Origin of the sequence: Pseudoalteromonas sp. UBA2102 (assembly GCF_002331165.1) — a bacterium.
GTDB classification, from domain to species: domain Bacteria; phylum Pseudomonadota; class Gammaproteobacteria; order Enterobacterales; family Alteromonadaceae; genus Pseudoalteromonas; species Pseudoalteromonas atlantica.
Map to the genome: position 1 here is coordinate 1 of NZ_DCYU01000068.1, position 57,671 is coordinate 57,671.

The window sequence follows — 57,671 nt, forward strand, 5'->3', positions numbered from 1 at the left end:
GCCAAAATTAGTTGACCACTACAGTATAACGAATAATTGCTAAAGCTTCACAAGCGGCTGCAACTGAATTAAAAGAATAATCTCGTTCTTCCCATAATTTTATAATCTGCTTTAAAGGCAACTTAATGAGTTGCGATCGGCTATGTTTTTTTCTATCAAATGGATTATCAACTTTAATCGCTTCTTGACTTGCACAGTGATCAGCCCGAACGAATGCATCACTTTTTACTTTATTTTCAAATTCAGTAATATAGTCATGATTTAAATAACTTTCCCAGCCTTGATAGCTATCAACATTTCCATCATTTATATCCTTAAGAGCAAGCACCTCTGCCGCAGCTTCTTTTGTTCCACATAGCTCATACCTATGCAGCCAAACCTCTGAGATTTCATCAAGACTAAGTTCATTTACATCTTCTGGATCATAAACATATAGATGAAGTGGTACCTCATCACTTGGGCTATTTAAGTCAGGCTCTTTTTGCTGAAGCTCATCTAACTCATAAGAAAATGTTTGGGACGATATGAGCGAAGCATCACGGTCTATTTCGAGTGAACTACTCAGATATGAATCAGAGCTCTCCTTAGTTAGAAGATACCGCTCTACATTAAACTTAGGGCCGTAGCTTTTCTTTTCGAGCTTTCTACTAGCTAACTTTCTCTTACTTGTTTTCTTACTTATTTCATAGTTGCTTTTCGCGTCATCAAAATTTAATGAGCCTATAAAGTCACTTAAATCTTCTTTGCTTGATTTATTTGCATACTTCTCTCGAAACACTTCTTTCTCAGCTTTACTCAACTTCATCCGGTGTTTTGAAAAAAGCTGAAAAGCGTCATCTACTCTATTTCCTTTTGAATAAAGCGTTAAAATTTCTTGCTTAACCTTTAAAGAATAATCATCCATAATTTGCCTTCAATTTAATCTAAACAATTCTATTTTAATTAAAATTTAGCATGACCAAAAGCTTATTCCTTAGATCACATTTACCACTATGGTGAAACAAAAACCTTCAACTCAACATCATTATCATGAGCTGTTGCCAACCAACTATTAAATAACTGAAAAGCTTGTAAGGTTTCGCCATTAGCCTCTGGACCTAACTTTAATTGCCGCTCAAAATGTTTGGCTGAAAAGCCATTGGCAACAACAATCCAAATTTCTTTTTTTACTGCTGTTGAGCGTCTTCTTGCAGCAACTGTGCCCCATAACTCATTTAATTTTTCTAACCTTTCCTGCTCATTTTGAGCACTAAACTTTTCACCTTGAAAAACTCTAATTCTTTCAACAATATTTTGTGCGGCATCAGAATCTGGCCAAGCTGTATGAAGCCTATTCCAATTAAAAGGCTTCAGTTCAATATCTCCACTAATAAGCATGTCAATGTTTTTTATGGCTTGGGAGCCAACCTCTGCTAGTGCACCAGCCGACGATTTTGGCATTTTTGTAGCTTTGCCACATTTAACGTGAACAAAAGCCAATTTATTTTTTGACGAAACTATGAAGTCAGCAGGCTCAGTTCCCATATCCGTGTTAATTAACAAATCAGCTTCGGGTATATAAGGAGCAAATGGACCTAATTCGTTTTTAGTTGGGTTATCAAACCCGTTAGCTTTTAATTGATCCACTAAATAAAAAACAGAATGCGGACTAAAGCCATCATCCACTATTTGATGAAAACCCTTTTTATCCTTTTTCTCTTTTTGCCATCCCTTCTCATCTAAATCTTCACCAATAAGTGGTTTAAGCCCAATAACAACATTGGCAAGATTTGAAGCACCTAGTACGAAACTATCAGCCAGAGGAAGTGTTAATTGATAGAACTTACCGTTTGAAAAGCTTATCCCGTTAGCCAAAAGAGCTTTATGTAAGTGCTCGTTGAGAAAGTCAGTTATGTCTTGGTGTTCCCCACCTTCAAGTGAATATAGTATTTCCACTTCTGGTGTAATTTCTAGATAAGGTTCTTCTTTATTAAAGTTGACTAAGATTTTACTTTCCTCAACACCATCAACAAGTAAAGCACCGTTATCATAAATTAAATACAAAAACGAATTATCGAGTTTATATTTTTCCTCAGCTATAAAAATACTAATCGGAGACTCATACTCTGTTAAATCAAAAATCAAACTGTGAGCTTCAAAGTTTTCATCAACAGATATTGGCTTTGCATATGAATGTATTAAGGCGTTCTTTATATTAATATTTGCAGATATGACGCTATCAATATCTGTAAGCCAATCATTAAGATCACCCAAAGTAAACGATGACTCTTTTTGATCTGAGATTCGCCCAGAATCTGCGCCTACATAATAACTACCTTTCTTTTTATTGGATTGGTCATAGGTATCACAACGCATCGTGGCTAACCGATATGAAGCATTAGCTTGCATGTCAGCCATTTGCTCTAAGTTACGTCCTTTTACCGCGATGCTTTCAGGACGCTTTCTAGCAGAACTAATCGATTTACTACTCGCTTCTTTCGTTGAGGCTGATTCACCTAATGACATTACCTTAAGCAGTTTATCTAGAGATACCGCAGAGCCGAGTTTTATATCTTTCTCACCATTAAATCTGCGACCTCGGCTATCATAAATTGCAACAACGTTGTTCGAGAGCTGTTTATACAATGTTATTTCAAGTGAAGGCTCAAAGAAAAACTGGTCTGTTAAAAACCGAGACTTATTGAATGCGATTGATATAACACCATGAATACCAGTTTCTGTAGCAAATATTCTCGCGAGTTCACCAGCATTATTACATCGCCAATATAGATGATCAGATAAAAGCTGAACGCTGAATCCCTGTGATTGGTTCAAAAAACAAATTGATGCTGTTGGGATATTAAGAGAACTTTCCGGCTCGAAGGTATTAAGGTCAAACTTACTTACAAAGCGGTTCCCGTAATAACTCACATCAGGGAACGCTTCTAGGTAACGCTCAATCAACTTATTACTGTCTAGTGATGCTATGAATTTTTTTACTGAATCAGCACTATCTAGTGAACGATCAAATTTTCTGTAGTTTTGCCACATTTGGCTATTTGCATCGCTTTCAATTTCCAAAATTTTAGGTTCAATAGCACCATATAAACGAACTACTCTTCCGATTGTTTGAACTAGTTCCCGACCACTATTGACTGCATAGGCCAAAACCAATAACTTCGCCTCCGGAATATCGACCCCTTCATCCAGTTTCCTCTGGTGAATAATGACTTGGTAATCAGAACCTTTAAGGTTCGCTGGTACAGAAACTTTTACATTATCTCGTTCATCTTTAGTAAATTGCTCGTGTATAGCTAACACCGAAAAGTCATCGTTTAACAAATAGTAAAAGCGATTAATATCTTCAAACTTTTCACACTTGATAATGCACTTTGTGCCCTCATTAGCCTCTAAGAACTGTGTGATTTTACCGCTTAATTCAGCTAAAAAGATTTGTTCAAAAGTTGGCTCTTTCAAAACACCGTCTGCAAGCGCTCTTTTAAAGGTATAAATATAACTAGCGTCTTCGGTAACATCGAATTGATACAAATCATTCCTGTACGGAGTAGCTGTAATAACAACTTTATGAGCGTCAATACCACGCACCAATGTACTCCATACTGGAGAGGGTTCAGCATGACCCTCATCAATAATAATAAGGTCGATATCTTGCTTTAATCGCTCAAGTTGATTGCTATCAAAGGTTTGCAATTTTTGGAATGTAGAAACGTAAACACCATTTTTAGATGTATCGTTCACATCGCTGTAAACAGTCTTACGTTTTATAACCTCGCCTTCAACACGGTCACTAAAGAACTTGCCATCTATTTCTTTAAAGAGTTGGTCGCAAACGGCACGTCGGTGACATAAAACCAACACCCGTTTTTGGGTCGCTTTGTGAGATACAATACTTATTACACCAGACTTACCCGCACCTGTTGGCAAGCTAATCAGACAAGAGTTCGCATTTTCATTTACCGGCTTTTTTATGTAACTAAGCGCCGTTTGAATACTTTCTTTCTGGCAGTGTCTAAGACTTTGCCACAAATCTTGATTAACAGTGAAACCACTAACTTTCATTTAAACACCCTTGTTATTATTTTTATATTCCAATTATTTAGATTCTTAGTGATGAACACCTTTTTTGATTAATCAAGCTTTGCTCCAACATCATACATCACGATTAAAAACATTTACTTTCATCAAATGAAAAAGCCAACGATAGTCAAATCTTGACTTCAGGTATCAAAATTTTTGACTGACTGGTTCTCGCTCTTTGCGAGGTTCGGCGCGGTGCCAATTGCGGACTTGGTAACGGGCGCGTTTTTGATGGAGATTGTTAGGTACTTTATTTATCATCTTCTTTAATACCTTTTATCCAAGACTTAGGCATGAACGCAATGGCGATGAACAATAAAACGCCGCCTATTTTTCCAAAAACTTCAATAGCTAACAACATCGCAAAAATTAACCCAGCAATCACTGCACAATATACAATCAGAATCCTCACTGCTGTATGTTCAAAAATTCCTCTCCAAAAACCATGTTTAGCTATCGATGTAGAAAGAAAAAGAAAAAATAATACAAGCAAAGTTAAGCCAATCAATCCCCCTGTAAAATCACAGACAGCGCTCTGACAAATGCCACCGCGTGTTTGTGCATTTACAGTTATTGGTATGAGCGCCCAAAAAATTAGAGGTAAACAACGGTTTGATTTCATAGCACCACCTAATAATTAAATAGCGCGTTCATCGCGCATATTTCTGGGGACTTAACGCTCATTTATTTACTTTATATAGTTTTAACAAATTACCTAAGGTATTACTATCACTTAGCTTTCTAAAAAAGTAAAATAGAACAATCTGCGCGCGTCGCTCATATTCATGAATATATGCGCAAAGAGCAGTTTAACCAATAAACTAGGGATGATATTAAGCAAATATCAATGTCCGGTTATCGCTCTAATCCGACTATCAGCTGGATAACAGAAGTGCTATTATTAAATATAACTTTTCTTGGCTTTGAGGTATGTATGCCTAGTGATATTCAACCTAGTGCTAATCATAAATTTGTAGATATACTCAGCAATGGAAAAGTTAATTTAAGCTCAAACCCTTTAGATGAAATTGAATTAATTCAGCGTGGTTTAGATATAAAGAGTGTTGAGGAGTTTAGGCTTCAGTTAGGTTGGGATATTCAATCCTTTGCTAAAGCAATTGGTACAAATATTAGAACTTTGGAACGTCATAAAAAAGAGTACACACGTTTAAATGCAACTTTGAGTGAAAATACCTTTGAGTTAGCTCATCTAGCATCAGCTTGTATTGATTACTTTGAAAATATTGAACGATGGAATAAATGGCTAAATACGTACTCCTTACAATTTAGCTCTAAAACACCTTTAACATTTGTAAATACAATTGCTGGTAGAAGGTTAATTAAGAACGTTATAAATAGCCTTAAATACGGTTATAACGCTTAAAAACATCCCAGCTTTTGCTGGGGTCTCTCTATTTAGCCTCTGCCTTTTCGGCAGTTAAAAGTCACAATTTGTGGTTATTCACTTCCCGGCCTAACTTCAGCTGCCTACTCGGCAGTTCACATCCATCTTTCGTTAAACCTGGTTGACCTTCAATTTCCAGCTGCCTACTCGGCAGTTCACGTGTAAAGCATCCCTATGATCCAGTCCTCTTCATTTCCAGCTGCCTACTCGGCAGTTCACTATTAAAAATAGTTTAAATTTCTATAAATACCAAACTGTTAAACGCATTTAAATTATTTACCCTTATTTTTAACCAACCTTATAACCAGTTGAAAATTAAAAGAGTGTTTTATAACTATTAAAAAAGGGTATTCAAAGAGGGAACTGTGCCTTGAAATGTTTGATTTGTAGCAAAGCCATAATTATTAAATTGATTTCCTACCGCATTAGCATTTTCAATTCTTTGTATATGAAGTATAAAATTTTCCCCGTTGCCTTTGCTTGATACGGGTATTGAATGAAAATGGCCTATGTCTTTTGCCTCAAATTGATATTCTGGATTGTAGACTTCGCCTCTGGCTTCAGCTCGTTTTTTAGCGCGTTTTAACCGCCTTTGCTTTTCGCCAACAAAAGCTTTGGCTACTGATTGATTGCGAATAAACATAACCTCATTTTGCTCTGTTGGTACTTCGAGTATTTTTGATAAGCCAAATAACTTATCATGAGCCATCATCTCAAAATAGCTTTGCTGAGATAGGTTGTTTAATTGCTTTTTATCTATTGATACAAACGCTATTTGATCACCTACCGTTTGCTCATTCCACTTAGGAAAGCACACACCAATATTACTTATTCCGCGTGAACTCATGAACCCGTGTAAAATGCCGATACACCTCCCAGCCAGCAGGCTTACATCACAATTTTTAGGTAGATAAGTAATGGTAAAGTAATAGCGCTTCAAGCTTTACTCCTTTGGAACAAGCCACCTTTGATCAACACTGACGCAATAAAGTGAACTGCGTTTGATTGTTCACTTTGATCTAAACCATGCTTTTCCATGTGTTTAATATGCAAAGCAATGCGCGGGAGTAATGAATAAAAGTCTGAATGGGTCTTAGGTGTTCTGTGTGCAACTAATATTTGCTTATCTGCGCCATATTCATGGGTGCGCAAAGGTTTGTAACCTCCCTCATACCAATCATCGATAGTTTGAATAGCGGCCCCTACTTTTTGCGAGTTTAAACTTGCTGCTTTTTTATCGCCTACTTGAGTATATGCAAGTTGTTTAGATGACATGCCCTGTTCAACAGTATCTACAAACTTTTGACTTGGGTGAACCTCTTGGCTAAATGCATTTTTAATTTTTGCGGTTATATCTAAATAACAATAATTTTGAGGGTTACTAAGCCCTTCTTGAATAGCTTCTGACAACGTTAATAATGCCGTTTGATTATTCTGCCAATTGTCTTGCCATTTTAGTTTTTGTGCACCTTCAACAATAATTGGGTCTGCATGTTCTGTGAGGATTTCAATATCAACGTTCGGTGATTGACGGTTGCGCCAAAGCCAATTGCCCATCAGTATATTTTTAGCGTAACGGGTAGCAACTTCATTAAGGCCATTGTGCTTTTTATAGGTTTCAAAAAAACGTTTTAACCAATAAATAACTTTAGGATCATCACAAACATGTGGCTCATTGCTATTAGCCTCAACCCTGAGTGAAAAACGGCAAAGTAGCTCATTTACTGTTGGAGGCACATAGCACACATCAATTGTTTGAGGGTTCCCAAAAGCGAGATCTTGTGGCGCTAAGTTTTTAGCCACATTTTGCTTTTGATACGCATCGCCAAACCCTGACTTTTGCCCAACTAATTTATTTTGCTCTATTTGTAGCGGTTCAAAGTCAGACTCTGGTGTTTTATAAAAAAACACCGCTTTACTGGGTGAGAGAGAACGCGTGTAACTTAAGTGCCGAGGTAATTGCATTATTCATACTCAAACTTAGACTTTTTCATAAGCATAGACTCTTTTTGAACATCCATAACCCAAAATGCGTCATGAAAGAACTGCTTAGCGCCTGCGTACTTTACTGATGTATTGCTAACACACTCTAACAACCCGATTACGGGCTCAGCATAACAATGGTATTCATGTAGGGCTGTATCTCGCTTTACGGGTTCTTCAAGCGCAGCAAAACCAATTGCAGCGGGTCTTAAATTAAAGTTACCGTTAAGGGCATCAATCAATTGTTCAAAACTTTTAACTACTTTTTTCGAAGGGTATAACCAACTGCCATTTGACGATTTTGCCTTTATATTTTTAAACAGCTCACTTGGTTTAGTATGTAAATGGCACCAATCTATATTTTGATATAACGAAGGTGGATGCATAGTCCCGCCCTCAAACATAGATGGTAGTGCGGGCTTTATAAGCTGACTATTCAACTTATCTAAAAGCTCAATATTTGGTACAAAAAGCCTAAATACTAAATCGAGTGTTATATCGCATTTAGGCTTATCGATAATACCGGAACTTATCACATGAGTATGGCCAGCAACTTGTTTTAACTTACTTGGCTCGGGTAATGGTTTACCTGTATGTAGCTGATAGTTTTCAATGTAAATGGCACTACCAATACACTTAATTGAAGGGTCTATAAAATTTTTTAGCTTACGCTCAAAGTTATGAGCAAGCCCATTTAAAGCAGTAAGTGACGGCATGCCTTGAATATATGGGTTAGCCATTGCCTCGGCATCAAACACTCGCATATCTTGGCAATGTACATACACTATTTGCTCATCATTTAATGTTTCCTCTTCCGTTGCACAGTGAGTAAACACATAGTTTAACTGCGTTTTGAACAGCCCCATTAAATTAGGGTGATACGCAAAGCGTTTGAGCTTACTTAAATTACTAAGGCTCTCATTTAATACGTTACTAAATTGGCTAATGCAGTTAGTAATACTCTGATCTAAGTAATGCTTTGCCCACTCAGGGTAAGCTTGCCCTTGAGCGTTATTTTTAGCTTCCAGAATGTTATCAAGCCATAACTGCAAGCTAATACGTACTTGCCTAATAGCCGCGACTCCCGCTAATCGCTTTTGCCTTAACGTATTAAACTGCTTAATACCCACTAACACCAAAAGCGCCTGTTGAAATTGACTGCTTAATAGCGCACGAACTTTAAATGCTTTCTCAATATCATCATTGGCTACTTTAGGGCGGTTAATAGCCTTTGAATTTGTTTTAGGAAAGTAACGCAAGGCTCTTATATTGCCACCTACTGAGCTTGCTAAATCGCCTACATTGGCTGGCCTTGAGTGCTCAATTAAACCAAAGTTTAACTTACGCTCTGTTGTTAATTGCTGAATTTTAGCTAGCATTGCATGGCTTACTACAGGCGTAATCGCAAGGTAGCTTTGCTGGAATGGCATTTGTAGTTGTGGTGAAAAAGAGCTTACTTCTAATGGGAGTTCTGCCACTGGCAACTGTTGTTTTATTTTAGCCGCGATGTCTAAAACCGCCTTTTTAGTAAACCCGTAGGCTCTTATTAAATTAATCCAAACAGGCTCTTCAGTTATTAATAACTTTGCTAAACAAGTCACTTCACCTTGCCAATTAAACGAGGTTAAAAATAACTTTGCATGATTAATTTCAGCACTGTTGTGCGACCAGCCAAAACTTAAAGGTAATGACCGGCTGCAAATACCCGCAATATCTTCACTTACAACCTCACTAATTAAACGTTGATGGCTTACGCGTATATCGGGGTATTTTAAGTTATGAGTATGAAACCATTTAACTTCGTTAATGCACTTACTCAGTAACACTTCATCGCGCAATACACTTTTAGCAGTTCTTACACTTGTTAAATCATCAATCTCACTGCGCTTATAAACTAGGTTAATGAACACAGTCAGCGCTTGTTCTTCAAAGCCATCTACCGCAACATGAGGCGTGTATGGGGCAAACAACTTTCTAAGTGCTGTGGTTTTTTCTTTTAGTGATTCAATTGCAAATGCATCTTGTAAGTTCATAAGTTACCACGGCGCTATAAATTGTTTTTTTGTTTGAGTCTTTTCAGCTGCGAATGCTTGCTGTAGTTCAATTACTTGGCGTAAATAAAAAACATGGCTATCAGCTCTGAGCTGTTCGTGCTTTTTTTGTGGGTAAGCACAGTTTAAAAAGCCTTCTTGGTGAAGCCTGTAAACTTGCTCTGTGGTGGTGTTTAATAATACTGCGGTGTCAAAAGTACAAAGCAGTAAGTCAGCAATATTTGGATGTTTAGCTTTAGGATTACTATCAACTAATTCGACAAAGTAATTAATAATCTCATCAAGAACTTTGTTTTTACGGTTACTTGTTGCAGCTATTTGACCATCACGGATCACACTGCTATACACAGAGTTAAACTTAGTTTTATTAAAAGGGTTAAGTTGTTTGAGCCGCGCATTGTTTGTGAGTAAGTTTAATTCAGCTGTAAGACCATCAGGCCAAGTACTAAAATAATCAATAAAAGTACGGTTAAAGTCAGCATCACTTACATCAAGTTGCTTAACCTTCGCAAACCACGATATTAACCCCACTATTTTTTGGCTGCTACTACTTGCAAGCGCAGATGCAATTTTAAAGTCTGCATCGTTTAACTGTTCACTACTGGTTAGTTTACAACCACAATCACACTCTAAAAACGCCTCAGAAGCTCTATAATCAATTAATTCATGGCATTCACCACAATGTGTAGTTAATTGTGTTTTATGCTTATGGCACGTCTTATAGGGCTTTAAATGCCAATAAAAAGGAACGTAAGAAGATTCAAACAAGCATTCAATGCAAACAGGTATATTATCAGTGCGAAGTAGCTCAAGGGGAATAGTCAGCTCATTACGGCTTACTGCGGCAAGATTGCCAAATTTAAAGTTACTGCGCCGCCATGCAAGCGCAAGAATATTACCAGCGTTTACATCAGCTAATTGGGCTACTAACTTAAGCGCTCTTATTCTAAAGCTGCTCGCTTGCCTAGCATGATAAACATCAACTTTACTCAGCTCTAACGGCAACGCACCTTCAAGTTCATGATCTTGCTCTGCAAGCCATTGCCATAAAATATCAGCAAGCTCACTATAGCCATCGTATGAGTTATCACTTGCAAGCCTTAGTAAATAGCTTTCAAGCGCCTCATCTGGGTAAGGTTTTGTTTGAACTAAAAAATGCATCGCCAACCTAAACTAAGAAAATCTTAGTTTAGGTTTAGGCTAAATAAATTAGATAGTCAAAATAATTATCGTTAAATCATTCGTACTTCACAAAAGTACAATATCTGATACTGTAGAGAGCGTTACGGCATTTCTAAAGGATGTATTAATGGCCAGTAACATAATAAAAATTCAAATTTGATAATACAAAGCTAACTTATAAGGAGATTTTTATGGCTTGTAACTGCTGTGGCAAAGCTTTAAATAGCGGTATGGTTCAAAAGAAAGATTCATCAACCGGTCAAAAGTTTAAATCATGCCCTCATTGTTCTGACGCTAATGGTTCTGAACATATATTCCATCCATATCCGGCTTCTTTTGGAATTACTCCTGCTCGTAAAACAGCTCGCAACCCTGATGGATATCAAAGCTATTGCAGTGATTGTCGAAGATTAAAAAAGGGCATTGCTTCGAAAGCTTTTCACAATGGCCGTTTGTGTAGCACACTTTAGCTAAAGAGATTTAATGCAAGTACATAAAGATGATGCGGTAAATTGGTTATCAACACTTTCAACCGAGAGTGTTGATCTTTTAATTACTGATCCACCCTACGAATCCTTAGAAAAACATCGAAAAATAGGAACCACCACTCGCCTAAAAGTAAGTCAATCGTCAAGTAATCAATGGTTCGACATATTCCCAAATAATCGCTTTGAAGAACTACTAATTGAAATTTACAGAGTGCTTAAAAAAGGTTCTCATTTTTATCTATTCTGCGATCAAGAAACAATGTTTTATATTAAGCCAATAGCTGAAAACGTAGGTTTCAAGTTTTGGAAGCCAATAATTTGGGATAAAGTGACTATTGGAATGGGTTATCATTACAGAGCTAGACACGAATATATTCTTTTTTTCGAGAAAGGTAAGCGTAAGTTAAATGATCTAAGCGTGCCAGACATCCTCACTTGTAAAAGAGTATATAGGGGCTACCCTACTGAAAAACCAGTTAAGTTAATTGAAACGCTTATCTCTCAAAGCAGTAATGAAAATGAACTCGTCGTCGATCCTTTTTTCGGCTCAGGAGCTACTTTAGTAGCAGCCAATAACTTAAATCGACAAGCTATCGGATGTGATATTTCAGAATCTGCCCATTCACACCTAAAAGGTCGAATCACATAAGCAGTTATTGATTATGTGATTCAATAAAGTCCCAGACCCTTTTACATAATAAAGTTAGCTCTGGCGTTAATTTCCAATCATCAGATTCATTCATTAGTGAAATTGCAGTATGACAAAATTTAACTTTGTCTTTAATTGTACCTGATTTGTCAGAGTAAAAGTTCCGCTTAAGTCCTTCAGCTTTAACGACATTACGCTCTAAAACCTTACCGATACCAACATCTTTTTTTCTAAATGAGCTTTCTTTAATTTTATTAAATTTATCGATATCACAATCGGCTCTTTGGGTAAAAGTTCCCCATCTAGCTTTAGCAGTATCAATCAAAATATCAAAGGGTATAAAGTTTTCGATTTCCTTATATTCAAGTAAATAAAATGCCTCACCCAAAGCTACTCGTAAGCTTTCAACACGCTCACCTTTGCACTCAATATCTGCATCAGCAATTAGTAAGATATTTCTGTTGAGTCTTTTAGCGGGGGTTTCACTACCATCGCTTTCAAGACCGTCACTGAAATCCCAATGAGTAATATTACTGCCTTGGTACTCTGTGAAAACAAAATGAAGATTTTCATGATAACTTTTCAGCTTACTTTTCTTATCTTCATCTTCAAGCTCTTCGATGTATTTATTTAGATAGGCTCGCAAGTATAATTTATCAGTAACGCCCTCCACCCAAATTGAACAATTAGCAAGAAGTACCGACGATGCACGTACACCAAGCTCATTAAGTAACTCACCGTAATCTAATGAGGCTTGTACTTTACTCTCACCTTTTACCCTTGAAACTTGTTGAATAGAAATATCGTCACGCTCTTGAGCCAAATCTAAAAAGTGGTTTGAATGGGTAGTCATAAAAAACATATGTTCTTTATGCTTTGCAAATGTTTCAATTAATGTTCTTTGAAGTCCAGCGTGTAAAAAGTGTTCTGGCTCTTCAATAAAAAACATTGTCGGTTTTTCAGCCATAAAAACTTTATAAGTTAATAATATAATTGATTGAATACCATCGCCTAAATCATAGATAGGCCTGTCTGCATCATCACCTTCTTTGACATATACAACATCTTTATCAACCATTGGAACTAACGAAATATCCCTGCCAAAAAAGAAGTTTTCAGATAGATACTTTTCATACTCGCGGACTTTTTGCCGTTTTCCGTAAGAGCCTAGTAAGTGTTGTGTGAGATCTTTATAAAGGCTGTGACCTGTAAAAACCTCACATTCACCTTTTTTTAATTTAGGAAAGTAGTCTGAGTTTGTTCGAGCTTCAAAAATATCTTCCACAGCAACATGGCGCAATCCCCGAAGAGTTGGAATATATATATTACTCCATCCGGCAACGTTAGTACTTTCTTTGAGTTTCTCAATATCTTCATGTTCATAATATGAACTAAACACACTATCGAAGAACTTACTAAAACGCTCCTCTTCCGAATGAGAATTGTAATTTTCTGGTTTGCCAAGTTTGTATATCTTTTTACCAATGTCCGCAAGCCCTATTGGTGCTTTGATAAGTGCAGGTAGTTCTCTTTGAATTTTATTAGTATCTACATTACCAAAACTGGCTATTTGGCTAGACCATTTCCTTTGAGCAAGCCCATCTATAAAAAAAGACAACAACTCCTCCGCTATATATTCAGAAAACTCAAAAAACCACCTACTCTTCTCATCTATGAATAACTTTCTTAACTCTCTGCTTTTACCCGAATTATTTGGACCTATAAAAAAAGTTAACTGGCGCACGTCTTCTAAAAGCCAAAATTCATCTTCAATTTTACCAATATTTCTGATTGAATTCACATTTACCTCCATGTTACCTGATCCTTATAACTTATTAATTCTAATGGTATTTAATAATTCAATTTGCTCTTCTTTTTTTAACTTACCTAAAGCACAAATTAATTCCGCCAATGTATCTTCTTCACAGTAAAAGTAGGCAACTGGTACATCTAGCTCTTTAGCAATGCGTTTCATGGTTAAGAAATCAGGGGCATGTTTGCCTTTTTCGTATTGGTTCATGCGAGCACTAGCCGTGTTTGGCTCCATTCCTAATGCCATACCTAGCTGTTGCTGAGTAAGGCCTGCTGCCTTTCTTGCAGATTTTAGGCGTGAAGGTGTTGGAGTTTCCATGTGAACCTTAGCTATAAAACATATCTTGCTAAGATTCTCTTAGTATCTAACCTATAAGTGTACTAAGGATATTTTAGTTTTTAAATATAAACTTAATTAGTAATGTCTTAATGTATATATTTATGAGTTAAAAGGAATTTTATGCTTGTTTTTGCTAGTGATGCGTCTGGTAAGATTGTTTCAATAAGTAATGTCAAAAATGGTAAAGCATGTAATTGCTTCTGTATCGCATGTAATGACCCTTTAATTGCACGCAATGGCGGAAAAATAAAAGCACATTCATTTGCTCATACTACTAAAGAAGAATCTAGAACATGCTTAATGACCGCTTTGCATCGGTACGCTCAAGAATATTTTTTAACGGCTAAAACAATAAACCTCCCAGCGATTACTATTTCCCATAGAGGTTACAGCAAAACTGAACCTAGTAGAAAAGCCTTAATAAAGTCTGCAAAACTTGAATATAGCATTCATAACAAATACATAGCCGATGTGAAGTTAGAAACTGATGTCGGTGATTTATTAGTTGAAATTAAGGTAACATCGCCTTGCTCAGCAGAGAAAATTAACTTTTATCGTGAAAAGAAAATCGCTTCCTTAGAGTATGATTTATCAGTTTATATTGATTCAGATTATGCTGATTTAAATTGTGCTCTTAAGCATAATGATGATACGTCTAATTGGTTATTTGGTTGGTGTGAGGATCAATTAAGAGAAGAAATAAATCAAAAAGTTGAACTCAACCAAATAGAAATGAATAAAAAAATTCGACAACAAATTGAAGAATCAAGACAGCGATCGCTTCGTAAATTTAATAACTTAAAAAAGCGACAGCAACTAAAAATCCCCAGTCACAGCATTGAATTTAATCATAATGTCAATGGTAAAAATTACGATTTATCAGCCCAAGTAGTAAAAAGTAAAAGTATAAAGTTCGAAAAAGTGTCACTTGAAGTAGAGCATGAACATTTTTTACTTTTAAAATGCATTGCTTTCAATAAATCTAACCAAGAACGAGTGCTAAATATTGCTCTTTTATTTCAACATGATATTCCCGATATCCTCAAAAAAGAATCAGGCCAGATCATCGTAGGTCGAATAAAAAAATCAAAACATTTTAAATTCGAATGGCTTAACTTTACACCTCCACGTTCGGCTTTAGAAAGAGCAAAACTTACAGCTATTACTGAAAAAGAAAAGCAACTAGAAAAATATAAGTTTATAGAGCAGGTAACAAACTATGCTGACATTTATGCATCAGAACAAGATAGGTATTTTTCAAATGATTACCCTAAATGGAAAATATGGCTAGCTTCACAAAGCGATATGACTCACAACGAAAATTTTAATGTTAAAAATCCCAAGTATCCAGCTTTATTAAAAACAAATAATTCACACCCTCAGATTTGGATGTTTGATCGCTGGTATATATTAATATTTAGTAAGTTAGCAGAGTTTATTGACAGCTACCCAATCAATACCCCCATAGATACAAAATACATATTTGAGCTGTTAAAAAACGAATTTCCACCTTCCCATAATTACAACCTCTTTGTCGAGCAAGCAGAAAAAATGAATGTTTCATATAAATTAGAGCACTTACTAAAGCCTGAAAGCATTATAAATACTTGCTTATCATTTTTTGAGGAGACACTCGCTGTTGAAAAAATCTCTGGTGTTTTTTTTAGAAATTACAACTTGAGATTGCAAATGTCCCCTGCAATCAAATAAATTAAGTACTGGAAGGTTGCAGCCCTAATACTTCGAATGTATTTTTAAGCTCTAGAATGGCGTAGCCAGGGTCTATGCCCCAATTAAAAAAGCCGTCATTTATTGTTTTTTCCCAACTATCCTGATCTTCTTTAGGAATAAATTCAGCGGCATTAACATCACAATCTTTAGCTAAAATGACCATTAGAACTTCATGAACCGAAGGTCTATTATGACCTTCAGGATATGGGTTAACTTTCTTTATTCCTAAGATATTAGCAATCTCTTTAGCATCATACTTAGAGTTGCTTATTTCATTAGCTAAATCGGGCTTGAAACAATAGATAACAACAGCTAGTGTATTTAACAATAAATACCCCAAATAATTACCTTCTGAAAATGCATTTCCCTCGGTTAAGACTTGCAACACTTCCAGATATCTAACAAGCGTTTCGACTTCTCGTAAAGATAGTTCTAGGTTGATAATTATCGACTCAATAAATTTTTTAGGTAACTCAGGTGAGTAAAGGTTTGTTGGTAAATGCTGATTTTCCCGAACTAACTTTTCAAATAAGGTCATGGAAGCAAAAATTGGTTCAAGTCTATTTGGTATAGTCTTATTACTGAGTTTAATAGTGAATTTTAAAAACTTATCTAAATACTTTTGAGAGTCAACATCAGTACCATAACAATGATTTATTGATGCTCTCAATTGTTGGGAGTTAGTAATCAGTACAAATTGAACATTGTCGATATCAAACACGTGTTTAATCAGTTCTAGAACTTCTACAGCAAAGCTAGGCTTACACCTATCAAGCTCATCAACAAAAAACACTATAGCTTTTTCTTCTGCTACTCTGGATATCGCATCTTTAAGGGAAGTTAGATTTTTTTCAGCTTGTACCTGATCTTTTATAATTGACTCAACTGTAGCATCAATGGCTTTATCCGCGGCTTTTTGAATATCTTTGTCATAATCATCGGCGACACTAGCAAAATCTTGCCTAAGAATATGTCCAACAAAAGCTTTTCCTCCTGTTTTAAGTCCAAACTTTGTAGCTGGTATAATTTTTTTAATAAAGCCTGGCTGCTCTTTTTCTGGCAGTAACTTAATTATCTCTGATAGAAGCGTGACAAGTGGTTCACCTACATGATCAGCTTTAAATGCATCTACATAGATTAAATGGTGAGTGTCCTTTAATTTGAATAAATTAATTGTTTTTTGACAAAATTCAGATTTCCCCGTTCCCCAACTGCCATCAAGCATCATAGGAGATACATCCAAAGATGAACTCAAAAGTTTAATCATGTTTTCTGCTACAGGCTTACGATGAAACTCATCACGACTTTCAAATGTGTTATTCATATTTTCCCTAATAATTTAATTTTTAAATATTCGAATAATAGTAATCTAGATTCATGACTCCGTATAACCTATTTCCTCAACAACTGACTAATCGGCATCCGGTCAGTAAACTTGGTCGCTATAAACGGATCTTCATCTAGGGCGCTTTCAGGTTTGTATAGTGAATAGCGCTCAACTTCAGTTGCTGTAATTTCTGAAACGGGCAAGGTAAATAGGTTTGGTACGTCAGGAAACAGTACCTCAAATGCTTTAACTAAGTGCTTGGTTGTGAGTGTTTTTGCGCTGTCTATTAATGCATAAAGTACGGCATCATCTAAAAAGTATTTTAATGTTCTGAAACAACCTTTTGATAGTGAGAACAAAGCAAATACTGTTGCTTGCTCACTTAAGTTTGGCTTTTCGGTAAATGGCATACGGTTGGCTAGGCCAATTATTAGCTGTACAAAATGCTTTGGATTTTCTGATAATTTAAAATATGGCAGCTGCCGCCTTACTAATAAACGCGATGACCATTGAGGTTCGTCTGCTATTTTTTCTGCCCACGGCATTCCTACCAATACAATTGATACACCCGCTTCGTCGTTAATATACTTTAATCGGTTAGCAATCTCGCGGCGCTTTTTACCTTGGTTGTGCTCAATTAGCTCTTGGAACTCATCAATAATTATAAGCTCAGTACCACACGTTTTTAAATTTTCAATTAATGATTTCGTTAACCGAGTACCGTTTACTCGCAATTTACGCTCTGTGCTGCCTACTTGCCCTAAGTCTTTAAGAAGCTCGGCTAAAGTAGATTCTAGTGTCGGATTACTAGGTATGCGGCTGACTAATACAGGGTGATTCGTCACTCCATTAATAAATTGCGGTAAATGGCGTTCTTTATACTGTTTTATTAGTGCTGTTTTACCTGTGCCTGTATCGCCATTTAACAGCATACAAGGCTTTTCGCCCGCTAACCCTTTACCAAGTCTTAATCTGTCGAAGTCGTTAAATACAGTGCTTATTATTGGATATTCAATAAATACATCACGAAATTCATTAAGCTTTTCTTTTTGTTTGTCGGTCAGCATAATTAAAATCCATCTAGATCTGAGATAAAGTCATCCCAGCTATCAGCTGGCTGCTCTTTAGGTGTAACCTTTTTGGGTTCTACTGGCTCGCTCTGAGCTATTGATTTCTGCGAGTCGCTACTAACATTTTGATGCTTAGCTAACGCTTTACCCCCTTTTACCTTTGAGTGTTTTGGCGCATTTTTTAACTCTTCAAACTCGTTTTGAATTTTATCATGAATAAACATACGCGCTTTTGCTAAGCCTACATTATCGATAGAGCCCGAAATAAAATCGCGATGAATACGTATATTTATTTTGTGCTGATTCAAACTTAAATTTTGGGTGTAACCGTTTGGATCTATGCATGGCACTTTTATGTAATGCTCTAGCTTATCAAGGTACACGTAGATATAAGAGATATCATCTGGGTTTAATTTAATTAAAACTTCTTGAGATACTTTGTGGCTAAACTGCTTTCTATAGTTGGCTAGTTCAGTACTGTCGTAGCTTAAGTTTTCTAGCCGTATTCCACCTTTACGAAGCACCCGATGCTTTGAAATACTGAGCACAACATCCAATTGTTGAAGATCAGCATCACTCAGCATTGTTGGTGGTAACGTATTAAAGCCTTGATCCCATAATTGGCTTGGTATGTACTTAAAGCGGCTGTCGGCATCTTGATGGTAAACGTCTACTACCCATTTATGAAATAACTGCATAAAGGTCGTAAAACGCATAATTGCATCTTTTTTGGGATTGTATTCATACTTTTGTAAAATGTTAGAAAAGGTTTTACCAGGCACAGGGTCTAATAATTCAGTATTTATTGTGCCGAACATACGTTCTACAAATGGTTTTAACCACGGCTTCGCAACAGGATTATATTGAGTATTAATGCCTATTTCTTCACAAGCAAGCTCAAGGCTGTTACTCCAAAATTCAGCGCCATTATCAACAACAAGTGTTTCAATTTTGCCAGCGCACTTCCACTCATTAATCGTATCGGGGTATAGTTTTGCCACTTCACTTTTAGGTTTCATCGCATTTAGCATTGCTCGCCTTACTGCATCATAGCTAGGCTCACTGAAACTAAAGTAATAGCCAACAATACAATGGCTATACACATCGACTAACATGGTGAGTGTTGGCCGACCAAGCGGGATATGTAGCTCATCATCTAATAAAATAAGATCAAGCGGTGTATGGTCAATTTCAACTTTTTCGAGTACTCGGGTAGGCCGTGTATGCCCTTCTACTTTATTAAAAGCAATATCAGCAAGGCGCTTACCATAACGAGCGATCATTACTTCGTATTGTGGTAAGTTATCAATTCTGTTTTTAAACGCTTTGTATGTTAAAGGCTTTAGTGTGCTACCAACAACGCTGTCGTTTTCAATAGTCACTAAGTCTTTATAGAACTTGTAAGCCGAAGAGACAAAAGGCTTTTCTTTTACTAAGTAACGCTCAAGTGCTTTTTCGAAAAACTTATCGGTGGCTGTATCGCGCTCCCTGTTACCCTTTTTTTGATGGCTTGGTATTAGCGCCATGATATTTTTATCTGCATTTGTATAAGCGCTATACCATCGTGCTGCTGTTCTCCAGCTGGGCTTCTTTTCTCCCTCAACTTCAGGCATTACTTTCAATAAAGGCTCAAGGTTTTTTTGTGTCCAACCACCTTGAATATTAGCCTCAAGCCATTGAATATATTTAAGCTTAGCAAATGTTGTATTTTTAATTTTTTCAGGAAGGGCTTGTAAATCTTTGGCGTAATTTTGAGGTAGTTTGGTTTCTACTTTTGGTAATGGCTGGTTAAACTCATCATCAAACAAACCGTCATTAAACATTGTTAGACCAAATTGCTGTTTCTATTGATATTTCATTTGTAGTTAAGTCGGCAAATAACTGCCCTAGTGATAATAAGCGTAGCACAGTAGCAAGTAGCTCACCGGCAGTTACTTTTAAAAAGTTAACTAACTGGCCCACTTTAATAGAGCCGTATTGCTTAACAAGTTCTAGCACCGATGCTTGCAGCTCTGTTAAAGACTGAAAACCAGAATAGCGATGTAAAAGCTTTAAGTTATTGAGTGTTGGGTATACACGGATTTGTTTATCAGTAACCAGTATTAAGTCGCGTCCATCTTGCTTAGCTATGGTTTGCTTTTCAATAAAACGTGCACGAAAGTCTTCGTCAGTAATTTTGCTTTGCGGTTTTACTTCTATAAATTTTTGCGTGCCGTCTGTGTGGGTAAGTAAAAAGTCAGGTGTGTAACGGCATGTACGGTTATCAAACTGATATTCGTAACCGAGTGGTTGTGCCTCAAATGCGGCTATTGATGGTGAAAATTCAAAATGGAAACAGGCATCAAACTCTAAAGAGGATTCAACTAAACAGGTAGATTTATTTTTTTGACTAGCAAATTTATGGAGGTTTTTTACACGGGAGTGTTTGAGTTTTCTTCTGTACATGTGAGTCAACCATCTAACCATTTGGTTAAATACTAGACTATGCCACCTTATACTTCCAATTTATGCCATCTTTTAGTACAAATATGTCAACTTATACTTCAAACAACACAAATGAGGAATTTGGGTGGCAGTCTTACCAGCCACATCTCGGCACACACGTCACAAACTGTGGCTGCTCCCTTCCGGGCCTGACCAGGTTCGCCTGCTAGTGTTGCGAGAGGACCAATAAGACTACCATTGAGGGCCTTGGTTGGCGCGGGAAGGATTATCTCTACTTTTGGTGTGTTATTCAAGGGATAATCAAAAAAGAAAGTGCGATTGCATACTTCATATACAATCGCGGTTAAAAACAGCCTTTAATGCCTATTAATTACGCTCTAACTCGGCTTTAATTTTACGCAGTGCTGCTTTTACTTTTTTCATGTTTTCTGGGCCCATACGTAACAGCTGTTTTTGTGCAGCCGGTAATTGCTCCCATTCAGAAAACGCATACTGATAAGTAACCGAGTCTCGCAGTAGCGGTAACTCGCCTTCTGGCTCCGGTGTATCAAGTAATAACTCAATAGCATCTTCTAGCGTTTGATTAAATTCATCATCGCCGTAACCAATTTCACTGTACGCGTTGTTGATTAATGGCTTGTACTGCTCGTACATACGCACAGCTTGGGCGGCGCTCAAGCTCGTAAATACTTTTACATACGGTGTATAGCGCTCGTAGCTGTTAGGGTCAATTGTTAAAATGTCTCCTTCGTTTACGCTAAATTCTTCTTCGGGTTTAACCACTGGCGTATGCTTTTTAGCAATTTTGCCTTTGGCTATATTGTCTATAAATACGACGCCACGGCGAATTACATCGTCGGTTACCATTAGGCTCATTACCGAGTCGCTTAGGTATTCATCCATTTTGGCAACCACTACGGTGTCGCTTTCATCAAGCGTTGGTAATGGCTCTACAACCGGCTCTGGCTCAGCTGGGCGCTGAGCAGGCACGCTTAGCTCAACTGGCTTTTCAGGCTTAACTGATGGCGCATCTACCACAGGGTCGTTTTCTGGCTTTAGCTCCATCACAGGCTGTTCTTTTGGTGTTTGCTCTACCTCTGTACGAGTTTCTGGCTCGTCAGTGGGCGATAACAGTACGAACGCAGCGGCACACACTAAAATAATTAAAATAATAACGGCGAATAAAAAATTGTTTTTAGGCGGACGTTTTTGAACATCTGACGCTTCTGGTTTATCTGACATACAAACTCCATAAATTTAAATGCATATTACTCAGAGTACGCTGAGTGGAAAAAATTCACTATCGGTAATCACTATTACTTAAATATAGGCTTTACAACATAAACCTACACTTACTAATTAGAACAACGAGCCATAGTAACTCAGTTATTCTTTGATTCTTCTAGCTTAAAGACTTAAAGTTGATAAATAAAGAAAAGACGTTAAGCAGTTCAAAAACCACTATGAAAATCCAGCAAGTTGACCCACATAAACCTAAAATAGCCCTATTACTTACAGGTGGTGGCGCTCGCGCTGCTTATCAAGTGGGCGTGCTTAAAGCGCTTGCTCATAGTATGCCCCGCACCGCGCCTTTGCCATTTAGAATTATTAACGGCACTTCTGCAGGCGCGATTAATTCTGCAGCCTTGGCCTGTTATGCCTCGTGTGCACATTTGGCCGTGCGTAAACTTGAGTCTGTTTGGAAAAACTTTTCAACATCTATGGTTTACAAAAGCGACTTTTTAAGTGTATTTGGCCATATTGCGCGCAATATTTTAACCAGTTTTCAGTCTGAGCACATAAACCACCCACCCGGCAGTTTGCTGAATAACCGCCCTTTGCGCGGTTTATTAAACGAAATTTTAGACCTGCACCGCATTGAACGTAATTTACATCGTAATTATTTAGAAGCGATTTCTATTACCGCTTCAAGCTATACAACCGGTGACTCTGTTGCGTTTTTTCAGTCAAATACACAAACACCTTGGCAGCGTGCCAAGCGCGAAGGTCGCCCTATGCGCATTAACGTTGAGCATTTAATGGCCTCAAGCGCCATTCCTATGGTGTTTCCAAGTGTTAATGTATTTAACCACTATTTTGGCGATGGCTCTATTCACCAGCTCTCACCGCTTAGCCCGTCCATTCATTTAGGGGCTGAAAAAATATTTATTATTGGGGTAGACCAACCAAAAGAGTCGCATCCGGCGGGTTACTCGCCCCACTACCCTGGGCTTTCTGCGGTTGCTGGGCATTTACTCGATAGTGTATTTAGCGACACCATGCAAGCCGACCTTGAGCGCCTTGAGCGAGTCAATCGCACTTTAGGGCTGCTTCCGGCGCGCGACAAACACCAAGAGCTGAAACAAATAGAGACGTGTATTATTAATCCATCAAAAAACTTTAACGATATTGCCGCGCAGTACTACAGCGATATGCCGTGGGCAATTAAGTTGCTGCTGCGCACAATTGGGGTAAAAAAACATTCGCAATCGAGTTTAACCAGCTATTTGTTATTTGAAAAACGCTACACTCAGCACCTAATTCAAATTGGCTATGAAGATGGCATGAAAAAACTACCCGAAATACGCCAATTTTTAGAGCTCGACTAGCTAATGTTGGCCTTTGCTAATTAAAACTTGTTCTATGGGCTATTTAATCGCAGAGTAAGCTTAGTGAGCTCGATAACTACCTCTGCGTTATTTTAATAACTTGCATCTATGTCAGTAAAAAACATCAAATGCATTTTTATTCAAGCCCATCGAGTAGATAATGCTCTACTCGCTCTACCCGCCTAGGCTTACCTTGCAATACCAATACATCGTTTGCGCACAATGTGGTGCTGGTTGATGGGTCGTCTATTTCTTGCCCCTTTCGGCGCAAAGCTTTTACAGTCACGCGGCGTTTAGATAAGTTAAGCTCGTCTATTGTTTTATCCACCGCATAGGCTTGATCTGGCAACGCAACTACGTGTAAATATTCTAAGCGCTCAGAGGAGGTTTCTTCGTTGTCTTTAAAGTAACCGGCGTAAAAACTTTGCATAAGCGGGTAGCGATTACGGCGCTCTTTACTAACACGGCGTACAATGCGTGTCATCGGTACACCCGACATCGACAACACATGCGAAACCAACATTAAGCTTGCCTCTAACGACTCAGGCACCACCTCAGTAACACCCAACTCTTTTAAGTTGTTTAATTGGCTGTCGTCGCGGGTTCTTATTAGTATTTTAACGTTGGGTGCAAGCTGCTTTATGGCGTCTATTACCACGTGTGCATGCTCAAGCTCTGTAAAGGTAATAATCACTAAGCGTGCTCGCTCTACCCCTGCGCACTTTAAAATATCTTTTTGTTTTACATAGCCAAATATTACTGGCTCACCTGCGGCTTTGCCCTCTTGTACTAAAATAGGGTTACTTTCTATGGCAACGTAATCTATGGCTTCGGGTTTTAAAAATCGCGCTATAGTTTGTCCTACGCGTGAAAAGCCACAAATAATCACGTGATCGTTATATAAGGTGCTACTTTTAGGCTCGCTCTCCCTCGCCATACTGGGGTGATCTAAAATACCTAATTGCTTTAACATTAGTGGGGTTTTATCAATTAAAAACGGGGTTAGCGCCATCGAAAGCACCCCTAAGGCAATTAAAAACGACGCTTGCTCTGAATTGAGCAACTCATGCTGACCTGCCAAAGCAATAAGCACAAACCCAAATTCTCCCATTTGCCACAGCATAACGCCGCAGGCTAGCGAGTCTTGATTGCGCTCATGCATTAATCGGGCACTTAATGCCAGCACGGTAATTTTTAATATTAACAAGCCAAATAACGCGCCAATAATTACAAAACCATGCGAAAGCACAAATAAAATATCGAGCTGCATCCCCACAGTTACAAAAAACAGCCCCATTAATATATCGCGAAATGGCCTAATATCAGCCTCTAGTTGATGGCGGTAATGGCTCTCTCCTAGCATCATGCCAGCTAAAAATGCCCCAAGCGCCATTGATAAACCAAACATGTAAGTTAAAAAGCCGGCAAATAACGCCACCAAAATTGTGGTAAGTACAAACAGCTCATCGGTTCGTACCTGCGCTATTTCTTTAAATACTTTAGGCAGCACCCATTTACCAATCGCCCACAGTAATAAGCACACAAACGCGCCTTTTGTAAGCGCAAATGCCAGCGCCCAACTAATACTTTGCGAATCGCTTGAGGCAAACAATGGCAAAATAATAAGCAGGGGCACAACGGCAATATCTTGAAACAGTAATACGCCCACCGCCAGTTGCCCACGGCGCTGGTTTAGTTCGCCAGTTTCTTTTAATAGCTTAACCACCACCGCGGTTGAAGAAAGCGCCATAATTGTGCCAATGGTAAAGCTAGTGAGTAAGCTAAAATTTAAGCTATATAAAATAATAATGAAGAGCAAGCTGGTAACACCAACTTGTAACGAGCCCAGTCCAAACACAATATTGCGCATGGCCATTAGCCGCGATATAGAAAATTCGAGCCCTAAACTAAACAGTAAAAATACGATGCCCAGCTCAGCAATAAACTCTATTTCGTGAGATTGCGCAAGCCAACCAATGCCATGGCTGCCCGCTAAAACGCCTGTTGCTAAATACGCCAAAATAGGCGGCAAGCCAATGCGCTTAAAAAACCATACAAAAAGCACCGCCGCCACTAACAAGCCAAAAATTTGAGCGTTTATACTTTGCAAATTCGGCCTCCAGCGTCAATTAAACTACGGAATGAACTTTAAATATAGCAACCATATGTTTATCAAGCAATTTTAAAATATGGCATAAAAATAGCTTGGTTATTGCAAAGTAACACCCTGGGGGAAGATTTTAATGGAAAATGTCCATATTTTGACACAACGCGTGTCTGGGCGCGGCGATTTTTTGCCGTTTTCGGCAGAGCAAACACACACAAACGAAACAGCGGCAACGCACGATTTAGTTACCGAGCTACAAACAAGCCTAGTAATAGAAGATGTGTTGGCTATTTATGCAAAATTTGCCAAACAGCTACTTAACTTTTCAGGGCTGCAGTTTCAATCAACGCTCGGCACTGCACAAACCTCAGATAGCAACACGAACACTAGCCCGTACTCTTACGATTTAGCTATTGGTCGCGAGCACTTAGGACAGCTAATTTACTTTAGCCAATACCCTATTAGTAAAGCGATTGAAAACAAATTACGTGCCCTACACAGCGCCCTTGTGTACCCACTGCGTAACGCAATGATGTACAGCCGAGTGTTAAAACTTGCCACAAAAGATGCGCTTACCGGGTTAAATAACCGTAGCCAATTTAATGACATGTTATCGCAAAAGCTCGAAAATTGCCGCCGTTACCAGCGTCCTTTTAGTTTAATGCTGCTTGATTTAGATAACTTTAAGCAAGTAAACGACAACTATGGTCATAAAGTAGGTGACGATGTTTTAAAAGAGTTTTCGCAGGTACTTTGTAGCAGTATACGCGGCACCGACTCTGTATTTAGATTTGGTGGCGATGAGTTTTCGCTGATTATTGAAGACCCCGAGTTTACAACAAACAAAGTGGTTGCTGAGCGCATTATGCACTTAGTCAGAAACTCAAGTTTAATGTCTAAATATAAAGTAACCACCAGCATTGGCTTTACCCTAGCCAATAGCCAAGATTGCGAAACAGAAATATTTGCTAGAGCCGATAAAGGCTTATATAAGGCAAAAGCCTCTGGGCGCAACTGTGCAAAAGCATATTAGTATTTATATAACTGTATTATTTATAAAAGCTTAGCCTCCCCCGCTAAGCTTTTTTATTATAAATTAATTATTTATTAACCAGTAATTTATAAACAAACAAGGCTGCACAAAAGCCAAAAAAGAAGCCGCTCACTAAATTAAGCAATGCTGTTATGCTTGCAAGCGGGGTAAATAACACTAAAACCAATGGTAAACTTACCCCTAAAATAAAAAATAACCCGCCTTTACCTAACCAGTAGGCAAGCAGTAATACCGCCGATATCACCCCGCCCACAACGGCATAACCTAATGTAATAATATTAAGCTCTAGTAATACATTGGCTATAACAGCTACTAACGCTGTTATTAACATACCCATTGGCGCTTTGCTAACTAGCGATAAGCCTACATGTGGCTGATCTTTCATTTATTTACACTCCCAAAAAATGCCGTTTTCGTCTCGGTGTTTTTCACTTACAAAATAACCAACAACTTGCACAAGCTCATCGTTATAAAATATTAAAGGCACCCGCTCTCTTAACCACGGGGCTACTTTTGCATCTTTAAACCAGTGTTTAAGCGTATTGCTGCCTGGCTTTTTTAACGGCTTTATACGCGCACTATTACAATTAAAGCGCACGGTGACTTGCTCGTTTGGCAGTGGGGCACGTAGGCCTTTACCTTGTTGCTTTATTAAAACGCGCCCATCATTAAGTGCAAGCTCATTGCTCGTTAGCGCTTCATCGGCTAATAATGTGTGTGGTGTAACAAAATACAAATACCCTTGATGGCGTCGTATTTGCCCTTCGCTTAAATCAACTTGCATTTGCGCATCAGCCTGCGCATTTATGGCTTGGTTAATTATTTGCAAAAGCTGCTTTTGTGAGGGCATTACTTGGGTAAATAAGCTAAGCCATGCACGAACCACATTGGTTATGCGCACGTCGCTGTAGGTGGTTAGTTGGCTAACGCTCAGTGCTTGATGGGCGTTTACGCTTTGTTTTAAATCAAGTTCAGTGTACTCATCAAGTAGCGCTTGTTGTTGCTGTAGTAACTCAATGCTGCGCCCAGCACAATGTTCAAAACCTTTAAAGCGCTTTGCAAGTATAGGCACTACACGTGCACGTAAAAAGTTACGATCAAAACGCTCATCGGTATTTGAGTCATCAGTAATGTGCGTAATATTAAACTCTGTGGCAAAGTGCTCTATATCACTGCGCGTTATGTTTAAAAGCGGTCTGTAGCATATTCGCCCGCTTTGTAGTTCACGCATTTTTTGCATTGCGCCTAACCCTTTTAAGCCAGAGCCGCGCTTTAACCGCAGTAAAAACGTTTCTATTTGATCGTTTAAATGCTGACCCAACAAAATAACACTGCCCGCGGGGCTTAGCTCATCAAGTGCTTTGTAACGCGCCTCACGTGCCTGCGCTTCAAGGCTTGTTCGTGTTTTTGAGTTTATTGTTACCTGCGCGGCATTAAACGATATATTTAGCTCAGCGCACAAGTTTTGGCAAAAGCGCTGCCAGTCATTCGCGTATTGGCTTAAACCATGATTAACATAAATCGCGTTTACGTTTAGCTTTGGTTGCGCTTGTTTTAATAAGTGCATTATATGAAGCAATACCACCGAATCCACGCCACCCGAAAGCGCCACCGTAAAGTTATACTGCTGGTGCTTAAAAAAGTGCTCAAGGGCGTGTTTAACGTGCTGATAAATAGGTGATGCTTGCATGGATACGCTATAAATTTAATGTTTGCAGTATTTTAAAACAAAAAAGCCGCATAAGCGGCCTTTTTTAACAATAAATGTGTTGGTTAGCTAATTAGCAGTAACCAAACGACATTAAACGTTTGTAGCGTTGATCTAGCATGTCTTCAAGCGATAGCGCTTGTAAGTCAGCAAGGTCACGTTTTAAACGTGTTTTTAAGTTACGTGCCATTGCATCGTAATTGCGGTGTGCGCCGCCTAAAGGCTCTTCAACTAAGTTATTAATTAAATCGAGCTCTTTAACACGCTCTGCAGTTACACCCATTGCCTCTGCGGCAAGTGGTGCTTTATCGGCGCTTTTCCATAAAATTGAAGCACAGCCTTCTGGCGAAATTACTGAGTACGTGCTGTATTGCAACATGTTAACTCTGTCGCCAACACCAATGGCTAATGCACCACCAGAGCCGCCTTCGCCAATAACCGTACAAATTGTGGGTACTTTAAGTGCCGCCATTACTTTTAGGTTACGTGCAATTGCCTCAGACTGACCGCGCTCTTCAGCGCCCACACCTGGGTATGCCCCTGGGGTGTCGATAAAGGTCATAATTGGCATTTTAAAACGCTCGGCCATTTCCATTAAACGTAGCGCTTTGCGGTAGCCTTCTGGTTTTGGCATACCAAAGTTACGTTTAATTTTTTCAGCTGTATCACGCCCTTTTTGCTGGCCAATCACCATTACTGGTTCGCCATCTAAACGTGCAACACCACCTAAAATAGCCGGATCGTTAGCAAAAGTACGATCGCCTGCAAACTCGTCAAATTCCGTGAAAATGCGCTCGATATAATCTCGAGTGTAAGGACGCAACGGATGACGCGCTAACTGCGATACTTGCCAAGCGCCTAAATTTGAGAATATTTCCTCTTTTTGCTTAGCGCTTTTTTCTTTTAATTTGCTGACTTCCTCTTCTAACTCAAGGTCTAATTCGCCAGCGCGGCTTATGCTTTGTAATTCTTCAATTTTTGCTTCTAATTCTGCAATCGGAAGCTCAAAATCAAGATAATTGAGGCTCATGCTCTAAACTACCTAATCAGTTAAATTCTAGTTCTACATCTTGTGCCGCCATGAGTGATAACTTATGAATTAAGTCGTCGCTCGGCGTAACACACCATTCGATCCCTAGGGTTAATTGAGCCAACGCATCGGGGCGCTGGTAATAAACCTTGATCGGACACGTTCCCATTTTATAAGGTTCGAGTACTTTTTGTAATTTATCGAAGAAACCTGCCTCGATTTGCACCATGTTCAGCGTCATTTTAATCGCTTTAATGCGTTTTTCACGCGCTTGAGCAATGGTGTTTATTTCTCTGGCGGTCATTGTAATGCCACCGGAGAAGTTATCAAAGCTGACCTGTCCAGATATTACCAAGATATTGTTTACTTGAAGCATTTCTTGGTACATTTCGAACTGCTCAGGAAACAAGCGTACATCAATACGGGCGCTCTTGTCATCTAAAGTTATTAAGCCCCAACGATTTCCTTTTTTATTAATTAAGGTCCGCGCTGAAATAACTAAACCCGCCGCCGTAGAGAGTACATCACGATTTGTTGGCTGTAAATCCACCAGCTTGCCGCTTGTGTAATGTCTAAGTTCACGGCGATACTGATTTATCGGATGCCCTGTTAAATAAAGGCCTAGCGTGTCTTTTTCGCCATCAAGCCATTGGTTATCGGTAAGCGGTGTGGCTTTAATAAAGGCTTGCTCAACTTCATCAGGCTCGGTGGCCAGTAAGCCAAATAAATCGCTTTGCCCTAGTTGCTCAGCTTTGTTGTGCTGATCGGCAGCGCGCATGGCATCTTTTAAACTTGCCAGTAATGTTGCACGCCCTGCTTGGGTTTTCTCTGGCCCGAGTTGATCAAGTGCACCGGCGTAAATTAATTTTTCGGTTACACGTTTATTTAAGCGTTTTAAATCTACACGGGCACAAAAATCAAATAAATCTTTAAATGGGCCGCCTTTTGCGCGCGCTTCTAAAATGGCCTCTACCGGCGCTTCACCTACGCCTTTAATAGCACCAATACCGTAAACAATTTCACCTTGCAGGTTTACCGTAAACTTAAATTCTCCGGCGTTTACATCAGGCGGTAATAAGGTGAGCTTCATGTTTTCACATTCATCCACCAAGATAACTATTTTGTCGGTGTTATCCATATCGGCCGACATTACCGCAGCCATAAATTCTGCTGGATGGTGCGTTTTCATCCACAGCGTTTGGTACGAAACCAGTGCATACGCTGCCGAGTGAGATTTATTAAAACCATAACCTGCGAATTTTTCTACCAGGTCGAAAATTTTAATTGCCAGTTCGCCGTCTATACCATTATTGCGTGCGCCTTCTTCAAAGGTTGAACGCTGCTTGGCCATCTCTTCGGGTTTTTTCTTACCCATTGCACGACGTAGCATGTCGGCGCCACCAAGCGTATAGCCTGCTAGTACCTGGGCAATTTGCATTACTTGTTCTTGGTACAAAATAATGCCGTAAGTAGGCTCAAGTATGGGCTTTAAGCTTTCGTGTTGGTATTGGGCATCTGGGTATGAAATTTCTTCTCGCCCAAGCTTACGGTCGATGAAGTTATCTACCATGCCTGATTGCAGTGGGCCTGGGCGGAACAAGGCTACCAATGCAATCATATCTTCAAAGCAATCGGGCTTTAATCGGCGTACGAGGTCTTTCATGCCGCGCGATTCTAGCTGGAATACCGCGGTTGTTTCGGCGCGCAGTAATAGCTCTATACTTTTTTTATCATCCAGTGGGATGGTATTTATATCAACGGGCGCTTTGCCTTCGCGCTTCATGCGCACGTTGGTCATATCCACAGCCCACTGCAAAATGGTCAAGGTACGTAAGCCCAAGAAATCGAACTTAACTAGGCCTGCGGTTTCTACGTCGTTTTTATCAAACTGTGTTACCGGAAACTTACCTTCGTCATCGCAATAAAGTGCAGCAAAGTCGGTAATGGTCGTCGGCGATATTACAACACCACCGGCGTGTTTACCGGCATTACGTGTACATCCTTCTAGGATGCGACACATATCGATTAAATCTTTTACCTCTGAGTCGCCATCATAGGCTTCTTGTAAACGCGGCTCTACCTCAAACGCTTTGGCAAGCGTCATCCCGGGATCCCCTGGGATCAGCTTAGAAATACGATCAACAAAACCATAAGGGTGGCCAAGTACACGCCCTACATCGCGTATAACCGCTTTTGCAGCCATGGTACCAAAGGTAATAATTTGTGATACCGCGTCCCGCCCATACAATGCCGATACATGGTCAATTACCTCATCACGCCTGTCCATACAAAAATCGACATCGAAATCGGGCATTGATACACGTTCAGGGTTTAGGAATCGCTCAAAGAGTAGGTCAAATTCAAGCGGATCAAGGTCGGTAATTTTTAGGGCATACGCCACTAATGAACCCGCACCCGAACCACGCCCTGGCCCCACTGGAATATTGTTATCTTTACTCCACTGAATAAACTCCATTACGATTAAGAAGTAGCCTGGAAAACCCATTTGGTTAATTACACCAAGTTCTACTTTTAAGCGCTCGTCGTATTCGCCTCGTTTTTCTTGTCGCTCTTGTTCATCAGGGAATAAAAACTGCAAGCGCTCTTCAAGGCCATCTTCTGAAACCTTAACTAAAAAGTCTTCAATTTTTAACGAGCCTGTTGGGTAATCAGGCAAAAAGTAAGTGCCTAGTTGCACCGTTACGTTACAGCGTTTGGCTATTTCTACCGTATTTTGCAGCGCTTCAGGGATATCGCTAAATAGCTCTGCCATTTGCTCAGGCGTTTTTAGGTATTGCTCTTGTGAGAATCGTTTAGGGCGGCGTTTGTCATCAAGGGTGTAACCGTCAAAAATAGCCACACGAATTTCGTGCGCTTCAAAGTTTTCGGGCTTTAAAAAAACCACTTCGTTTGTGGCAACAACGGGCAGCTGCTCTTTTGCTGCAAGCTCTACCGCCATATGCAGGTAGTCTTCTTCAAGCGGACGGTCGGTGCGAATAAGCTCTAAATAGTAATGTTCGCTAAAATGCTGCTTATAAAAGCTCACTACAGATTCAATAACACCTGGGTTATTTTTTAATAAGGCCTTACCTAAGTCACCATCTTTTGCGCCTGAGAGAATAATAAGCCCTTCTTTGTGCTCAACTAGCCATTCTCGGTCAATCACCGGGCGATGAAATATATGCCCGCGTTGGTAAGCTTCAGATATTAATAAGGTAATATTTTTATAACCGTCGTTGTTTTTAGCTAGCAACGTAATACGGCTTGGCTCATCTGGAAACTCTGGGCTGCGCAACCAAAAATCGGCTCCCACTATGGGTTTAATACCGGCACTGTGGGTTGCGCCATAAAAACGCACTAAACCACAAAAGTTCATTTGATCGGTAATTGCCAGCGCGGGCATTTCAAGCTCTTGCGCTTTAGCAACAATAGGCTTGGTTTTAGCTAAGCCATCGACCATCGAAAAGTCTGAGTGAACCCGTAAATGTACAAAATCTGGAGCGGCCATTATTTATGCCTCGCCCTTTGCTTGCATTAGCACACGTTGTACCGGCTTAAAACTTTTACGGTGCTCATCAATAGCACCGTACTGCTCAAGCGCTGCAAAATGTGCTTTAGTTGGGTACCCTTTGTGCCCTGCAAACCCGTATTGCGGGTAGCGAGTATCAAGCTCAAGCATTTCATCATCACGCGCTACTTTGGCTAAAATAGAGGCTGCTGAAATTTCAGCCACTAAACTATCGCCTTTAACAACTGCTTGAGCCGGCATAGCTAATTTAGGTAAGCGGTTACCATCTACAAATACAAACTCTGGTTGCGTACTTAACCCCTCAACTGCACGCGTCATTGCAAGCATAGTTGCATGCAAAATGTTTAACTCGTCAATCTCTGTTGGGCTACAACGACCAATGGCATAACACAGCGCTTTTTGTTTTATTTCTATAGCCAGTGCTTGGCGCTTTTTGTCGGTTAGCTTTTTAGAGTCAGCTAAACCTGTAATAGGATGCGCTGGGTCAAGTATTACCGCAGCGGTAACAACATCGCCGACAAGCGGGCCACGCCCTACTTCATCTACACCGGCAATTAAGGTTACGTTGGGTCGTTCAATTTGCATTTATTAACTCCGCCACAGCCTTGGCTGCTTGTTTGCTGGCATTTAATCTAATTTTTTCGTGGATGGCTAAAAAGCGTGCTTTTAGTTCTTTATTATCGGTATTTAGCATAGGCGTAAGTGCGCCCGTTAAATTAGCCACGTTACATTCACTTTGTAAAAACTCCGGCACGAGTTCTTCATCGGCTAATAAGTTAGGCAGTGAAAAATATTTAATGTTAAAGGTAAACAAGGTTTTAAAAATCCAATAGCTCATTGGCTTAATTTTATAACCCACCACCATAGGCTTTTTATACAGCATGCCTTCAAGCGTTGCTGTGCCTGATGCCAGTAAAATGGCATCGGCTGCTTGCATGGCTAGTTTTGACTGACCATCGAGTAGGTTTACATTTAAATTTGGCGCAGTGGCATTTAAAATTTCACTAAATTGCGCTTTGCGTTTTTCGTTAACCAGCGGCACCACTATTTTAAGATCTGGGTTTTGCGCTTGTAACTGCGCAGCTGTATTTATATAGGTTTCGCTGAGCAAGCCTACTTCTGAGCCACGGCTACCTGGCAGTAAAGCCAGTACTTTGTCGTCGGTATTTAGGCCAAGTTCTTGGCGGGCTTGGCTATCGTCGTGCTCAAGCGCTATATCGTCAGCTAAGGTGTGCCCTACAAATGTACACGGTACTTGGTGCTTATCGTAAAATTCTTTTTCAAACGGCAGCAAAGCAAGCACTAAATTTGTGGCAGCACTAATGGTATGAATGCGTTTTTCGCGCCATGCCCAAACCGACGGGCTTACATATTGAATGGTTTTAATACCGGCATCTTTTAAAGGCTTTTCTACGCGTAGGTTAAAATCGGGCGCATCAATACCAATAAATACATCGGGTGGGTTATCTTTAAAGTGCTGCACCAGCTGCTTACGTATTTTAAGTAAACGCGGCAAACGCCCTAATACTTCAACCAGCCCCATTACCGAGAGCTCGTCCATGTCGTAAAGCGTTTTACAGCCTTGAGCCTGCATTTTTGGCCCTGCAATGCCTTCAAAAATAGCATCTGGGAAGTGCGTTTTAAGTGCTTTAATTAAGCCTTCGCCTAAAATATCGCCCGACAGCTCACCTGCCACAATACCAATACGTAGTTGTTTTTTCTCTTTATTCATTCGACTTTATTTATCAGGCGTTCATAGCGGTTAGTTTACCGTGTTTTAATGTTTGGTTAAACGCTTTAAATTAACGATTATTTGTAACTAATTTAGTACCAAACGATTGTTTGTATTTCATACTGATGTAGCATGGTGAATATATATTAACTTTTTCTAATATGTTTATTGACAAAAATTGTGCAAACGTAAATAATATTCCAAACTTTCAGTAATTACTGAAAGTTCATTAATTTTAACTTTGCCAATTATTAATTGCCTTGTTAACCCGTCACCCTCAAGGAGCCAAAAATGATAGATGAAACCTTTGTGGATCTATCGCGATTGCAGTTTGCTGTTACCGCACTCTTCCATTTCTTATTCGTACCTTTAACCATAGGTATGACCTGGATTTTAGTTATTATGGAATCGGTTTATGTTATGACCGGTCGCGAAATTTATCGTGATATGACTAAGTTTTGGGGAAAATTGTTTGGTATTAACTTTGCTATTGGGGTGGCAACGGGCCTGACCATGGAGTTTGAGTTTGGTACTAACTGGTCTTATTACTCGCATTACGTAGGCGATGTATTTGGCGCCCCGCTCGCTATTGAAGGCTTAATGGCGTTCTTTTTAGAGTCGACCTTTGTGGGTATGTTCTTTTTAGGCTGGGATAGGTTAACTAAACGCCAACATTTGGGCGCTACATTTTTAATGGCGCTAGGTACTAATATGTCGGCGCTGTGGATATTAATTGCTAACGGGTGGATGCAAAATCCGGTAGGGGCAGAGTTTAACTATCAAACCATGCGCATGGAAATGACCAGCTTTGCAGAGCTTGTATTTAACCCTGTGGCGCAGGTTAAGTTTATTCATACGGTATCGGCAGGTTACGTAGCCGCTTCTATGTTTGTACTGGGCATTAGTAGCTGGTACATATTAAAAGGCCGTGATTTAGCCTTTGCTAAGCGCTCGTTCTCGGTGGCATCGGGCTTTGGTTTAGCATCCATATTGTGTGTCATTTTATTAGGTGACGAATCAGGCTACGAAGTAGGCGAAGTTCAAAAAGTAAAACTTGCCACCATAGAAGCTGAGTGGCATACCGAAGAAGCACCCGCTGCGTTTACCGCGCTTGGTTTTCCTGACTCAGATGAGCAGGTAACGCATGCAGCAGTAAAAATACCTTACGCACTAGGCATTATTGCTACCCGCTCTTTAGATGAGCAAGTTATTGGTATTTCTGATTTAGAGAAAAAACACGAGGTACGCATTCGTAACGGCATGATAGCGTACGAATACCTCCAAAAGCTAAGAAATGGCGATGACAGCGAAGAAAACATAGCTAAATTTGATTCTCTTAAAGCCGATTTAGGTTATGGCTTGCTGCTAAAACGCTATACCCCCAATGTGGTAGATGCCACAGAGGAGCACATTCAAATGGCAGTTAAAGACTCGTTCCCTAAAGTGGGGCCTATGTTTTGGTCATTTAGAATAATGGTGGCCTGTGGTGTAGCTATGCTGGCCGTATTTGTATTGGCATTTTATTACAACGCACACCGTATTATTGAGCAAAAACGTTGGCTTCTGTGGGCTGCAGTATTAAGTATTCCACTACCATGGATTGCAATAGAGTTTGGTTGGATCGTTGCTGAATATGGTCGCCAGCCTTGGGCTATATCAGAAATATTACCGACCTTTTTAGCCACCTCGTCACTGACGGTAAACGATATTTTAATTAGCTTAACTGGGTTTATTATTTTTTACACTGGCCTTGCCATTGTAGAAGGTTGGTTAATGGTGCGCTTTATTAAACAAGGCCCAAGCTCGTTACATACAGGTAAGTATCACTTTGAGTTACCAAACAAAGCAGATAAAGACGCAGGAGAGCAATTATGATTTTTGATTATGAAACATTAAAAATGCTGTGGTGGTTGCTCATAGGCGTACTGCTAATAGGCTTTGCAATTACCGATGGCATGGATATGGGCGTAGCGATGCTGCTTCGCCTAGTTGGTAAAACAGACTCAGAGCGCCGCACGGTAATTAACACCATTGGCGCCCACTGGGACGGTAACCAAGTATGGTTTATTACCGCAGGCGGCGCTTTATTTGCAGCGTGGCCTATGGTGTATGCCGCTGCATTTTCGGGCTTTTACTTTGCCATGATGCTGGTATTGTTTGCGCTATTTTTTAGACCTTTAGGTTTTGATTACCGCTCAAAAATAGACTCTAAACGCTGGCGTAATAACTGGGATTGGGGCTTATTTGCAGGCAGCGCCATTCCGGCTTTAATATTTGGTGTGGCATTTGGTAACTTATTTTTAGGTGTACCGTTTAACATTGATAACTTACTGCGTGTAAGTTACCAAGGCTCGTTTTTTGGCTTACTCAACCCATTTGGCCTACTGGCAGGTTTAATTAGTATCACCATGTTAATTGCCCATGCAGGCATGTGGCTACAACTGCGCACAGCAGATGCCGTTGCAGCGCGCTCAGCGCAATATGGCCGCTACGCATTAGTGGTATTTATTGTACTGTTTGCGGCTGCGGGTTTTTGGGTGGCAAACATAAATGGCTACCAAATTGTTTCTATGCCTGATACGCAAAGCCATGCAGATCCGTTGGCAAAAGTTGTAAGCACAGCGCAAGGTGCGTGGCTTAATAATTACAGCGAGCGTCCATGGACAATGACCTTCCCTATTTTAGGCTTTGTTATGGCACTCAGTGCTTTACTGTTCTCTAAACTAAACAAGCCAGCGCTTGGGCTTATTTCAACCAGCATCATGTTAATTGGCGTTATTATGACGGCGGGTGTGTCGCTGTTCCCATTTATTATGCCATCTGTTAATAACCCAGATATTAGCTTAACTATTTGGGATGCGGTGTCGAGCCACAGAACGCTTAATATTATGTTTGTTGCTGTTGTTATATTTATTCCGTTAATTTTGGCCTACACCACCTGGTGTTACGTAAAAATGTGGCGCAGAGTAACGGTAGACGAAATTGAAAACAACACGCATGGTAGCTACTAAGGAGACTAAATTATGTGGTATTTCGCTTGGATTTTAGGTGTACTTTTAGCCTGTACCTTAGGTGTTATAAATGTAATGTGGTACGAGTTTCATCAAAATAAAAACAGCATAGCTGATGATGAACAACCGATGCACGATTTACTAAACGAAGCTAACAACACAAAAGATGACGACTAATCCCCGACCAAATCGCGCGCAGCAGCAATCTCTGCGCGCTTTTTTAAAACGGCAAAGTAAGCCTGCGGGTGCATGGTTAAAGTTAAGTATTGCACTGGGCACATTTAACGCTATTTTAATGATTGCAGGCGCCTATTTACTGGCACAAACTATTCATAACGTAATGTTTGAAGGCGCAAGCCTTAACCAAGTAACCCATTTACTTTGGCCACTTGCGGGTATTATTTTACTCAGAGCCCTGTTTTTAGCTATCAGTGAAAAACTCAGTGCTTATGCGGCACTTAAAATAAAGTCGGCTATGCGCCAAACCTTATTGACCAAATTAACGCAACTTGGCCCAAGTTATATTGAACAACACGGCCAAGGAGCCACGCTTAACACCGTGCACGATGGCGTTGAAGCACTGCACGACTACTACGCTAAATACTTGCCTGGCGTTGCTTATAGCGCGCTTATTCCGCTGGCAATATTGGTGGTTATTTTTCCAACCGACTATAAAGCAGGCTTAATATTTTTATTAACCGCTCCGCTTATTCCGTTTTTTATGATTTTGGTGGGCTCAAAGGCCGAGGCGTTAAATCAAAAAAGATGGCAGCAACTGGCCGTACTAGGTAATTACTTTTTTGACCGCGTACAAGGTTTAACACAACTTAAATTGTTTAACGCAACGCAAAAAGAGCTTAAACAAATAGCCAAAATTTCTGATGACTTTAGGCACGCTACACTCGGTGTTTTAAAAATTGCCTTTTTATCATCATTTGCGCTGGAATTTTTAGCCACAATTAGTGTGGCACTGGTGGCGGTAATCATTGGTTTTAGACTGTTTTTTGGCACGCTTGATTTTGCAACCGGATTTGTTGTTTTACTACTTGCCCCAGAATTTTACTTACCACTGCGCCAATTAGGCAGCCACTACCATGCCCGCTTGCAAGGTATAAGCGCTGCGGCCGATATGGTCACTATTTTAAATGCCCCACTTCCTGAGCAGTCACAGCAACATGAAGCAAAATTTGAGGAGCATATAAGCTCAATAAACATAAACAACTTAAACTTTACCTACCCAAACAGTAACGAAGGCATAAAAAATATAAACCTTACGCTACCCGCTAAAGGGTTAGTGGCTGTAGTAGGTGCTAGTGGCTCAGGTAAAAGTACTTTATTTGATTGTTTATTAGGGTTTCATCCGCAGGTGATTGAACAAATAAGCATTAATAATAAACCACTTGATGCTACAAGCATGAGTACATTACAAAACGCAATTGCGTGGATCCCCCAAACCCCAACGCTTTTTTATCAAAGCATTAGCGATAACATAAAAATAGCCAAGCCAGCCGCTACGCAACTAGAGCTTGAGCAAGCCGCGCACCAAGCGGGCGCCTTAGATTTTATAAACACGTTAGAGAATGGGTTCGACACCCTGATAGGTGAGCAAGGTGAAGGGCTCTCTGGCGGTCAAAAGCAGCGTATAGCCCTCGCACGGGCGTTTTTAAAACAAGCACCTATTTTAGTGCTTGACGAACCGACAGCCCACCTTGATAGCCAAACCGAGCAGCTTATTCAGCAGGCTATAAATAATTACGCTAAAAACCACTTAGTGTTGGTCATTGCCCACCGGCTAAATACAGTGAAAAACGCAAGCAATATCCTTGTTATGCAAAATGGCGAAATAGCACAGCAAGGTACTTACAGCCAACTTGAGCAGCAACAAGGCGCATTTAAATCACTCCTTAATTTACAAGCGCAAGGAGCAAACAATGACTAATTTTATTAGGCTATTAAAGCTTTGCCGCCCGCATTATAAAGCCATGCTACTGGGTACTTTTTTAGCCACATTAACGGTACTTGCAAACGTGGGCTTATTAGCTATATCGGGGTGGTTTTTAGCCTCAATGGCGGCAGCGGGTATCGCAGGCGTACAAATGAATTACTTTACACCTGCAGGAACCATTCGATTTTTAGCGATTGTACGAACTGCATCACGCTATGGTGAGCGCTTAGTAACACATAACGCGACGTTTTTATTGCTTAGTGAAATACGCGTTAATATGTTTGCCACGCTAAGTAAGCTAAACAATGTAGATTTAGCAATGAGCCGCAGCGCCGATTTAGTTAACCGCTTACAAAATGACGTGGATGCGCTTGATAAGTTTTACTTAAACATATTACTGCCAATGCTGGTAGCGCTGTTGAGTGTGCCCATAATTATGGTGTTTATGGCGGCTTATAACGCCAATGTTGCGCTTATTTGTTTTATAGGCATTTTATTAATTGGTGTTGTTTTACCTGCGCTGTTAAGTGCTAAATTAAATAAAAATAGCCATAAAGAAACACAGCTCAGTGCACAACTTAGAGCAGAGCTTTCTGACACCCTAACCGGCCTTAGAGAGCTGAGTATTTATCAGGCACGTGCTGGGCAAATTTCAAAATGTAATGAACTAAACGAGCAATATAACCAACAACTTTATAGTCGCCATAAAGCACTCGCAAATAGCGACGGTTTAAGTTTGCTGGTTGTGCAGCTAGCTATGCTTGGCGCCATAGTTACTATTGTGCCTTTGGTTTACAGCGGCGCTATGGTTAATGTTGAGCTTGCTATGTTAAGCCTATTTGTATTAGCAAGCTTTGAAACTGTATTGCTGTTGCCCAATGCATTTATAGAGCTGCCCACTGTACTCAAAGCCGCTGAGCGACTATTTACACTGGAAGATAAAGTCACAGCGCAAGAAGCTAATAGCGCTGAGTTAGTTGAGATGCAGTTTGATAAAAACAATACAACTTTGGCGCTTAATAACATTGGCTATAAATACCAAGAGCACAGTGCTTTAGCTAATATCAGCTTTACCCTTAAAGCACAGCAAAAAGTAGCGATTGTAGGCAGAAGCGGCAGTGGTAAAAGCACCTTGGTTAATTTACTTACCGGTTTATGGCCAGTGCAGCAAGGCAGTATTAGGCTAAGCGATGAAAATAACGCAGAAGAACTCCACGCACTAAGCAGCAACACCCGCGCAAGCATTATTAATATACTTGCGCAGCAGCATCATATTTTTGATGGCACATTAAGTGAAAACTTACGCTATGCAAAGCCAAGCGCCACAAAAGAAGAAATGCTTGAAGCCATTAACCTTGCACAGCTCAAACCTTGGTTTAATGAGCTACAAGATGGTTTAAAAACCCGTTTAGGCACAGGTGGGAGAAGTGTTTCTCAAGGCCAATCAAGGCGCATAGCCATTGCGCAAGCTTTATTACAAAACCCAGCCATTTTAGTCCTTGATGAGCCTACAGAAGGGCTTGATAACCAATCTAAGCAAACGGTAATGAACGCTATTATGCAGGTAATGAGTAACGCAAGCGTACTTACCATTACCCACGACCCTGCTCTTTTAGCGCAAATGGATAACATTATTTGGCTAGAAAATGGCAGCCTTGTAGCGCAAGGCACTCATAAAGAGCTTAGCGAAACATATACCGATTATGTTGCCTTAACTACTCGGTTCTAATACGCTGATTGATACATCTATAACGCCGACTTTAGGGTCGGCAATTTTTTTAAACATACCTAACGATAAATCAATAACCCGCCCTCTAACGTACGGGCCTCTATCGTTTATTCTCACGATCACCGATTTGTTATTTGCCAAGTTTGTAACCTTCACTTTTGTACCAAAGGGTAATTCTAAATGCGCAGCAGTGGATGCGTTTTGGCTAAATGTTTCGCCGTTTGCTGTTGTGCGGCCATGGTATTTATTAGCGTAATAAGAGGCTTTACCTAACTGAGTACGCTCGCCATTAGCAGAGGTAACTATAGGTTGGCTGCTACACGCAGCTAAAATTGATAAAAAACTGAGGGTAAAAATTAACTTAGTAAAAGACATAGATGCGCTTTAATTATAAAAATTCGCGCAAAGGTTAACCTTACGTGGCTGAGTGTGTACTGAATTAAAATATTTTATAGGCAATAAAAAACCACCGTCGATTACTCTTAGGTGGTTTTTTTTAAAAAGCATAAGGCGCTTATCTTACGATACCGCGCTCAGAGCTTTTCACAAAATCAATCATGGTTTGTACTGCAGGATACTTAGCAGCATCTTCACTAAGTGAGTCAATCGCTTCGTCCACGCTTAAGCTCTTACGATAAAACGCTTTATAAGCACGGCGTACGGCCATAATTTCGTCGCTTTCAAAGCCACGACGCTTCATACCTTCTTTATTGGTCGCAGCAGGGCCTGCTGGCATACCAATGGTGGTTACAAATGGCGGTACGTCTTTATTAACGCCTGAGTACATGCCAATAAATGCGTGATCACCAATTTTACAAAATTGATGCACACCTGAGTTACCACCTAAAATAACCCAATCGCCTACATGCACGTGGCCTGCAACGCTTGCGTTATTAGCAAATATAACGTTATTACCAATTACGGCATCGTGAGCAACGTGGGTATACGCCATAAATAAGTTATTGCTACCAATTTTAGTAACACCTTGGTCTTGAATAGTACCACGGTGAATGGTTGCACACTCACGTATAACGTTGTTATCGCCCATAATAAGAGTGGTTGGTTCGTTGTTGTATTTTTTGTCTTGGCAGGCTTCGCCTACTGACGCAAATTGAAAAATATGATTGCCAGAACCAATAGTAGATGGCCCTTTAATAACAACGTGAGACTCAATAATACAGTCATCACCGATCACAACATCATTGCCAATATAGCTATATGGACCAACTGAGACATTGTTGCCTAGTTTAGCGCCAGGTTCGATTATTGCTGTAGAATGGATCACTATTAAAACTCTCTTCTCGCACACATAATTTCGGCACTACATACAACCTTGCCGTCGACTCTTGCTTCAGCGGCAAATTTCCATATATTGCGACGCTCTTTTAAAAACTCTACATGCAAATGCAGTGTATCGCCCGGTATAACTGGCTGTTTAAAACGTGCGTTATCGACTGCAGCAAACAAGTAAAGCTCGTTATCGCTACGGTTTTCTACTGTTTTAAATCCTAATAAACCGGTGGCTTGCGCCATGGCTTCTAATATTAGCACACCAGGGAAAATTGGCTGATTTGGAAAGTGGCCAGTAAAAATAGGCTCGTTAACCGATACATTTTTAATCGCATGCAGTGACTCGCCAGGCGTAAAGTCAATTACACGATCAATTAAAAGCATCGGGTAGCGGTGTGGTAATAAACTTAAAATTTCTTGAATATCAAGGCTATTTAATTCGTTTGCCAAAATAGCATCCTTATTAGTGTTCAACGTTATGACTTAGCCAATGCTTCAAGCGCTTTAAGACGTGATTTCATGTCTGAAAGATTACGCAAGTGGGCAATTGATTTACGCCATTCTTTATTAGTTGTATGGGGCATACCAGATGAGTAAATACCCGGCTCGGTGATCGATTTAGTCACCATACTCATGCCGGTAATTATAACACCATCACATACTGACATGTGACCATTAATTGCGGTCATGCCACCTATTTGGCAGTTTTTACCAATGGTTACACTACCTGCTAGTACAGTACAGCCTGCAATTGCAGTACCCGAGTTAACTTCAACGTTGTGTGCTATTTGACATTGGTTATCGATGATCACATTACTATGAATAATCGTGTTATCGAGTGCGCCGCGGTCAATTGTTGTGCTTGCGCCCACTTCTACCTTGTCGCCGATAATCACAGAGCCTAACTGAGGAATTTTAACCCACTGCCCGCGCTCGTTTGCATAGCCAAATCCGTCACTGCCAACCACACTGTTTGCTTGAAATAAACAATCAGCGCCAATTTCAACATCGTGATAAATAGTCACACTCGGCCAAAGCTTTGTGCCAGAACCTATTTTAACACGTTCACCGATGAAACTGTTCGGACCAATTTGTGCGTTATCACCAATCACTGCACCGGCTTCTATAACAACATTTGCGCCAATGGCAGCACTTGTGCTTAGCGTTGCACTTGGGTGAATAGTCGCACTAGCGTGTATACCTTGCTGCGCCGCTTGCGGGGTTGTATCCATAAATTGTGCAAGCTTTGCGTAGCTCACATACGGATTTCCAACAATGATTTTTGCGCCACTAAAATACGGTGCATCGGCTTCGCTAAGAATAACAGCGCTGGCTTGTGTAGTTTCAAGCTGCGTACGATATTTTGAGTTCGCTAAAAATGCAATATGCCCAGAACGGGCATTTGCAAGTGTAGCTATTTTTGTAATTTCTAAAGCGCCATCACCTTGAAGTTCGGCGCCTAGAAGTTCCGCAATGTGCGAAAGCGTATAATTTTGCATAGAGTGATTATTTCTTACTAACTGCTGATACAACTTTGCTTGAAAGATCAGTTACTTCTTTAGGGTTAAAGTAAATAGTAGTGTCTTTAACTTTAACTTCATCGAAGTCGCCATCTTTAGCAATTTCTTCAATTGTTTTGATAATTAAACCCTGAACTTTAGCAAGCTCTTGGTTTTGACGTGCTTTGATTTCTTGCTCTAAAGGACGACCTTTTTCAGCAAGGTTTTGTTGCATGCCTTGAATTTTATCACGTAGTGCATCTTTTTGAGCTTGGCTCATTGTAGTGCTTTCACGCTTAAATTTTTCTGCTTCAAAGCGAATGTCGCCTTGTAGTTTTTCAAGCTCTTGACGACGCTCAGCAAACTCAGTTTGTAAAGACTGCTCAATTTTAGCCATTTGAGGAATTTGCTTGTAGATCTCTTGCATATCAACAATGCCTACTTTGTGGGCAAATGCACTTGCAGAGGTACCCATCATCAATGTTGCTAACACGGCTACTGCTGTTGATTTAAATAATTTTTTCACAAAAAACTCCTTTAGAAAGTGTTACTAATATTAAAGCTGATGGTCTTTGTATCGTCATCTTCTTCTTTTTGCAATGGATACGCAAAACTAATCAGCATTGGACCCATTGGAGAGATCCATTGTAAAGATAAACCGGTTGATACCCTAAAGCGCATTGGATCAGAGTAATCATCTAACTTAGCACGCTCATCTGGCGCTAAGTTTTGGAAACGGTCAACGTTAAATTCAGTATCCCATACGTTGGCAGCATCTACAAAGAAACTGGTACGTACAGAACTGGTGTTTTCTTCATCTAAGAACGGCGTAGGTACAATTAGCTCCATACCTGCAACCGCTTTTGCATTACCACCAATACGCCCTTGTGGTACTAAAATATCAAACTCATCAGAGCCACCAATGCTACCGGTTGTAGTACCATCAGCACCTGGCGTACCAGGGATTGATAAAGGAACACGTGATACAGCACGCGGCAATATAGTATTACGGTCAAAGCCACGTAGTTCCATTTCCGTTATACGGAAGAACTCTTGGAATGGCAGTGTTTGCTCATAACCGTTTGTTGACCCATAACCATTACCGTAACCAAGCGCTGCACGTGTTGAGAACACCCAACGGTGGTCATTCGATATTGGCCAGTAAAAACGCGAATCGTAGTTCAGTTTAAAATGCTGAAGATCAGAGTTAGGCGTTGTGGCTGTTAAATTTAATGTTTGGCGCGAACCCGCTGTTGGGAATAAACCACGGTTAACTGTGATACGCGACCAACCAACGCTTAGCTCATATTTAGTAAAGTCAAAGCCAGCATCTGGGTTTTCTTCATCTAAGAAGGTTTCGCGTAGTACACGTGTTTGTTCGTACTCGGCAATTTCTGAAAGTTCTTCTTGAATCCAACGTACGCCAAAGTTAACACGGTTTACCGCATCAATTGGGAAACCAATATTGGTACCAATACCGTAACTTGTTGATTTATAATCTACCAAGCTAAATTTACTGGCATCGTAGTTGTTGTAAAAAATACTGCTACCTTGAGATACACCATCTGGCGTGAAGTAAGGGTCGGTGTACGACAAGCTAATGCTTTCAGAACCAGTAGAGGTATTTAAGTTTAAGCCAATTTGATTACCCGTACCTAAAAAGTTAGATTCGGTCACACCAATATTAAACTGAAGCCCTGCGTATGAGCCATACGCTAAGCCCGCGTTAAAGCTACCAGCCGATTGCTCTTTTACTGTAAAGTCTACGTCTACTTGGTCATCTACACCCGGTACTGGTACTACGTTAAAGTCAACAGTTTCCATGTATGGTAAACGCTGAATTTGCAGCTTTGAGCGCTCAAGGTTTTGATTAGATAACCATGCACCTTCAAGTTGTGTCATTTCGCGGCGAAGTACTTCATCAGCAGTATTTTGGTTACCACCAACGATGATACGACGTACGTACACACGCTTGCCCGGATTTACCGACAGCGTAAGTTGCACTTCTTGTTTTTCATCATCAATTTCTGGAATTGTGCGTACTTCGGCATTGGCATAACCAAAGCGCGCTAGATAGCTTTTGATAAACTCTTCAGATGAGGTCACCACTGAGCCATTGTAAAGTTCGCCGGCGCGAAGTGGGATAACGCTTTTGATTAGCTCTTCTCGGCCAAGTAAATCACCGATAAAGTCAAAACCTTTAACTGTGTACTTAACACCTTCTGTTAAGTTAGCAGTTACATACACAGATTCGCGCTCAGGACTTACTGATACTTGCGTAGAATCGATATTAAAACGTAAGTAACCGCGGTCTAAATAAAAGCTGCGAATTTTTTCTAAATCGCCTTCAATGGTTTGTTTTTGGTAACGGTCGCTACCCATAAACTGCCACCACGGTAAATCTTGTTGCGATTCAGCAAGCTTTAAAAGCTCTTCGTTAGAGAATAATTCGTTACCCACTAAGTTGATTTGACGAATAGAGGCGGCTTCGCCTTCGTCAAATTCTAGCTTAAGCTTTACACGGTTACGTGGCAGCTTAGTTACGCTAATATCAACGGTGGCATTGTATTTACCAATACTGTGGAAAAACTCAACCAACCCTTTTTCGATATTATCGATAACGGTTTTATCAAGCGGTTCACCTTGGCGAATATCTTGCTGATCGAGCGATTCGTTAAGCTGCTCGTCTTTTATATCTTTATTGCCTTCAAACTCAATAAAGCTAATAGTAGGACGCTCAGTCACTTTAAAAATAACGTTATTACCATCGCGTAACGCTTTGATGTTGTCAAAGTGACCTGAACGATAAAGTGACTTTATTGTTTTTGAAATCGTATAGTCATCAACGTTATCGCCCACATTGATAGGAACATGCGTTAGTGCTGCACCAAGTGCTACACGTTGCAAACCTTCAATTTTTAAATCTTCAACAATAAAGGAGTTTTGGCCCAGGGCTGCAAAACTTGCACCCAATAAACTTGAAACTGCCAAATGTTTTTTTATAGCCATTTTATTATCTTTATCCTTTACAACTGTATTACCGCTTAACATCAAAACTAATAATTAGTGATGCTTACAATCGTGTTCTAATTAGTAATTGTCACGCTGTAACTACAAACGCGATACATCATTGAACAAAGCGAAACATGTTAAAAATATGAGCAGCAAGGCGCCCACTTTAAAACCAAATTCTTGTGTCTTTTCAGAGACCGGCTTTTTACGGAAAAGTTCAATTATGTAATACATTAAGTGTCCACCATCAAGCACTGGCAGAGGTAATAAATTAAATACACCCAAGTTAACGCTTATTAGCGCTAAAAAGCTTAAAAAGGCGACTAGCCCGTAGCTTACGCTAGTTCCTGCACCAACTGCAATGCCCACAGGGCCACTTAAATTTTTAACCGAAACCTGACCTGTAATTAAATTACCAATCATGTCAAAGCTAAGCGTTATAAGGCGCCAGGTCTCTTGGGTACCACGAGCAATACTATCAAGCGGACCAAAGCTTCGGGTTTCAACATAGCCCTCAGGCCAAGGTTGAACAACCGGCGCAACACCTAAAAACCCTTGTTCAATACCGTGCTCATTAATGCGCGATTTAGGCGTTACTGTTACGCTATTTATACTATCTTGTCTTTTTACACTAAATTGTAAAGATTTGTTAGCCGATTGCGTAATAAGATTAACTAATTGCTGCCAATCGCTTATTGTTTCACCATTTACAGCGATAATCGTATCGTTAACCTGCAAATTAGCCAGTTCGGCTGCTGAATTTTTAGTAATAGCCGCAATGGTTAATGTGGCTTGGGGTCTAAACGGTACAATACCCAACGAACTCAGTGGCGGCACGTCTTGCTGATCGAGCTTCCAACCCTCTACGTTAAGCATTTTTGTTTGCTCTTGGTAGTTTTCGTTACGCACTACTACGGGCACGCTTTGCTCACCTAAGCTCGACATAAGTGCAAAAGTTGCATCTTGCCAGGTGGCAATCGTGTCATCACCAATTTTAATAATTTGTTCAGAGGGCATAATGCCCGCCTGCTCTGCTCTGCTACCTTCGGTAATACTACCCACTACAGGTTTTACCGATTGCACGCCCACCATGTACATAGCCGCCAACGCCACAATAGCAAATAAAAAATTAGCCAGCGGGCCGGCTGCCACTATGGCTATACGGGCCTGAACCGATTTAGCGTTAAATGACAAATGGCGCTCATTTTCAGGCACTTCATCCACGCGTTCATCAAGCATTTTAACGTAGCCACCCAGCGGAATAGCGGCAATTACGTATTCTGTATTGTATTTATCGTGCCACTTTAAAAGCGGTTTACCAAAACCAATCGAAAAGCGCAGCACTTTAACACCCATTTTACGGGCCACCCAAAAGTGCCCATATTCATGAATAGCAACTAAAATGCCCAGCGCTAAAATAAACGAGCCAAGATTCCAAAAAAAATCTAACATATTAATGAGTCACTTTTGTTATTAAATCCGCTGCACGTTGACGGGCTTGTTGGTCACACGCTAATATTTCATCTAGGCTTTGTACGTTAGTGAATGTGGCCGCATCAAGCGTTTGTGCATTAATTTTATAAATGTCAGTAAAGCCAATTTGGCCTTTTAAAAATGCCGCAACCGCTATTTCGTTTGCTGCATTTACCGTTGTGGTTGCGCCTTGCCCTGCGCTGCACGCATCAATAGCAAGTTGTAAATTTGGATAACGCGCAAAATCAGGTTTTGTGAACGAAAAATCACAAATATCCGAAAAGTTGAGTGGTTTTACACCCGCGTTAATTCGATCTGGGTAAGCGAGTGCGTGTGCAATAGGTGTGCGCATATCGGGGTTACCCATTTGCGCTAAAATGGAGCCATCGTGGTATTGCACCATAGAATGAATAATACTTTGCGGGTGGATCACCACATCAATATCGCTGGTGTCACAATTAAACAGCCATTTAGCTTCAATAAATTCAAGCCCTTTGTTCATCATGGTGGCTGAATCTACCGATATTTTTTGCCCCATAGACCAATTAGGGTGAGCGACGGCTTCACTAACCGTTACCTCTTTTAAGGTATTTATATCGCGCGTTAAAAATGGTCCACCAGAGCCGGTAAGCAATATTTTACTTACGCCATGCTCTTGTAAATTTTGATCAGCGTTTGCGTTTTGAAGTGAATGAGGTAAGCACTGAAAAATAGCGTTGTGCTCGCTATCAATAGGTAACAACGTGGCTTTATGCTGTTTTACTTTATCAATAAACAACTGCCCTGACATAACCAACGATTCTTTATTGGCAAGCAGTACTTTTTTACCTGCTTCAACGGCGCTTAGTGTGGGCAGTAAGCCGGCAGCGCCAACAATAGCTGACATGACGGTATCGACATCGGGATGCGCACATAAATCGCTCATAGCCTGCTGTGAATGCATTACTAAGGTTTGGCATGGCGTATTATTTAAATACGATGATAATTGCTCTGCAGCGCTTTGTGTGGCCATAACGGCATATAACGGTTCGTGCTCAATACACAGCTCAGCCATTTTTTTTGCATTGTGGCCTGCAGTGAGGGCAAATACGTTAAATAGCGCTTTATTTCGTGCTATAACATCTAATGTACTTAACCCAATTGAACCTGTAGCGCCTAAAATAACAAGTTGCTGCTGTTGGCTCATAAACTCAAGGTCCATGCATAGCACATTACAAACATTGGGGCTGCTGCGGTTAAGCTGTCAATTCTATCTAAAATACCGCCGTGGCCGGGTAAACAGCGACCACTGTCTTTTAGGCCGGCTTCACGTTTAAACATGCTTTCGAGTAAATCACCGACAGCCGAAAACAAAGCTATAAAGGCGGTCATTACGGCATAAATAGGCCATACAGCAAAATCCACACCGGTAAAGTGACAAAAAGCTAAAACAAATATAATTGATGCAACCACACCGCCTGCTAGGCCTTCGATGGTTTTATTTGGGCTCACCTTTGGCATAAGCTTGTGCTTACCAAAACTTTTGCCTGTAAAGTAAGCCCCTACATCGGCGCTCCATACAATACCAAGTACCACTAAAATCAGTACCGAGCCAAAGTGCGTTGATTCAGCGTATTGCGCGCTACGTAAGGTATTGAGTGCAAGCCAAAGTGGGATTAAAGTAAGCAACCCGGCAATGCCGCGCATTACCAAGCCTTCGTTCCATGCTTTGGCCATGGCTGGGTAGCGCCAAATTAAATAACTGGCCACAATCCACCAAGCAAACGAGAGCGTAAATAAGTAATTTGCATCCCCGACCAGCTGGCCGTTTTGCCACAGTGATTCAATCGGCCAATGTAAATTTAGTAGCGCCAATAACGCGCCAATTAACACCACAAACGCACCCCGTTTTAATTTTGTGCATAGGCCCATAAAAGCAGACCACTCCCACGCGCCAAGTAAAACAATAATACCGGCAAAATAACTAAACAATGTTAGTGGAGTATAAAAAACCAAGGCTAGCGCTAACGGCGCTAATACAACCGAGGTTAAAATTCGTTGTTTTAACAAAATAGTGACCCTTATTCTATTTTAGGTTTGAGCGAGTAATTGTTTTATTTGTTCGCCCGTACAACCAAAACGTCGCTCTCTGGCAACGTAACACGCAATGGCCTCAGCAAATGCTGCTTCATTAAAATCAGGCCAAAGAGTTTCGGTAAAGTAAAGTTCCGCATAAGCAGCTTGCCATAGTAAAAAGTTACTAATACGAACATCACCACCCGTGCGAATTAGTAAATCCGGCTCCGCTTGGTCTGCCATGCTCATATGCTGTGCTAAGCGCTCTTCTGTAACATCCTCTGCCTTGAGTTGTCCGTTTGCAACTTGTAGTGCTAGTTGCTTTGCTGCATTTGCCATATCCCATCTACCGCCATAATTAGCGGCCACGTTTAAATGCAAACCGGTGTTATCTGCTGTTAGCTCATGCGCAGCGTTTACTTTGCTACGTAAACTTTCAGAGAATCGTGATAAATCTCCAATAATGGTCAGTTTTACATTATTTTTATGAAGCTTTTTTACTTCCTTTGTTAAAACAAACAAAAAAAGCTCCATTAAAGTGTTTACTTCGTCTTCGGGGCGGCGCCAGTTTTCACTACTAAAAGCAAATAAGGTTAACGATTGTATCCCTAATTTAGTACAAAACTGAACAGATTGACGAACTGCGTCCACGCCTTTTTTATGCCCGAACACACGAGGTCTCTTTCTAGCTTGCGCCCAACGCCCGTTACCATCCATGATGATGGCAACATGTTTAGGTAAACATTGCTGTGAAATTGTATCAGCGTCTAGAACCATAAATATTGAGTATTCCATAAAAAAACGCCGCCTAGTATACCCTAGACGGCGTTTCAAAACTAATATATTTCATAACCTGCATTGAGGTTATTTAGCTGTTTAGATTTCCATCAACTCAGCTTCTTTCGCTGTTAGTTGTGCATCCATTTCTTTGATAAATTTATCTGTAAGCTTTTGAATTGTATCTTCTGCTTGACGCGCTTCATCTTCAGAAATTTCTTTATCTTTTAATAAAGATTTTACATCGCCATTAGCGTCACGACGAATGTTACGCACAGCAACACGGCCGCTTTCTACTTCGCCACGTACAATTTTAATTAAATCTTTACGACGCTCTTCTGTAAGCGGAGGAAGTGGTACGCGAATTACTGTACCAGCAGACATAGGGTTTAAACCTAAGTCAGACGCCATAATTGCTTTTTCTACAGCTTGCGCTAAAGACTTGTCGAATACGCCGATAGCCAGCGTACGAGAGTCTTCAATCGTTACATTAGCCACTTGGTTAAGTGGTGTATCAGCACCGTAGTACGATACCATAATGCCGTCTAAAATTGCTGGGTGAGCACGACCTGTACGAATTTTTGATAGTTGACTACCTAGTGCTGCTACACTTTTTTGCATGCGCTCTTGCGCATCTTTTTGAATATCGTTAATCACGGTTTAATCCTAATTATTTGATTACTTCATCTGAGGCTTGTGAAGAGATAAGTGTGCCTTCTTCTTCACCCATAATTACGCGTTTTAAGGCGCCTGATTTATTCATGTTAAATACGCTCAATGGCATATTATGATCGCGAGCGAGTGTAAACGCCGCTAAATCCATTACTTTTAGTTCTTTATCAATAATTTCATTGTAGCTTAAGTGACGGTAAAGCGTGGCTTCTGGGTTTTTAACCGGATCATCACTAAATACGCCATCAACCTTAGTCGCTTTAATTACAGTGTCGGCTTCAATTTCAATACCGCGTAAACACGCAGCAGAATCGGTAGTGAAGAACGGGTTACCCGTACCTGCTGCAAAAATAACAACGCGGCCAGATTTTAATAAGCTAATTGCCTCAGCCCAGTTGTATGCATCACATACACCGTTTAGAGGGATTGCCGACATTAAACGACAATTAACAAATGCACGGTGTAGTGCATCACGCATTGCAAGGCCGTTCATTACGGTTGCAAGCATACCCATGTGGTCACCAACTACGCGGTTCATGCCAGCTTCTGCTAGTGATCCGCCACGTAAAAAGTTACCACCGCCGATAACCAAACCCACTTCTACGTCGAGTTCTACCAGCTCTTTAATTTCTTGGGCCATACGATCTAGCACTTTTGGGTCGATGCCGAAGCCTTCGTCTCCCATTAAAGCTTCACCACTTAATTTGAGAAGAACACGTCTAAAAATAGGTTTACGATTGATAGTCATAGTATTGGGGCCAACTTTTTATTAAATTATGGGTAAAAAATAACCGCGCTTATGATAAACATAAAAGCGCGGTTATTTTAAAGAATTTCTAAGCGTGACGCAAAAGCAAATAGTACTTTAATGGCATCTAATTTCCTTATGCATCACAAATAGTTAATCTTACTCGCCTTTTGCAGCTGCAATTTGAGCAGCAACTTCAGCAGCAAAATCTTCTTCTTTCTTCTCGATACCTTCACCAACTTCTACACGTGCGAAGCTAGTAACTGTTGCGTTTTTCTCTTTAAGAATTTCGCCAACAGATTTTTTAGGCTCCATGATGAAAGCTTGACCAGTAAGAGAAACCTCACCAGTAAATTTCTTCATGCGGCCAACAACCATTTTTTCAGCGATTTCAGCAGGCTTGCCTTCGTTCATCGCGATGTCGATTTGAACTTGCTTTTCTTTTTCTACAACGTCAGCAGGTACATCTTCAGGCGTTAAATACTCTGGGTTTGAAGCAGCAACGTGCATTGCAATGTGCTTAAGTGTTTCTTCATCAGCAACACCTGCAACAACAACACCAATACGTTCACCGTGACGGTATTCAACAAGTGTTTCACCAGTGATGTACTGAAGACGACGTACGTTGATGTTTTCACCAATTTTAGTTACTAGCTCAACACGGTCTTCTTCAAACTTAGCTTGTAAGTCTTCGATAGTAATTGTTTCAGCGATAGCAGCGTCAGCAACTTTGTTAGCAAACGCTAAGAAACTTTCGTCTTTTGCTACGAAGTCAGTTTGACAGTTAACTTCTACTAGTACTGCAACACCATCGTTTTGCTTGATGATGATAGTACCTTCAGCAGCAATGTTACCTGCTTTCTTAGCAGCCTTTGCAGCACCGCTCTTACGCATGTTTTCAATCGCTAACTCGATGTCGCCATCAGTTTCAGTTAACGCTTTTTTACAATCCATCATGCCAGCGCCAGTACGCTCGCGTAATTCTTTAACTAGGGCAGTAGTTACAGCCATTAGTAAATCCTCAAATCTGAAATCAGGTATTAGATAAGCGGGTAAACCGCTCTACAAGAATAGCAAGTCTTCACCTTAAAAAGATGAAGACTTGATGACAGCTAATTACTCAGCTTCTACAAAGTCGTCTTTCTCAGCTTGAGCAACGATGTTGTTCTCACGACCTTCAGTGATAGCAGCTGCAACAGAGCTAGTGTAAAGGTTGATTGCACGGATAGCATCATCGTTACCAGGTACGATGTAATCAACACCGTCTGGGTTAGAGTTAGTATCAACGATTGCAACAACTGGAATACCTAGGTTGTTTGCTTCACGGATAGCAATGTGCTCGTGATCAGCATCGATAACGAAGATAGCGTCTGGAAGGCCACCCATGTTTTTGATACCGCCAAGGCTCTTTTCAAGCTTTTCCATTTCGCGAGTAAGCATTAACGCTTCTTTCTTAGTTAACTTCTCGAAAGTACCGTCTTGGCTTTGAGCTTCAAGGTCTTTAAGACGCTTGATTGACTGACGAACTGTTTTCCAGTTAGTTAACATACCACCTAACCAGCGGTGGTTAACGAAGAACTGGTCGCTTTGTAAAGCAGCTTCTTTAACTGCTTCGCTTGCTGCGCGCTTAGTACCAACGAAAAGAACTTTACCTTTGTTTGCAGCAGCACTTGATAAAAACTTAAGTGCGTCGTTGAACATTGGTACTGTTTGCTCAAGGTTGATGATATGTACACGGTTACGTGCGCCGAAGATGAAAGGCTTCATCTTAGGGTTCCAGTAACGTGCTTGGTGACCAAAGTGAACACCAGCTTGAAGCATATCGCGCATTGAAACGTTTGCCATTTTGTAAATCCTCTATGTAGTTTAGGGTTAGGCCTCCACATATCCCATAGCACCAACACCGAAGTATTTAAACTTCAAATGCACCCAAGTGTATGTGACGATACGTGTGTGTGTTAAAATAAAATTGTGTTTGCCTTAAATACAAAAAATCATTTAAGAATTTATTTGTAAAAAGACGGCGCGCTTTATACCATATTAAAATTAAATACTCAACGTCGCGTGCAAAATTTGTGCGACGATAAATGTTAAAAAACGCAACTTTGGAGCCTCAATGAGCGCTGTGATCAAGACCCCTGAAGAAATTGAAAAAATGCGTGTAGCCGGGCGTTTAGCGGCAGACGTACTTGAAATGATTGAACCACATGTAGTGCCAGGTGTGACTACTGATGAGCTAAATACAATTTGTCATGATTATATTGTAAATGTGCAAGATGCTATCCCTGCGCCACTAAATTACCACGGTTTCCCTAAGTCGGTATGTACCTCTGTAAATCATGTAATTTGCCACGGTATTCCAAATGACAAACCGCTAAAAGATGGCGATAGCGTCAACATTGATGTAACCGTAATTAAGGACGGTTACCACGGCGACACCTCAAAGATGTTTCATGTAGGTACGCCTAACATTCAAGGTAAACGCCTTGCACAAGTAACGCAAGAAAGCTTATACCTTGCTATTAAAATGGTAAAACCAGGTGTGCGTTTAGGCGATATTGGTGAAGCAATTCAAAAATACGCAGAGAGCTTTAACTACTCAATTGTACGTGAATACTGCGGCCACGGTATTGGTAGCGAATTTCATGAAGAGCCTCAAGTAATGCACTACGGTAAAGCAGGTACTGGCGAAACACTTAAAGCCGGTATGTGTTTAACAATAGAGCCAATGGTTAACGCAGGTAAGCGCCAGTGTAAACTTTTAAAAGACGAGTGGACTGTAGTTACACGCGACCGTAGTTTGTCTGCACAGTGGGAACACACCCTATTAGTGACTGAAAATGGTGTTGAAATTTTAACGCTGCGATCAGATGATACTATCGACAGGATTATCGAACACTAATAAATACCGAGCCACTTGATAAAAGTATTTAACCTCTAATCGGGTTAATATATTTAATAACATACTGAATTATATGTAATATTTAATTTATTTCCCCCAAGCTGGGGATTTTCAGTGAAAACAAATCGAATTGTCGCGTCAAATAGCGAGCCTATTTGCAAATGGATTCAACACTGTTAACACTGAAAATAGCCGCTGGGGATTGACTTATTACTTAACGTTCAGGTTATTTATCAATGCTAACGGTTCAATAAGGAGCCAGCCCACGTGGCATTACCCAACAAAGTAAAAAAGTTGCTTAGCGATGCTGAGCAACTGAGCGATTATCGCGATTGTTCTAGCTATTTTTATAAGTGGTTACATAACGAATTTTCTAAGCAACCAGTTGGTAATTTAATTAATGCCCGGGCTGAGTTTATAGACCGCCTGCTAATTAAACTGTTTCATGTTTACGATTTAGCTCACGAGCCTGATCTTGCCCTTATTGCCGTGGGCGGGTACGGCCGTGGCGAGCTACACCCCTACTCCGACATTGACTTTTTATTGCTTGTTACGCAGCCGCCTAGCGAGCAAATATGCGAAAAAATAGGCCAGTTTGTTACCATGCTATGGGATCTCAATTTAGAGATAGGCCACAGTGTGCGTACCATTGAACAAGCCATAGAGCAAAAACGTGAAGACGTTACCTTTGCCACCAGCTTGCTCGAAAGTAGGCTCATTTTTGGTAATCACATTGAGTTTGAAAAACTCAAAACGCATATTATAGAAACCCCTGTTTGGCGCTCAGGCGAGTTTTTTGTAGCCAAAGTGCAAGAGCAAAACCTACGCCATAAAAAGTGCCACGGTACTGCTTACAACCTAGAGCCAAACATAAAAGAAAACCCCGGTGGTCTACGCGATTTACAAACCATTATTTGGGTTGCTAAAAAGCACTTTAGAGCCGAAACCCTACAAGAGCTAATTAGCCACGGCTACTTAACGCATGAAGAGTTTCAGGAGCTTTCGGAGTGCCTAGAAAACCTTTGGAATATTCGCTTTGCACTGCATTTAGCCGCTGGGCGCTCAGAAAACCGTTTGTTGTTTGACCATCAACCACACACAGCTGAAATACTTGGCTTTGGTAGCGATGGTAAAGCTTCGGTTGAGCGTATGATGAAACGCTTATTTAGAATAATGAGCCGCGTACGCGAGCTTAATCAAATGCTGCTATCGTACTTTGAAGAAAGTATTATGCCAGAGAGCAGCGAAGCGCCAGTGATTGAGTTAGACAAAGACTTTGAACGCGTTGGGCACCAAATTAGGGTAAAAAACCCATCGGTATTTTTTAGACGCGATCAACTTTTTGTTTTGTTTGAGCATATTGCCGACAACCCCGAAATTACCCATATTTACCCAAGTACTATTCGTACCATTAGGCAAGTACGCAGGCGCCTATTAGGTGACTTACAAGATTACGCAGCGTGTCGCGAGGCATTTATGCGTATTGTAAAACACCCAAACGGCATGGGCCGCGCATTCACGCTCATGCACAAACACGGCATGTTGGCCGCGTATTTACCACAATGGCGTAATATATTTGGGCAAATGCAATTTGACTTATTTCATGCCTACACCGTAGATGAGCACACCCATAAATTAATCAATAATATTTACCAATATTTTGATAAATCTAAAGTGAGTGAGTTTCCTATTTGTAGTGAAATAGTAACCCGTATGGATAAGCCTGAACTGCTTTATTTAGCAGGTATTTTTCATGATATTGCTAAAGGGCGTGGCGGCGATCACTCAGAGCTAGGCTCAGTGGATGCCATTGCTTTTTCTAAATTACATGGCTTCCCATCATCTGATGGCAAGCTTATATCGTGGCTAGTTGGTAACCATTTACTTATGTCGGTTACTGCGCAGCGTAAAGACATAAATGACCCAGGTGTTATTAAAGACTTTGCTTCGCGCGTAAAAACAGAGCGCCAACTCGATTACCTCTATTGTTTAACCGTTGCCGATATACGCGCAACCAACGACAACTTATGGAATGATTGGAAAAACACTCTACTACGCGAGTTATACTTGCATACTCAGCGCGCATTACGCCTAGGGCTTGAAAACCCAATGGATCAACGCGACCAAATACGCGATAAAAAACACCAAGCTAAACAGCGCTTACTTAATTTGGGCTACCTAGAAAACCAAATTGATTTAATTTGGAGCCGCTTTAAAGCCAATTACTTT

Annotated in this window: 48 protein-coding genes and 1 other RNA gene (1 of these 49 running past the window's edge); 13 read left to right on the top strand and 36 right to left on the bottom strand. The window is 40.4% G+C overall.

The window, feature by feature from the left end:
* Positions 1-7: 7 nt before the first annotated feature.
* The 3 genes from B2R65_RS09065 to B2R65_RS09075 form a co-directional block, all read right to left on the bottom strand.
* Positions 8-904 (bottom strand): hypothetical protein, encoded by an 897-nt coding sequence (locus B2R65_RS09065; protein WP_286742087.1) that lies wholly within the window; start codon positions 902-904, stop codon positions 8-10.
* 86 nt (positions 905-990) lie between these two features.
* On the bottom strand, positions 991-4,059 hold the full coding sequence (locus B2R65_RS09070) for a DEAD/DEAH box helicase (RefSeq protein WP_273611460.1): 3,069 nt from the start codon (positions 4,057-4,059) through the stop codon (positions 991-993).
* A gap of 268 nt (positions 4,060-4,327) precedes the next feature.
* Positions 4,328-4,699, bottom strand: a complete 372-nt coding sequence (locus tag B2R65_RS09075; RefSeq protein WP_273611459.1) for a hypothetical protein — start codon at positions 4,697-4,699, stop codon at positions 4,328-4,330.
* 225 nt (positions 4,700-4,924) lie between these two features.
* Between B2R65_RS09075 and B2R65_RS09080 the strand changes: the two genes are divergently transcribed.
* Positions 4,925-5,461: an antitoxin Xre/MbcA/ParS toxin-binding domain-containing protein gene (locus tag B2R65_RS09080; RefSeq protein ID WP_273611458.1), complete on the top strand. Its 537-nt coding sequence runs from the start codon at positions 4,925-4,927 to the stop codon at positions 5,459-5,461.
* A gap of 358 nt (positions 5,462-5,819) precedes the next feature.
* On the opposite strand, the gene cas6f is transcribed toward B2R65_RS09080, so the two are convergent.
* From cas6f to B2R65_RS09100, 4 genes are read right to left on the bottom strand one after another with little or no spacing between them, the layout of a single operon-like run.
* Positions 5,820-6,422 carry a type I-F CRISPR-associated endoribonuclease Cas6/Csy4 gene (cas6f, locus tag B2R65_RS09085; RefSeq protein WP_273611457.1) on the bottom strand — a complete coding sequence of 201 codons (603 nt, stop codon included), beginning with the start codon at positions 6,420-6,422 and terminating at the stop codon, positions 5,820-5,822.
* On the bottom strand, positions 6,419-7,447 hold the full coding sequence (gene csy3 / locus B2R65_RS09090) for a type I-F CRISPR-associated protein Csy3 (protein ID WP_286742092.1): 1,029 nt from the start codon (positions 7,445-7,447) through the stop codon (positions 6,419-6,421). The genes cas6f and csy3 overlap by 4 nt, the downstream gene beginning before the upstream one ends.
* Entirely contained in the window at positions 7,447-9,498 is a 2,052-nt protein-coding gene (locus B2R65_RS09095; protein ID WP_286742094.1) for a type I-F CRISPR-associated protein Csy2, read from the bottom strand. Before B2R65_RS09095 ends, csy3 begins: the two co-directional genes overlap by 1 nt.
* 3 nt (positions 9,499-9,501) lie before the next feature.
* Positions 9,502-10,677, bottom strand: coding sequence for a TniQ family protein (locus tag B2R65_RS09100; RefSeq protein ID WP_273611455.1), 1,176 nt, complete (start codon positions 10,675-10,677; stop codon positions 9,502-9,504).
* A gap of 212 nt (positions 10,678-10,889) precedes the next feature.
* Between B2R65_RS09100 and B2R65_RS09105 the strand changes: the two genes are divergently transcribed.
* Both B2R65_RS09105 and B2R65_RS09110 read left to right on the top strand, forming a co-directional pair.
* Positions 10,890-11,168 carry a hypothetical protein gene (locus B2R65_RS09105; RefSeq protein WP_273611454.1) on the top strand — a complete coding sequence of 93 codons (279 nt, stop codon included), beginning with the start codon at positions 10,890-10,892 and terminating at the stop codon, positions 11,166-11,168.
* Between the two features lie 13 nt (positions 11,169-11,181).
* Positions 11,182-11,835, top strand: coding sequence for a DNA-methyltransferase (locus B2R65_RS09110; protein ID WP_273611453.1), 654 nt, complete (start codon positions 11,182-11,184; stop codon positions 11,833-11,835).
* Positions 11,836-11,839: 4 nt separating this feature from the next.
* On the opposite strand, the gene B2R65_RS09115 is transcribed toward B2R65_RS09110, so the two are convergent.
* Together B2R65_RS09115 and B2R65_RS09120 are read right to left on the bottom strand one after the other, a co-directional pair.
* A complete protein-coding gene (locus B2R65_RS09115) occupies positions 11,840-13,636 on the bottom strand; it encodes an AAA family ATPase (protein WP_273611452.1) in 1,797 nt (598 codons plus the stop codon).
* A gap of 24 nt (positions 13,637-13,660) precedes the next feature.
* Positions 13,661-13,966, bottom strand: a complete 306-nt coding sequence (locus tag B2R65_RS09120; RefSeq protein WP_273611451.1) for a helix-turn-helix domain-containing protein — start codon at positions 13,964-13,966, stop codon at positions 13,661-13,663.
* Between the two features lie 141 nt (positions 13,967-14,107).
* On the opposite strand from B2R65_RS09120, the gene B2R65_RS09125 reads away from it, so the two are divergent.
* On the top strand, positions 14,108-15,697 hold the full coding sequence (locus B2R65_RS09125; RefSeq protein WP_273611450.1) for a hypothetical protein: 1,590 nt from the start codon (positions 14,108-14,110) through the stop codon (positions 15,695-15,697).
* A gap of 1 nt (position 15,698) precedes the next feature.
* Here the strand turns inward: B2R65_RS09125 and B2R65_RS09130 are convergent, their stop codons facing one another.
* From B2R65_RS09130 to B2R65_RS09155, 6 genes are all read right to left on the bottom strand, one after another.
* Entirely contained in the window at positions 15,699-17,042 is a 1,344-nt protein-coding gene (locus B2R65_RS09130) for a KAP family P-loop NTPase fold protein (protein WP_273611449.1), read from the bottom strand.
* A gap of 68 nt (positions 17,043-17,110) precedes the next feature.
* Positions 17,111-18,112 carry a TniB family NTP-binding protein gene (locus tag B2R65_RS09135; RefSeq protein WP_273611448.1) on the bottom strand — a complete coding sequence of 334 codons (1,002 nt, stop codon included), beginning with the start codon at positions 18,110-18,112 and terminating at the stop codon, positions 17,111-17,113.
* Between the two features lie 2 nt (positions 18,113-18,114).
* Positions 18,115-19,938 (bottom strand): Mu transposase C-terminal domain-containing protein, encoded by a 1,824-nt coding sequence (locus tag B2R65_RS09140; protein ID WP_273611447.1) that lies wholly within the window; start codon positions 19,936-19,938, stop codon positions 18,115-18,117.
* Positions 19,931-20,560: a Tn7 transposase TnsA N-terminal domain-containing protein gene (locus tag B2R65_RS09145; protein WP_273611446.1), complete on the bottom strand. Its 630-nt coding sequence runs from the start codon at positions 20,558-20,560 to the stop codon at positions 19,931-19,933. Before B2R65_RS09145 ends, B2R65_RS09140 begins: the two co-directional genes overlap by 8 nt.
* Before the next feature lie 131 nt (positions 20,561-20,691).
* Positions 20,692-20,788, bottom strand: an RNA gene (gene ffs, locus B2R65_RS09150) — signal recognition particle sRNA small type.
* 138 nt (positions 20,789-20,926) lie between these two features.
* Positions 20,927-21,802: a DUF3014 domain-containing protein gene (locus B2R65_RS09155; RefSeq protein ID WP_273611445.1), complete on the bottom strand. Its 876-nt coding sequence runs from the start codon at positions 21,800-21,802 to the stop codon at positions 20,927-20,929.
* Between the two features lie 221 nt (positions 21,803-22,023).
* Between B2R65_RS09155 and B2R65_RS09160 the strand changes: the two genes are divergently transcribed.
* Positions 22,024-23,169 (top strand): patatin-like phospholipase family protein, encoded by a 1,146-nt coding sequence (locus B2R65_RS09160; protein WP_004586945.1) that lies wholly within the window; start codon positions 22,024-22,026, stop codon positions 23,167-23,169.
* A 136-nt stretch (positions 23,170-23,305) separates the two neighbouring features.
* On the opposite strand, the gene B2R65_RS09165 is transcribed toward B2R65_RS09160, so the two are convergent.
* Positions 23,306-25,279 (bottom strand): monovalent cation:proton antiporter family protein, encoded by a 1,974-nt coding sequence (locus tag B2R65_RS09165; RefSeq protein ID WP_273611444.1) that lies wholly within the window; start codon positions 25,277-25,279, stop codon positions 23,306-23,308.
* A 133-nt stretch (positions 25,280-25,412) separates the two neighbouring features.
* Between B2R65_RS09165 and B2R65_RS09170 the strand changes: the two genes are divergently transcribed.
* On the top strand, positions 25,413-26,309 hold the full coding sequence (locus tag B2R65_RS09170; RefSeq protein ID WP_024033826.1) for a GGDEF domain-containing protein: 897 nt from the start codon (positions 25,413-25,415) through the stop codon (positions 26,307-26,309).
* A 67-nt stretch (positions 26,310-26,376) separates the two neighbouring features.
* Here B2R65_RS09170 and B2R65_RS09175 read toward each other — a convergent pair whose 3' ends face one another.
* The 6 genes from B2R65_RS09175 to lpxB all read right to left on the bottom strand — a co-directional run bounded on the left by B2R65_RS09175 (position 26,377) and on the right by lpxB (position 34,329).
* A complete protein-coding gene (locus B2R65_RS09175) occupies positions 26,377-26,715 on the bottom strand; it encodes a hypothetical protein (protein WP_273611443.1) in 339 nt (112 codons plus the stop codon).
* Positions 26,716-28,020 carry a tRNA lysidine(34) synthetase TilS gene (gene tilS, locus B2R65_RS09180; RefSeq protein WP_273611442.1) on the bottom strand — a complete coding sequence of 435 codons (1,305 nt, stop codon included), beginning with the start codon at positions 28,018-28,020 and terminating at the stop codon, positions 26,716-26,718.
* A 91-nt stretch (positions 28,021-28,111) separates the two neighbouring features.
* A complete protein-coding gene (gene accA / locus B2R65_RS09185; RefSeq protein WP_004586940.1) occupies positions 28,112-29,068 on the bottom strand; it encodes an acetyl-CoA carboxylase carboxyl transferase subunit alpha in 957 nt (318 codons plus the stop codon).
* Between the two features lie 16 nt (positions 29,069-29,084).
* Positions 29,085-32,576, bottom strand: coding sequence for a DNA polymerase III subunit alpha (gene dnaE, locus B2R65_RS09190; protein ID WP_273611441.1), 3,492 nt, complete (start codon positions 32,574-32,576; stop codon positions 29,085-29,087).
* Positions 32,577-32,579: 3 nt separating this feature from the next.
* A complete protein-coding gene (gene rnhB / locus B2R65_RS09195; RefSeq protein WP_273611440.1) occupies positions 32,580-33,182 on the bottom strand; it encodes a ribonuclease HII in 603 nt (200 codons plus the stop codon).
* Complete coding sequence (lpxB, locus tag B2R65_RS09200; RefSeq protein WP_024033822.1) at positions 33,172-34,329, bottom strand: lipid-A-disaccharide synthase; 1,158 nt, start codon at positions 34,327-34,329, stop codon at positions 33,172-33,174. Before lpxB ends, rnhB begins: the two co-directional genes overlap by 11 nt.
* A 291-nt stretch (positions 34,330-34,620) precedes the next feature.
* On the opposite strand from lpxB, the gene B2R65_RS09205 reads away from it, so the two are divergent.
* From B2R65_RS09205 to cydC, 5 genes are read left to right on the top strand one after another with little or no spacing between them, the layout of a single operon-like run.
* Positions 34,621-36,204 (top strand): cytochrome ubiquinol oxidase subunit I, encoded by a 1,584-nt coding sequence (locus B2R65_RS09205; protein ID WP_004586936.1) that lies wholly within the window; start codon positions 34,621-34,623, stop codon positions 36,202-36,204.
* Positions 36,201-37,340 carry a cytochrome d ubiquinol oxidase subunit II gene (cydB, locus tag B2R65_RS09210; RefSeq protein ID WP_286742109.1) on the top strand — a complete coding sequence of 380 codons (1,140 nt, stop codon included), beginning with the start codon at positions 36,201-36,203 and terminating at the stop codon, positions 37,338-37,340. Before B2R65_RS09205 ends, cydB begins: the two co-directional genes overlap by 4 nt.
* A 12-nt stretch (positions 37,341-37,352) precedes the next feature.
* Entirely contained in the window at positions 37,353-37,517 is a 165-nt protein-coding gene (gene cydX, locus B2R65_RS09215) for a cytochrome bd-I oxidase subunit CydX (RefSeq protein ID WP_004586934.1), read from the top strand.
* Positions 37,507-39,279 (top strand): thiol reductant ABC exporter subunit CydD, encoded by a 1,773-nt coding sequence (gene cydD / locus B2R65_RS09220; RefSeq protein WP_286742113.1) that lies wholly within the window; start codon positions 37,507-37,509, stop codon positions 39,277-39,279. The genes cydX and cydD overlap by 11 nt, the downstream gene beginning before the upstream one ends.
* On the top strand, positions 39,272-41,014 hold the full coding sequence (cydC, locus tag B2R65_RS09225) for a thiol reductant ABC exporter subunit CydC (protein ID WP_286742115.1): 1,743 nt from the start codon (positions 39,272-39,274) through the stop codon (positions 41,012-41,014). The genes cydD and cydC overlap by 8 nt, the downstream gene beginning before the upstream one ends.
* Here cydC and B2R65_RS09230 read toward each other — a convergent pair.
* The 14 genes from B2R65_RS09230 to rpsB form a co-directional block, all read right to left on the bottom strand.
* Positions 40,997-41,389: a septal ring lytic transglycosylase RlpA family protein gene (locus tag B2R65_RS09230; protein ID WP_248533607.1), complete on the bottom strand. Its 393-nt coding sequence runs from the start codon at positions 41,387-41,389 to the stop codon at positions 40,997-40,999. The genes cydC and B2R65_RS09230 overlap by 18 nt on opposite strands.
* A gap of 139 nt (positions 41,390-41,528) precedes the next feature.
* On the bottom strand, positions 41,529-42,299 hold the full coding sequence (gene lpxA, locus B2R65_RS09235; RefSeq protein ID WP_024033817.1) for an acyl-ACP--UDP-N-acetylglucosamine O-acyltransferase: 771 nt from the start codon (positions 42,297-42,299) through the stop codon (positions 41,529-41,531).
* 2 nt (positions 42,300-42,301) lie between these two features.
* Entirely contained in the window at positions 42,302-42,754 is a 453-nt protein-coding gene (gene fabZ / locus B2R65_RS09240) for a 3-hydroxyacyl-ACP dehydratase FabZ (RefSeq protein WP_055253107.1), read from the bottom strand.
* 26 nt (positions 42,755-42,780) lie between these two features.
* Complete coding sequence (gene lpxD, locus B2R65_RS09245) at positions 42,781-43,803, bottom strand: UDP-3-O-(3-hydroxymyristoyl)glucosamine N-acyltransferase (RefSeq protein WP_029773688.1); 1,023 nt, start codon at positions 43,801-43,803, stop codon at positions 42,781-42,783.
* Positions 43,804-43,810: 7 nt separating this feature from the next.
* Positions 43,811-44,329, bottom strand: coding sequence for an OmpH/Skp family outer membrane protein (locus tag B2R65_RS09250; protein WP_004586927.1), 519 nt, complete (start codon positions 44,327-44,329; stop codon positions 43,811-43,813).
* An 11-nt stretch (positions 44,330-44,340) separates the two neighbouring features.
* Positions 44,341-46,812, bottom strand: coding sequence for an outer membrane protein assembly factor BamA (gene bamA / locus B2R65_RS09255; RefSeq protein ID WP_029773687.1), 2,472 nt, complete (start codon positions 46,810-46,812; stop codon positions 44,341-44,343).
* A 102-nt stretch (positions 46,813-46,914) separates the two neighbouring features.
* Complete coding sequence (rseP, locus tag B2R65_RS09260) at positions 46,915-48,267, bottom strand: sigma E protease regulator RseP (protein WP_004586925.1); 1,353 nt, start codon at positions 48,265-48,267, stop codon at positions 46,915-46,917.
* A gap of 1 nt (position 48,268) precedes the next feature.
* The gene (gene ispC / locus B2R65_RS09265) at positions 48,269-49,474 is read right to left on the bottom strand and encodes a 1-deoxy-D-xylulose-5-phosphate reductoisomerase (protein ID WP_029773686.1); all 1,206 of its coding nucleotides are present in this window, start codon (positions 49,472-49,474) and stop codon (positions 48,269-48,271) included.
* A complete protein-coding gene (locus B2R65_RS09270; RefSeq protein ID WP_004586923.1) occupies positions 49,471-50,337 on the bottom strand; it encodes a phosphatidate cytidylyltransferase in 867 nt (288 codons plus the stop codon). The genes ispC and B2R65_RS09270 overlap by 4 nt, the downstream gene beginning before the upstream one ends.
* A gap of 21 nt (positions 50,338-50,358) precedes the next feature.
* Positions 50,359-51,138 carry an isoprenyl transferase gene (locus B2R65_RS09275; RefSeq protein WP_286742123.1) on the bottom strand — a complete coding sequence of 260 codons (780 nt, stop codon included), beginning with the start codon at positions 51,136-51,138 and terminating at the stop codon, positions 50,359-50,361.
* Between the two features lie 81 nt (positions 51,139-51,219).
* Complete coding sequence (gene frr / locus B2R65_RS09280; protein WP_004586921.1) at positions 51,220-51,777, bottom strand: ribosome recycling factor; 558 nt, start codon at positions 51,775-51,777, stop codon at positions 51,220-51,222.
* 13 nt (positions 51,778-51,790) lie between these two features.
* A complete protein-coding gene (gene pyrH / locus B2R65_RS09285) occupies positions 51,791-52,540 on the bottom strand; it encodes a UMP kinase (protein WP_039972186.1) in 750 nt (249 codons plus the stop codon).
* A gap of 159 nt (positions 52,541-52,699) precedes the next feature.
* Positions 52,700-53,551, bottom strand: coding sequence for a translation elongation factor Ts (gene tsf / locus B2R65_RS09290; protein ID WP_004586919.1), 852 nt, complete (start codon positions 53,549-53,551; stop codon positions 52,700-52,702).
* Between the two features lie 105 nt (positions 53,552-53,656).
* Complete coding sequence (gene rpsB / locus B2R65_RS09295; RefSeq protein ID WP_004586918.1) at positions 53,657-54,385, bottom strand: 30S ribosomal protein S2; 729 nt, start codon at positions 54,383-54,385, stop codon at positions 53,657-53,659.
* Positions 54,386-54,623: 238 nt separating this feature from the next.
* On the opposite strand from rpsB, the gene map reads away from it, so the two are divergent.
* Positions 54,624-55,442, top strand: coding sequence for a type I methionyl aminopeptidase (map, locus tag B2R65_RS09300; RefSeq protein ID WP_223230592.1), 819 nt, complete (start codon positions 54,624-54,626; stop codon positions 55,440-55,442).
* 267 nt (positions 55,443-55,709) lie between these two features.
* Positions 55,710-57,671: the 5' portion of a [protein-PII] uridylyltransferase gene (gene glnD / locus B2R65_RS09305; protein WP_024033810.1), read on the top strand. It continues 657 nt past the right edge of the window; only the first 1,962 of its 2,619 coding nucleotides appear in the window; it begins with the start codon at positions 55,710-55,712; the stop codon falls past the right edge of the window.

Bases quoted from the DNA above. Each gene is read 5' to 3' on its own strand.
- cydB (WP_286742109.1), top strand. From the start codon at position 36,201: ATGATTTTTGATTATGAAACATTAAAAATGCTGTGGTGGTTGCTCATA.
- tsf (WP_004586919.1), bottom strand. From the start codon at position 53,551: ATGGCTGTAACTACTGCCCTAGTTAAAGAATTACGCGAGCGTACTGGC.
- B2R65_RS09175 (WP_273611443.1), bottom strand. From the start codon at position 26,715: ATGAAAGATCAGCCACATGTAGGCTTATCGCTAGTTAGCAAAGCGCCA.
- pyrH (WP_039972186.1), bottom strand. From the start codon at position 52,540: ATGACTATCAATCGTAAACCTATTTTTAGACGTGTTCTTCTCAAATTA.
- B2R65_RS09125 (WP_273611450.1), top strand. From the start codon at position 14,108: ATGCTTGTTTTTGCTAGTGATGCGTCTGGTAAGATTGTTTCAATAAGT.
- B2R65_RS09130 (WP_273611449.1), bottom strand. From the start codon at position 17,042: ATGAATAACACATTTGAAAGTCGTGATGAGTTTCATCGTAAGCCTGTA.
- ispC (WP_029773686.1), bottom strand. From the start codon at position 49,474: ATGAGCCAACAGCAGCAACTTGTTATTTTAGGCGCTACAGGTTCAATT.
- cydC (WP_286742115.1), top strand. From the start codon at position 39,272: ATGACTAATTTTATTAGGCTATTAAAGCTTTGCCGCCCGCATTATAAA.
- rnhB (WP_273611440.1), bottom strand. From the start codon at position 33,182: ATGCAAATTGAACGACCCAACGTAACCTTAATTGCCGGTGTAGATGAA.
- B2R65_RS09145 (WP_273611446.1), bottom strand. From the start codon at position 20,560: ATGTACAGAAGAAAACTCAAACACTCCCGTGTAAAAAACCTCCATAAA.
- B2R65_RS09140 (WP_273611447.1), bottom strand. From the start codon at position 19,938: ATGTTTAATGACGGTTTGTTTGATGATGAGTTTAACCAGCCATTACCA.
- B2R65_RS09095 (WP_286742094.1), bottom strand. From the start codon at position 9,498: ATGAACTTACAAGATGCATTTGCAATTGAATCACTAAAAGAAAAAACC.
- B2R65_RS09100 (WP_273611455.1), bottom strand. From the start codon at position 10,677: ATGCATTTTTTAGTTCAAACAAAACCTTACCCAGATGAGGCGCTTGAA.
- B2R65_RS09120 (WP_273611451.1), bottom strand. From the start codon at position 13,966: ATGGAAACTCCAACACCTTCACGCCTAAAATCTGCAAGAAAGGCAGCA.
- B2R65_RS09160 (WP_004586945.1), top strand. From the start codon at position 22,024: ATGAAAATCCAGCAAGTTGACCCACATAAACCTAAAATAGCCCTATTA.
- B2R65_RS09205 (WP_004586936.1), top strand. From the start codon at position 34,621: ATGATAGATGAAACCTTTGTGGATCTATCGCGATTGCAGTTTGCTGTT.
- rseP (WP_004586925.1), bottom strand. From the start codon at position 48,267: ATGTTAGATTTTTTTTGGAATCTTGGCTCGTTTATTTTAGCGCTGGGC.
- B2R65_RS09070 (WP_273611460.1), bottom strand. From the start codon at position 4,059: ATGAAAGTTAGTGGTTTCACTGTTAATCAAGATTTGTGGCAAAGTCTT.
- B2R65_RS09080 (WP_273611458.1), top strand. From the start codon at position 4,925: ATGTCCGGTTATCGCTCTAATCCGACTATCAGCTGGATAACAGAAGTG.
- accA (WP_004586940.1), bottom strand. From the start codon at position 29,068: ATGAGCCTCAATTATCTTGATTTTGAGCTTCCGATTGCAGAATTAGAA.
- lpxD (WP_029773688.1), bottom strand. From the start codon at position 43,803: ATGCAAAATTATACGCTTTCGCACATTGCGGAACTTCTAGGCGCCGAA.
- bamA (WP_029773687.1), bottom strand. From the start codon at position 46,812: ATGGCTATAAAAAAACATTTGGCAGTTTCAAGTTTATTGGGTGCAAGT.
- cydX (WP_004586934.1), top strand. From the start codon at position 37,353: ATGTGGTATTTCGCTTGGATTTTAGGTGTACTTTTAGCCTGTACCTTA.
- dnaE (WP_273611441.1), bottom strand. From the start codon at position 32,576: ATGGCCGCTCCAGATTTTGTACATTTACGGGTTCACTCAGACTTTTCG.
- cydD (WP_286742113.1), top strand. From the start codon at position 37,507: ATGACGACTAATCCCCGACCAAATCGCGCGCAGCAGCAATCTCTGCGC.
- B2R65_RS09105 (WP_273611454.1), top strand. From the start codon at position 10,890: ATGGCTTGTAACTGCTGTGGCAAAGCTTTAAATAGCGGTATGGTTCAA.
- B2R65_RS09135 (WP_273611448.1), bottom strand. From the start codon at position 18,112: ATGCTGACCGACAAACAAAAAGAAAAGCTTAATGAATTTCGTGATGTA.
- B2R65_RS09230 (WP_248533607.1), bottom strand. From the start codon at position 41,389: ATGTCTTTTACTAAGTTAATTTTTACCCTCAGTTTTTTATCAATTTTA.
- B2R65_RS09275 (WP_286742123.1), bottom strand. From the start codon at position 51,138: ATGGAATACTCAATATTTATGGTTCTAGACGCTGATACAATTTCACAG.
- B2R65_RS09155 (WP_273611445.1), bottom strand. From the start codon at position 21,802: ATGTCAGATAAACCAGAAGCGTCAGATGTTCAAAAACGTCCGCCTAAA.
- lpxB (WP_024033822.1), bottom strand. From the start codon at position 34,329: ATGAATAAAGAGAAAAAACAACTACGTATTGGTATTGTGGCAGGTGAG.
- rpsB (WP_004586918.1), bottom strand. From the start codon at position 54,385: ATGGCAAACGTTTCAATGCGCGATATGCTTCAAGCTGGTGTTCACTTT.
- B2R65_RS09075 (WP_273611459.1), bottom strand. From the start codon at position 4,699: ATGAAATCAAACCGTTGTTTACCTCTAATTTTTTGGGCGCTCATACCA.
- csy3 (WP_286742092.1), bottom strand. From the start codon at position 7,447: ATGCAATTACCTCGGCACTTAAGTTACACGCGTTCTCTCTCACCCAGT.
- B2R65_RS09110 (WP_273611453.1), top strand. From the start codon at position 11,182: ATGCAAGTACATAAAGATGATGCGGTAAATTGGTTATCAACACTTTCA.
- tilS (WP_273611442.1), bottom strand. From the start codon at position 28,020: ATGCAAGCATCACCTATTTATCAGCACGTTAAACACGCCCTTGAGCAC.
- B2R65_RS09065 (WP_286742087.1), bottom strand. From the start codon at position 904: ATGGATGATTATTCTTTAAAGGTTAAGCAAGAAATTTTAACGCTTTAT.
- B2R65_RS09170 (WP_024033826.1), top strand. From the start codon at position 25,413: ATGGAAAATGTCCATATTTTGACACAACGCGTGTCTGGGCGCGGCGAT.